We start from the raw sequence: 57,671 nt of genomic DNA on the forward strand, positions 1-57,671 counted from the left end.
ATCAGTTAACTTCTTCATCTTCTTCACCGACGGGCAAGACCATGTAAGTTCCAGAAAATACAGAACCCGTGTCTTCATCGCCAAATAAATTTACATCTAGTTGCACAATAGCACGACGGCCACGCGCCAGCCTATCCAGACTTCCTCTTAGTGAACTCAGCTCAGCAACCGCTCTTGGCCGCCCAGTAATCGGCGCTTTATAGCGAATGTGGGCATCAGCAAGAATAATTGTGCCCCCCAAATGACGCTCACGCAGCAGTAACCAAATTAACCCCCAACCTGTTAACGTCGCCAATGAGAAAAGGCTACCTGCAAATAAGGTATGGTGAGGATTTTGATTACCAGCTTCAGGCATTGTCGTGACAAATCGCTGGCCAGTGTATTGGCTGATACGCACGCCCATTTTCTCACTGAGTGGGATATGGTCATACCACGCTTGTTGCAATTGACCACACCAATCGGGCCGATGCAGGATGTCATCCATCGTCACGACCGGTTTAATCATTAAAAAGTGGCGCACGGGTGTTGTCTGTGGAGCAGTTATCTCGCCCTGACTGACAAAACCCAACTTAGCAAAGAAATCAACGGCATCTTCACGCGCGCTACACACAACCCGCTTTACCCCTTCCTGGCGCGCGACTGATTCTAAGGTCATCGCGACCAACGTCCCTAAGCCTTTACCGCGAACAGCGGGATCGACCGCCAAAAAACGAATAGCAGCTTCATTATCAGCATTGATATACAAACGACCAATAGCAACAGGCTTACCCTGTTCATCTACGACCATTTGATGGTGGGCCATCGCGTCGTAGGCATCTTTTTCTGAACCAACAGGTTGGTGCAACGGCTTGCGTAACATTTCCCAACGGAATTGATAATAATCTTTGAGTTCTTGTTCTGTTATGGGCACACGCAAGTGATACATAGGAGCATTCTCTCTTTAAAATCATCAATAAAATCTATGTCATAACCCTCAATCTTGAGGCAATATTCGGCATCTAAACTTGCAGCCAGAAAGTTACTGGGCCATCGTTAACCAGACTGACTTTCATATCTGCTGCAAATTTCCCCGTTTCTGTTTTTACACCACGCTCACGGCACTGGGCAACAAAATACTGATAAAGCCGGTCAGCTTCTGCGGGAGCGGCCCCACGAGAAAAGCTTGGCCTCATCCCCTTTTGGGTATCAGCAACCAGTGTAAATTGTGAAACCACCAGCACACTTCCCCCCGCCTCTTGGACGTTGAGATTCATTTTGTCGTTCTCATCGCCAAAAATCCGATATCCAAGTACCCGCTCACATAAGCGCTGTGCTTTTTGCTCGGTATCCTCTCGTTCAACACCGAGTAATATCAACAACCCTGGGCCAATCTCACCAACAATCTTCCCATCAACCACGACATTGGCGCTGAGCGCCCGTTGAATCAACGCAATCATAATGCCTTACATCTCCTGACTCTGGCTTTCCTCGGTCTTAGGGGCTCGCCGCAGTGCTCGATACTCACTCAAGGTGACCGTAATTTCTGCCCCCAGTAACACAATGCACCAGCTCCAATAAACCCAGAGGAATAAAATGGGAATAACGGCCAATACCCCGTAAATCAGCTGGTAAGAGGGAAATAGCGTGATATACATCGTGAAACCTTTCTTCCCTAACTCAAAAAGCAAAGCGGCAACGAGTGCACCAATAACAGCATCACGGGCGGGGACCCTTACCGTTGGCACCACACTGTACAATAACCAAAACGAAACCCAGGAGATGAGCAACGGAAACAGCCGCAATACCTCATCAATCATGCTGTCTACCTGAGCGTTTGCCAGCCACTGTAATGACAGCAGATAGGAGCTGATGACCATGCTGGCCCCCACCAGAATTGGCCCCAGCGTGAGTACCATCCAATAAACCGCAAATGAAAATACCAGTGAACGCTGGGTTTTACTGCGCCAAATAATATTGAGCACACTATCTACGGAGTAAATCAGCAGGAGTGCCGTGACAATCAATCCGCAGGTGCCTACTACTGTCATCCGATTTGAGTTCGCGACAAACTGTTCCAGATAGTTTTGGATAATGTCGCCTGTAGCTGGCATAAAATTGGCAAATATAAAGGCTTTCAGTTTGATACTGATATCAGCAAACATCGGAAAAGCCGCAAACAGGGCAAAAATAACCGTTATCAGTGGCACCAGAGATAACAATGATACATAGGCTAAATGTCCAGCCAGCATTGTTAACCCGTCTTTATCAATCCGGGTATAAAGCATACGCACAAAGGTTATGCAGGGTTTAAACGGTGGTGATCGTAGAAAACTCGCCATGTTCGTCTCTCAGTCAACACGGTTAGGCACAATTTTGAGGCCAGCGTGATAAGGGTTAGCAACTTAAGGCTAACCCATTAATGATTAGAGTAAGAACTCATCAGGAAAAATAAGCTGGGATAACCTTTCGGTCAGTGACATGGATTGAGGTGATGCCCTCGATTCTGGCCGCAACAATATTTGCTTCAACATCATCAAAGAACACAGCCTGTTCTGCTGGAATATTTTCCGCACTCAGGACATGTTGATAGATTCTTGCTTCTGGTTTACGCATCCCCAAATCTTGCGATAGATACATATGGTCAGCTGCAGCGGCAACTTCAGGGTAGTGTTGAGGCCAGTGATTACAATGCAGACGGTTTGTATTGGATAACACTACGACCCGATGCCCCTCCTGACGTAGCCTTTGCATTATCGCGATCACTTCCGGGCGTAAAGCCACGAATACTGCCTGCCAACCTTCAGCAAACTGTTCAAAACTGAGCGATAGCCCCATCTCATCACTGAGTTGGAGGGCAAAGTCCTCATCGCTAATTTCACCACGCTCATGCTGCTGGAAAACTTCTCCCATCGTAAAACGCTCACTCAGTGTAGCCAAAGGCACACTGCTTAATTTACTCCAAACACCCAACACGCGTTTGAAGTCGATATCAACAATCACATTCCCTAGATCAAAGATATACAGCATGGCGCTCTCCCAATTAGATGGTGAGTTTCACTGTAACGGGAAAAAAGAAAACTGAACAGAGAGAGAAAGAAAAAGGAGGGGGTTAGCAGAAAAAATAATATTTTTGCCGGGATGACGAAACAGAAAGTATCCCCAAAGACATTGGAGTTGCAGCAAGGTAGCAAGTGATGGTGCCCCGATACGCTGACTCAAGTAAGTGATTCGGGTGACTGAACGCCGCTAGCACAGCAGCAACTTCAAGAACGAAGGGGATAGAGAACTCAGGGCGCCTTGAGCGCCCTAAGTATCAGCGGAACAAAGAAGAATTAACCTTCTTTAGGACCACGACCGGCACGCTTACGATCGTTTTCCGTTAGATGACGCTTACGGATACGGATCGATTGTGGGGTAACTTCTACCAATTCATCGTCATCGATGAATTCCAGCGCCTGTTCCAGAGTTTTCTTCAGGAAAGGAACCAGAGTGGTTGCTTCGTCAGTACCCGATGCACGCATGTTGGTCAGCTGCTTACCCGTCAAACAGTTTACAGTCAGGTCGTTAGAACGTGAGTGAATACCGATAATCTGGCCTTCATACACTTCTGTACCATGACCGATGAACAACTTGCCGCGGTCTTGCAGTTTGTACAATGCGAACGCAACCGCTTTACCCTGACCGTTAGAGATCAGTACGCCGTTCTGACGTTGGCCGATATCGCCTGGACGCACATCATCATAGTGACTGAATGTGGAGTACAACAGACCAGTACCAGAAGTCATGGTCATGAACTCAGTACGGAAGCCAATCAGGCCACGGCTTGGGATCATATAATCCAGACGAATACGACCTTTGCCGTCTGGAACCATGTCCTTCACGTCACCTTTACGCTCACCCATGGCTTGCATAACTGCGCCCTGGTGCTGCTCTTCGATATCCAGAGTTACGCTTTCAAATGGTTCTTGATTACGACCGTCGATAATACGGTTGATAACTTTAGGACGAGATACAGCCAGCTCGAAACCTTCACGGCGCATGTTTTCGATCAGAACCGACAGGTGAAGTTCACCACGGCCTGATACGCGGAATGCGTCAGCATCTTCAGTTTCTTCAACACGCAGTGCTACGTTATGAATCAGCTCTTTGTTCAGACGGTCAAGAATCTGACGTGAAGTCACATACTTACCTTCTTTACCACAGAACGGAGAGGTGTTAACGCAGAAATACATGGTCACGGTTGGTTCATCAACAGACAGTGCTGGCAATGCTTCAACAGCATTAACGTCACAGACAGTGTCAGAGATGTTCAACTCGCCCAGACCGGTGATAGCAACGATATCGCCCGCTTCAGCGACAGCAGCTTCGATACGCTCCAGGCCCATGTGGGTCAGAACCTTACCGACTTTACCGTTACGCGTTTTGCCTTCGCTATCAATGATAGTCACTTGCTGGTTTGGCTTAACTTTACCGCGTTTGATACGACCGATGCCGATAACACCAACATAGTTGTTGTAATCCAGCTGAGAAATTTGCATCTGGAACGGTGCTTCAAGCTCAACTTGTGGCGCAGACACATGGTCAACGATAGCTTGATACAGCGGAGTCATGTCTTCCGCCATATTGTTGTGGTCTTCGCCCGCAATACCCATTAATGCAGATGCATAAATGATAGGGAAGTCCAGTTGTTCATCAGTTGCATCTAAGTTTACGAACAGGTCGAATACCTGATCGACAACCCAGTCAGGACGTGCGCCCGGACGGTCAACTTTGTTGATTACCACGATAGGTTTCAGACCGTTAGCAAAGGCTTTCTTGGTCACGAAACGGGTCTGCGGCATTGGGCCATCCATTGCGTCGACGACCAGCAGCACAGAGTCAACCATAGACATTACGCGCTCAACCTCACCACCGAAATCGGCGTGTCCTGGGGTATCCACGATGTTGATGCGGTAGTCTTTCCAATTAATGGCGGTGTTTTTTGCGAGGATGGTTATCCCACGCTCTTTCTCCAAATCGTTGGAGTCCATTACACGTTCAGTTGCTTCAGTACGTTCACCGAAAGTACCAGATTGTTGTAGCAACTTATCAACCAGGGTAGTTTTCCCATGGTCAACGTGCGCAATAATGGCGATGTTACGCAGATTCTCGATCACAGCTTTTTTGCCTCAGGCATTTAGAAATAGCGCGCTATTGTACACGTATTAAGCGAGGGACTAAACAAGATCACAAACTTCTCTTATAAACAACCTAACGGCGGTTAGTTTGTGATCCCTTTCACGGTGCAAAAATAGCCTCTCGGCCCCTCTTTGCACCAATACGGTGCCCAACGGCGCAAATGAAGCACCAAAATAGTGCAATATAACTATCCTGGTGCATACTGAATATCAGCAGACCCCTATGATATGGCATAAACGGGGGATTTGGAAAGTTGGCATAGATTTCGCAATGTATTTTAGCATGAATCGCCAGTACGAATAACCGTACGAAATAAAAAGTCACAAGTTTACTGTTTTGAGTGATGCATCCTTGCAGGTAAAAGGTTTTTTTGAAGTTACAGGCTATTGAAACAAAAAGTTTTTACCGGCAAAAATGCCAGAACACCATAAACCTTAGCAATACACGGTAATCGTTCCACGACGACGACTATGACAAATCCGGGAGATATAAGTATGTCCGCTGAACATGTTTTGACGATGCTGAATGAGCACGAAGTGAAATTTGTTGATTTGCGCTTCACCGATACTAAAGGGAAAGAACAGCACATCACTATCCCTGCTCATCAGGTCAACGCTGACTTCTTCGAAGAAGGCAAAATGTTTGATGGCTCCTCGATTGGTGGCTGGAAAGGCATTAATGAATCCGACATGGTACTGATGCCAGACGCCAGCACCGCTGTTATGGATCCGTTCTTCGAAGATTCCACACTGATTATCCGTTGTGACATCCTTGAGCCAGGCACCATGCAAGGTTATGACCGCGACCCACGTTCTATCTCCAAACGTGCAGAAGACTTCCTGAAATCTTCTGGTATCGCCGATACCGTGCTGTTCGGGCCAGAACCAGAATTCTTCCTGTTCGATGACGTTCGTTTTGGTAGCAGCATCCGCGGTTCCCACGTCGCTATCGATGATATCGAAGGTGCATGGAACTCCAGCACCAAATACGAAGGCGGCAACAAAGGCCACCGTCCAGCAGTAAAAGGCGGCTACTTCCCGGTTCCTCCGGTCGATTCTTCACAGGATTTGCGTTCTACCATGTGTTTAACCATGGAAGAAATGGGTCTGGTTGTTGAAGCTCATCACCATGAAGTTGCTACTGCTGGCCAGAACGAAGTAGCAACCCGCTTCAATACCATGACCAAGAAAGCGGACGAAATTCAGATTTACAAATATGTCGTGCACAACGTAGCCCATGCATTTGGTAAAACGGCGACCTTTATGCCAAAACCAATGTTTGGTGACAACGGCTCAGGCATGCACTGCCATATGTCCTTGTCCAAAAATGGCACCAACCTGTTCGCTGGTGACAAATATGCTGGCCTGTCTGAAATGGCGCTGTTCTACATCGGCGGCATCATCAAACATGCAAAAGCCATTAACGCCTTGGCTAACCCAACGACTAACTCCTACAAGCGTTTGGTCCCAGGCTACGAAGCACCGGTCATGTTGGCTTACTCAGCACGTAACCGTTCAGCTTCAATCCGTATCCCTGTGGTTGCTAGCCCGAAAGCCCGCCGTATTGAAGCGCGCTTCCCGGATCCAGCGGCTAACCCGTACCTGTGCTTCGCAGCACTGCTGATGGCTGGCCTTGATGGCGTCATCAACAAAATTCACCCTGGTGATGCGATGGACAAAAACCTGTATGACCTGCCACCGGAAGAAGAAGCTGAAATTCCAAAAGTTGCAGGTTCTCTGGACGAAGCTCTGGCTGCACTGAGTGAAGACCGCGAGTTCTTGACCCGTGGTGGCGTGTTCACTGACGACGCAATTGATGCTTACATCGAACTGCGTAAAGAAGAGATGGACCGCATACGTATGACTCCGCACCCAGTTGAGTTTGAACTGTATTACAGCGTTTAGTTTTAGTTAGTCGTTTTTTTTGTTGCCGTGGAAACTTTTAGCCCATCTCACGATGGGCTTTTTTCTCCACCTTTCATTTTCGTCACATTCCTCTGGCTCAGTTGCGACTGAATCAATAGGATGTACCCACCGATGGGTATAAATGCACTAAGAGTGTGCAGGAGTCTGCATGATGGCAACAGGCACGCTGCCCGATGCTGGGCAGATCCTTAATTCTCTCATTAATAGCATTCTGCTATTGGATGACTCTCTGGCTATTCATTATGCCAATCCCGCTGCCCAGCAACTTCTGGCACAAAGTTCTCGTAAACTTTTTGGTACACCGCTTCCCGAATTATTAGGCTACTTTTCCCTGAATATTGCCCTTATGAGGGAAAGCCTAGAGTCAGGACAAGGTTTTACGGATAACGAAGTAACATTAGTCGTTGATGGTCGAGCACATATTTTATCGCTAACTGCACAGTCATTGCCGGACGGCTTTATATTGCTGGAAATGGCACCGATGGATAATCAGCGCCGGTTAAGTCAGGAACAATTGCAGCATGCACAACAAGTTGCCGCTCGTGATTTAGTGCGTGGATTAGCGCATGAGATTAAGAACCCGTTGGGCGGTTTACGCGGTGCGGCACAATTATTGTCAAAAGCGCTACCCGATCCAGCCCTGCTGGAATATACCAAAGTGATCATCGAGCAAGCTGACCGCTTACGTAATTTGGTTGACCGTTTATTAGGCCCTCAGCGGCCCGGTCAGCATGTTACACAAAGCATCCATCAGGTTGCTGAACGGGTTTGCCAGCTAGTTTCATTGGAAAAACCGGATAACGTGACATTAATCCGCGACTATGATCCAAGCTTACCTGAATTGGCTCATGACCCAGATCAGATTGAACAAGTGCTGCTAAATATCACCCGCAATGCCTTACAAGCCTTGGGTGAGGCCGGTGGCACTATCACACTTCGTACCCGTACGGCATTTCAGATAACACTGCATGGTATGCGCTACCGTTTAGCTGCCCGAATTGATATTGAAGACGATGGCCCAGGCGTACCGACGCAATTACAAGATACCGTGTTCTATCCAATGGTCAGTGGTCGCGAGGGTGGCACCGGACTTGGCTTATCTATTGCCCGTAATCTTATCGACCAGCATTCGGGTAAAATTGAATTTAACAGTTGGCCGGGACATACCGAATTCTCGGTTTACCTACCTATTCGCCAGTGAGGTTTCTATGCAACGAGGGATAGTCTGGATCGTCGATGACGATAGCTCCATCCGCTGGGTGCTTGAGCGCGCACTGACTGGAGCGGGTCTAAACTGTGCGACATTCGATACAGGCAATCAGGTATTGGATGCTTTGGCAACGCAAACCCCAGATGTGTTGTTATCAGATATCCGTATGCCTGGCATGGACGGATTAGCACTGCTGAAACAAATTAAGCAGCGCCACCCCATGCTTCCGGTCATCATAATGACAGCACATTCTGATTTAGACGCTGCAGTGAGCGCCTATCAGCAAGGGGCATTTGATTATCTGCCTAAACCTTTTGATATCGACGAGGCCGTCGCACTCGTTGAGCGAGCAATCAGTCATTATCAGGAGCAGCAACAACCCGCCCGTACCCAACCCGCCAGTGGCCCGACTGCTGATATTATTGGTGAAGCCCCAGCGATGCAGGATGTTTTCCGCATCATTGGTCGCTTGTCGCGCTCCTCTATCAGCGTGTTGATCAATGGTGAATCAGGTACCGGTAAAGAGTTAGTGGCCCATGCATTACACCGCCATAGTCCGCGCGCCAAGGCACCGTTCATCGCATTGAACATGGCGGCGATTCCGAAAGATTTAATCGAGTCGGAGCTGTTTGGCCACGAAAAAGGGGCTTTCACCGGCGCGAATCAAGTGCGCCAAGGCCGCTTTGAGCAAGCCGATGGTGGCACACTGTTTTTAGATGAAATCGGCGATATGCCGCTGGATGTGCAGACCCGCCTATTACGCGTGCTGGCTGACGGCCAATTTTATCGGGTTGGGGGATATGCCCCTGTCAAAGTGGACGTGCGCATCATTGCGGCTACTCACCAGAATCTGGAATTGCGTGTTCAAGAAGGCAAATTCCGTGAGGATTTATTCCATCGCCTGAATGTGATTCGGGTTCATTTGCCACCACTGCGTGAGCGCCGCGAGGATATTCCGCGTCTGGCTCGTTATTTCTTGCAAGTGGCCGCGAAAGAGCTAGGGGTAGAAGCCAAAAATCTGCACCCTGAAACGGAAGTCGCGCTGACTCGCCTACCTTGGCAGGGTAACGTGCGACAACTCGAAAATACCTGTCGCTGGCTGACTGTCATGGCTGCCGGGCAGGAAGTGCTGATTCAGGATTTACCGACTGAGCTGTTTGAAACCAGTACACCAGATGCTTCTGGTCAACGGATGCCAGATAACTGGGCAACGCTGCTAGCGCAATGGGCTGATCGTGCACTGCGTTCTGGCCATCAGGATTTGTTGTCCGAAGCGCAACCCGAAATGGAACGAACGCTGTTAACCACGGCATTACGCCACACTCAAGGCCACAAGCAGGAAGCTGCTCGGCTGTTAGGTTGGGGTCGCAATACATTAACGCGTAAGCTGAAAGAATTGGGAATGGAGTAGTTAAGAATAGAGCCGTTCTGACGTTAAGTGCCCCTCAGTGGCTATACCCGATAGATTTCAAGATAACGGGTATAGCCACTGAGGTGAACATCATCAAATCACGCGGGAGAATTGCTGCCGGCGTGCCTGCTTACGTAAATAAATATCGAAACACATACAGATATTACGAATAAGCAAACGCCCACGCGGTGTTACCCGAATACCTTTGTCATCCCGCTCCACCAGCCCATCTTGCTCAAAAGGTGCCAGTAGCTCAAAATCTTCGGCAAAATAATCCGCAAAACGAATACCATAATGCTGCTCAATCGGCTGATAACTGATTTGGAAATTACAAATCAGTGTCTTAATCACATCGCGACGTAAACAATCATCTTCGGTCATGGTCAAGCCGCGCCACAATGCATTGCCACGTTGTTCCACAACAGCATAATAGGTCTTCAAATCTTTTTCGTTCTGCGCATAACTGTCACCCAGCATACTGATGGCTGAGACGCCCAAACCGAGTAAGTCACTCTCACCATGGGTGGTATAGCCTTGGAAATTACGATGTAATTTCCCCTCGCGTTGAGCAACCGCTAGTTCATCATCTGGTCGGGCAAAGTGATCCATACCAATAAACTGATAGCCGGATTCGGTTAAAAAACTGATCGTATGCTGCAAAATATCCAACCGCTGTGCGGCACTGGGAAGATCAGCATCTTTAATTTTACGTTGCGCAGCAAACAGACTCGGCAAGTGGGCATAATTGAAGACACTTAGGCGATCAGGGCTAAGTTCTGCGACCCGTTTAAGGGTAAAAGCAAAGCTCTCTGGTGTCTGTTTTGGCAAACCATAAATCAAATCAATATTGGTCGAGTTAAAACCCAAGGATTTGGCGCGAGCAATGAGTGCAAAGATAAAATCTTCATCTTGCTCACGATTAACCAGTCGTTGAACTTCTTTATTGAAATCCTGCACCCCCATGCTTAGGCGGTTAAAACCTTCAGCACGAAGATGGTCAAGCACATCCAGCTCAATTTCACGCGGGTCAACTTCAATTGACTGCTCCGCTCCGGGCAGAAAATCAAAATTCTCACGCAACAGGTTCATCAAATGAGTGATTTGTTTTTTATTCAGATAGGTTGGCGTGCCGCCGCCCCAGTGCATCTGGCTAACCTGACGTCCGGCAAACAATACCGCTCGCTGGCGGATCTCTTTCTCCAATACCGCCAGATATTCATCAGCTTTATGTTGCTGGCGCGTCACCAGTTTATTGCAGCCACAGAAGTAACAAAGCTTATGGCAAAACGGGATATGCACATACAGCGACAAAGGACGCTGCGGGTAACGTTTTACCGCCTGCTGAAAAGCAGATTCACTGTAATCTTCGCTAAACTCAAGCGCTGTAGGGTACGAAGTGTAGCGCGGCCCTGAATAATTATATTTTTGAATCAGGGACAGATCCCAAACTATAGCGTGCTCAGACATGTTCATTCCTTCCGATATTTTCGCTTACCGGGCCGGTTAGGGGGCAGATGTTTTCGTTGTCTGGCCGCAGTAGCGCTGCGCAATCGTGACCTACGTTGCGACAGTCGCCATAGTTTACCCAATAACCACAATAGATAACATGTTAGTAGTAGGGCTATTATCGGGATCACCCACCTCATGGTTTAAAATGCGTCTTTTGGATTACCGCTTTTCAGTAATCTTAAAATATCTTCCTGTTTTTCTTCTTGCTCTTCGTCGTCCTCATCATCACCTAATTCAATACCCAACTGCTCCATCAGGGCATCAATACGGTCTAACGTCAGATCCACATAAGCTTGGTCTTCTTTGCTTAATACTTCGTCGTTGTCCAGACGATCCAGCAATGCATCCAGACGTTCATCGTTTTCCAGCTTAGTCAGCTCTTCTTGCGGCGTCAGACGTGGCTTGGCTTCGACTTTCGCTACTGGCTTAGTGGTTGGCTTCGCTTTTACCTTGCTCTCAACGACCAAAGGTACAGGCACTTTGCTGCCAATGCGTGGATCTTTCTCTTGAGTCTGGGTTTGGCCTTTTTTATTGCTACCCTCAACATTGGTTCTCGCACCAGAGCGATTGCCGCTGTGTCTTTTCTGACGCTTACGCTCGCGTGCTTCAAGATCAAGCTCTACACGGGTCTTTTTATGGCGCTTTGGTGTCGCGGTGCCTTTCGGGGCCGCGCTAGTTGCGCGTGGTGCTTTATTTGGTTGCTTCATAACCTGTGCTCTTAAATGAGTATGGGATCGGATTGAGTATATACCCGGCATCTTTCAACTTGCAGAAGTGTTCGCAACACACAATCGCCCAAATCACTTATTCATGTAAGTTCATCGAGATTCCCTTGCTTGTAGCCTTCCCGCATTTTGAAATTTATTGGGTATAGATTTGGGCCGGAATCTAGCAGAAAGAAGAGAAAGAAAAAAGGCGGCAGATTAACCTGTCGCCTTTTTTCGCACCTTCTGCGGAAGGATATCCTTACAGCGCACTCCCTGCACTTACATAACGTCCCGGTTTCTCCCTCCTGCAACACGCCTTCCTTGCCATCCCTCCAACCCTGAAGGCGACTCACCCAGCACTCCGGCCTGTGTCCATAAACATCCTTTTATACCCATTATCTTTCAAGTTGTAGGGTTGTTAGCTGCCATCATTCACCCAATTCATTGCATTATCTCAACGCCTTGGGTCTATTCTGTTGCCGCTGACCTACAACTCAAAAGCTATTGGGGGTATAAGCTCCCTCTCTCATCCCTGGCTCACAGTATATCCATTACATTCCTTAAGCATAGGCCACTCTTCCTAAGTGATGATGCTCCTTGCCAGTGCATCCCGCACTGTTAAAACTATAATCAGTTATTTGTTTTTATTAAGAATAACAAATCACAAAACAACTGATCGTTAATAATAGTAGCGCATTTTTAATAAAGATTTTCTTAACAGTTCATAAATAATATGCCATTAACTTTCTCGACAATGACCACCAACTCACAAAAATTGGAATTTCATAAGAAAAAGTAGGAAAAGAGATTCGTTAGCCCCTCTTTAGGGTCAAGTTTGGCGGGAATAAAGATAAACCCCCTTTTTTCGGCCTGATGCAGTTATAATCGCTCCATGTAAGCAATCTCTCACGGAGACGACAAATTTTGACTATCAGAAACTATAACTATCACATGACTCATTTCGTCATCAGTGCTCCGGATATTCGCCATCTGCCGCGTGATGAAGGTATTGAAGTGGCATTTGCTGGCCGCTCAAATGCAGGTAAATCGAGTGCTCTCAATACATTAACCAACCAGAAAAGTCTGGCCAGAACCAGTAAAACACCGGGTCGTACTCAACTGATTAATTTATTTGAAGTCGTTGAGGGTGTACGCCTGGTCGACTTACCGGGATATGGTTATGCCGAAGTTCCGGAAGAGATGAAAATCAAGTGGCAACGGGCACTGGGTGAATATTTACAGAAACGTAACTGCCTGAAAGGATTAGTCGTTTTGATGGATATCCGCCATCCGCTGAAAGATTTGGATCAGCAGATGATTACTTGGGCGGTGGCCGTCGGTACTCCTGTTCTTTTATTACTGACCAAAGCAGACAAACTGGCTTCAGGTGCGCGTAAAGCCCAGTTGAATATGGTGCGGGAAGCAATCATTCCATTTATGGGGGATATTCAGGTTGAAGCTTTCTCATCACTGAAAAAGATTGGTGTTGATAAGTTACGGGAGAAACTGGATACCTGGTTCAGTGAAATTCCACCCGAAGTAATGATTGATGAGTATGACGACGAAGGTGAATAAAATTCGTCATTAAGCAGCCCGTAAGGGCTGTTTCTCGGTATATCTACCGCCTCCATCCTGTCAGCAAAAGCCCCATAAAAAACGCCCCAGTCAATAAATGACTGGGGCGGCTAATATACAGCCAAATCCGATTACGTGAAGTAAAAGGTCTGAAAGATAGAACATCTTACCTCTGTACCCTACGTCTGTAACTCTACATCATTTTTTCGCAGGGCAAAAGAATTTTTTGTTGTATAGTTACACAAATTGGCACGATTCAGCGCACAACATCCCCGCATTTCCGCCCATAAATGTAGCTTAATTACATAAAGTGCTTTATTTATCGTCACTTACCCGCACAACTAGTGAGCCTGATCCCAGTTCTCGCCAACACCGACATCAACTTTCAATGGCACGGCCAATTGCATGCTCTGCTCCATCAATTCACGGATTTTCTTCTCAGCGCTTTCCACCACACTTTCATGCACCTCAAACACCAATTCATCGTGTACCTGCATGATAACCCGAACCTTAGCTTCAGCTTCTTGCTGTAACCAAGCATCCACGGCAATCATGGCGCGCTTGATGATATCAGCAGCAGTCCCTTGCATCGGCGCATTGATAGCTTCACGTTCAGCCGCTTTACGGCGAGTCGCATTGCGTGAATGAATATCAGGTAAATAGAGGCGACGCCCATCAAGCGTGCTGACGTAACCTTGGTCCGCCGCTTGCTTGCGTGTGCGCTCCATATACTCCAGCACACCCGGGTAGCGCTCAAAATAGAGATCCATATAGCGTTGTGCTTCCCCGCGGGGAATGTTCAGCTGCCGCGCCAAACCAAATGCGCTCATACCATAAATCAAACCAAAGTTAATGGCCTTAGCACTGCGGCGCTGTTCATTGGTCACTTTATCCAGTGGAAGGCCAAAAACTTCTGCCGCCGTTGCACGGTGAATATCTTTTCCGGCCGCAAAAGCTGCCAACAGACCTTTATCCTGTGACAAATGGGCCATAATACGCAGTTCAATCTGTGAATAGTCAGCGGCCATAATGCGGTAATCTTTTGGCGCAATAAAAGCCTGACGTATACGACGCCCCTCTTCATTTCGCACCGGAATATTTTGCAAGTTAGGGTCACGGGAAGATAAACGCCCGGTTGCCGTGACAGCCTGATGATAAGAGGTATGAACACGCCCGGACACAGGGTTAATCATCAGTGGTAACTTATCGGTATAGGTACTTTTGAGTTTTGCTAAACCACGATACTCAAGAATCACTTTTGGCAGAGGGTAGTCCAATGCCAGTTCGGCCAGCACTTCTTCATTTGTTGAAGCCGCGCCACCGGGCGTTTTTTTCAAAACTGGCAGTTTTTGTTTTTCATACAAAATGACTTGTAACTGCTTAGGGGAAGCGAGATTAAACGGCTCTTCAGCCAATTCATGCGCTTGTTTCTCCAATTCATCAAGACGGATAGTGAGTTCTTTAGAGTGGGCCGCCAAAATATTTTGATCAATCAATACACCTGTGCGCTCAATACGAGATAACACGGGCAGCAGTGGCATTTCAATTTCCTGGAATACCCGCTTCAAACCGTCACTTTGCTGTAGTTTAGGCCACAACGCCAAATGCAGTTGTAGCGTGACATCGGCATCTTCTGCCGCGTAAGGCCCCGCTTGTTCTAATGCAATTTGGTTAAAGGTCAGTTGGTTCTTACCCTTACCAGCGATCTCTTCGAAGGTAATGGTTTTATGATTGAGATAGCGTTCCGCCAAACTGTCCATATCATGTCGGCCCGCGACACTGTCCAAAACATACGACTCGAGCATCGTATCAAAAGCAATACCACGCAGATCAATGCCATAGCGTGCCAACATACTTTGGTCAAACTTGAGATTTTGCCCCACTTTAAGGGCCTTATCGTCTTCCAATAAGGGCTTAAGCTGCGCCAGAACCCAATCACGATCAAGTTGTGCAGGTGCATCCAGATAATCATGTGCGACAGGCAAATAAGCGGCCTCGCCTGGAGCAACGGCAAACGAAAGGCCAATTAAATTGCTGCTGAGAGTATCAAGGCCGTCAGTCTCGGTATCAAAAGCGAAAACTTCTGCTTTTTTAAGCCGTTCAATCCAGTCAGCTAACGACTTTTCATCCAAGATGGTTTGATAATTTTCTTGTGACAATACAGCCGTCACTTCAGCCGCAGCGGCGGGTTCTGTGGCGATAAAAGATTTATTATTCGTCTGCCCTGTTGGCCGATCTTTTTTGCCATCCAACCACTTACCGGCTTCAACATCTGCCAGCCAGCGCTTAAATTCATAACGGCTGAAGAGCTGATGTAATTGCTCATCATCCGGTTGTGAGACCGTGAGTTCGTCACAAGTCACATCTAATTCAACATCTGTTTTAATGGTGGCTAATTTATAGGAGAGATAGGCAACATCTTTATTTTGCTCTAACTTAGCTGACATAGTTTTAGCGCCACGGAATGTCAGCGTGGATATTTTATCCAAATTACTAAACAGTGCATCTAACCCACCCAAACCTTGTAATAAAGCTTGAGCAGTCTTCTCACCCACACCCGGAACACCCGGAATATTGTCTGAGGAGTCCCCCATTAGCGCTAGAAAATCAATAATCAATTCAGGAGGCACGCCATATTTATCGCACACTTCTTGTGGCCCTAAAATAGCGTTATTCATTGTATTGATAAGAGTAATGTTTGGCGTAACTAATTGCGCCATATCTTTATCACCGGTACTAATTAATACCGCATGGCCGGCTTTTTCGGCTTCTTGCGCCAGAGTGCCAATAACATCATCAGCTTCAACACCGGAAACGACTAATAAAGGCAGCCCCATCGCCTTAACCATTTGATGAAGTGGCTCGATTTGAGCACGTAAATCATCAGGCATCGGTGGGCGATGAGATTTATATTCGGCGAACAGTTCATCACGAAATGTTTTGCCTTTAGCATCAAATACCACTGCCACATGGCTTGGGCGATACTGTAGCAAGAGGCTGCGCAACATGTTCAAAACGCCGTACATGGCGCCAGTTGGCTCACCACTGCTGTTCGTGAGTGGCGGAAAGGCATGATAAGCACGATAGAGGTAAGAGGAACCGTCAACGAGGATCAATGGGTTTTCTGCAATCTGGGCCATAGAGTTTCTTCATCTTTAATCAGCAAGGTCTAACGCTAAGAATGCCATAGCTGGCAGCAAGAGACGAATTTTAGCGTCCATTCTTGTGCGAAAGAGAGCATTTTACATGAAGATCCTCAAGATCTAACCTGTGGATAACTTTGTGCGTAAAAACGTGTGTATTTTATATTTGTCAAATGACTCTCAAATCCTTAATATTTAAAACCATAAAAATCAGTATGTTATAGTTATTGTTTTTTTGTTTTACTGTCATTATTTCTTTATCTAAATTGTGGATATTACTTATTCAGTTACCAGCATAAGGTAAATAAATTTTACTTATGGTAAATTTATCTTCCCAAATTTTTTATTACTTACGCCCACCTCATTTTCTCTTTTTGCATCACGAACATGACTATTTGCCTATCAGTAAAATAGATAAATAAATCATAAACAACACGGTAATAAATAAAAATAAATTATTCATCAGTATGACTATCACATTAGACAATACGATGCATTTATGACAACAAGATAATCATATTAGGACAGTGCGGATATTTGATAAAAAAAAGGGGCGAATAAAATTCAGCCCCTCTTTTTATATGATTAATGCGATTACTTTTGAGTCAGTAAAAACTTAACGACATCAGCATACTGCTTAACATAGTTATCCATTGAACTGGTATCTATGCCGTCATTTTTAATCATATATTTGCCATTAACAAACATGGCTGGTACACCACGTAATTGTAAATCTTCAGCGGCTTTTTGCTGCTGAACCACCAGTGATTTAACGACAAAACTATTTAATGCTGCATCATAGTCTTCGCCGCTCACACCCGCTTTGATAAATACATTACGAATATCATCCGGAGTTTGTACGGTCTGTGTTTTCTGTACACCCTCAAACATCAGTGGAGTCACTTTCTCCTCAACACCCAATGCCATTGCAACTGCCCATGCTTGGGTCAGTTCTTTACCCAATGGACCAAGGAATTCCACATGATAACGGGTCATTTTGACCCCTTCAGGCAGTGCTTTTTTGACTGTCTGAGGAACATGGTAAATCTCTTCAAACTGGTAGCAGTGCGGGCAATAGAATGAGAAAAACTCTAAAACCTGAGGCTCGCCAGTGACTGGCTTGTTTAACGTCTGGTACTGAGTACCATCGGTAAATTGTGCCGCCGATACACTGAATGCCATCACCATGCCAACGAGCGCTAACCATACATTTTTCATACTATAACAATCTCCATTATCTTCGCTTTAGTACATTGGCATCAGCTGCAAAGGGGGTGCCTGCAACAGCTTAACCTGCTCTGTAAATGATGCAGTCTGCTGTAACCAAAAATCAGACTCCGCCATCCACGGAAAACTTCTAGGAAATGCCGGGTCTTGCCAACGTCTGGCTACCCAAGCAAGGTAATAAACCATCCGCATCGCCCGCAAAGGTTCAATCAGTGCGAGTTCTCGCTGATCAAAATCAGCAAATTCACCATAGGCTTCTAGCAAAATATCTAACTGGATAAGCTGTTCACGACGATCCCCATGTAGCAACATCCAAAGATCCTGAACCGCAGGACCATTTCGGGCATCATCCAAGTCAACAAACATCGGCCCGTCACGCCACAAGATATTACCTGGATGACAGTCACCATGTAACCGTAATGGTTGCCAGTCTGTATGCCAATACTGCTTTATGGTACTTATCAGTAAATCCGTCGCAGCCAGGAACTTATCTCGCTGTTTTACTGGCACCAATTCACTGCTGGCCAACAACTGACGTGGCTCTGTCAGATACTCCTCAATACCTATCGTTGGGCGGGCGACAAAAAGTCTGTCACTTCCCACCTGATGAATCCGCCCTAGATAACGCCCCACCCATTCCAACTGATCAAGGTTATCTACTTCATACTGACGCCCACCAACACTTGGAAATACGGTAAAGAAAAAGCCGCCGTGAGTATGTAAGGTGTCCCCATTAAGTAGCAATGGGGCAATCACCGGGATCTCCGACTCCGCCAAATCAATCGAGAATTGATGCTCCTCAATAATTTGCTCACGGCTCCAGCGCTCGGGGCGATAGAACTTAACCACATATCGTTTACGCCCTTCATCCATAAACTGATAAACACGGTTTTCGTAGCTATTAAGCGCGGTTAACCCTGAATCCACGCGTAACCCCGCCCCGTCAAGGGCATCCATAATCAAGTCAGGTGACAACGTCTGAAAATTAAAAGCAGAGCTGTTCATAGCAACATTCAGTCTATATAAGTGACAGCGGCTTGCTGAGAATAAGAAATAGTATCATCAAAGCCCCTATCTACGCAGACAGGAGTATGACTAATCTTTAATGATGCCACGCGCGCGCAAGATGGCTGTTTTAAAGTCCTCTTCATAATCTTTTTTCAGACCAGGAATCACTTCTGTCGATGCTGAACCGCGCATTTTTAAGTGGTAAATAAGAATATCGTCGGTCAGATCTGAAAATTCACCTTTAAAACCCGCTTCAGCTGCCAATTTTTGTAAAAACTGCACCAAATTTAAATCAGGTTCTTGCTGCCAGGCTGGATGTAAAAGCTCAATGAGTTCATTAACACGATGGCATTTCATAACAAAATTATCCTATTCAAAAATATGCTGACAAAGTAGCAGGGATATTCACACAGGGAAAGAGAGCCTATTGTCAATAAAAGTAAATCCTGACCTACCCTCCTATTTAAAGATACAATTCATCTGCGAATTGAATACAACGGAGTGATAGAAATGCAGCCCAATATTACAGGCGTTATTCTTGCAGGAGGTCGTTCTTCCCGAATGGGAGGAAACGATAAAGGGCTTATTCTCCTGCACGATAAACCGTTGTATCAATATGTAATTGATAGATTAAAACCCCAAGTCAACGATATTCTGATTAATGCTAATCGCAATCAAGATCGCTATCAAGAGAGTGGAATTCAAGTTATTAATGATGCCATTACTGGCTTTGTAGGCCCTCTGGCAGGTATGCATGCAGGATTAACCCATTCAGCTACCGAATGGGTTATATTTGCTCCCTGTGACGTTCCAGCACTGCCTACCAATTTAGTCTCTCAACTTTGGCAAGGCAAACAGCAGGCATTGGCATCGTACGTACATGATGGTGAACGAGCACACCCGACATTGGCGTTAATGCATGTGAGTTTGCAGCCACTGCTGGCTCAGTATCTGGCTAATGGTGATCGCAAGCTAATGATATTTATGGACAGTATCGAGGCTCAACCCGTCATGTTCAACGGGAAAAGTCGACAATTTAGCAACCTCAATACCCAAGAAGATTGTGATTTATGGGAGCGAGGTAAAAAGGGGGAATGATGAGCCAAAAAGTACCGCCACTATTAGGTATCGCTGCGTACAGTGGCACAGGGAAAACAACATTACTTAAGAACCTGATTCCCTTGCTACAACAGCGACAAATCCGAGTCGGTTTAATCAAACATACTCATCACAATATGGAAATTGATACTCCGGGGAAGGATAGCTATGAATTACGTAAGGCTGGTGCACATCAAACTCTGGTCGCTAGCGATTGTCGTTGGGCATTAATGACGGAAACCCCAGAACAAAAACCGCTGGATCTCCACTACCTTGCCAGCAGGTTAGATGCCACAACTATTGATTTGATCTTGGTTGAAGGTTTTAAACATGAGCCAATCAATAAAATAGCACTCTATAGAGAAGCGGTTGGTAAACCTTTTTCTGGTTTGATTGATAGCTATGTCATTGCTTTAGCAAGTGATAAACCAATAGAGACCCTTGTAACACAATTGGATATTAATCAGCCGGATCAGATCGCTGAATTTATTTATCACTGGCTTAAAACTAACTCATCAGAAGTATAAAAAGAAAAAAGGCCACCCACAGGGTAGCCTTTTCTCTTTTACTTTTTTCTCAATCCACAAATACTTATGCATACACACTGATATTTGCTCATGTTCTTTATATTTTTGCACATAGCAAAAACCCCACGCTTTCGGCATGGGGTCTTGGCTTGATTTGATGCCTGGCAGTGTCCTACTCTCGCATGGGGAGACCCCACACTACCATCGGCGCTACGGCGTTTCACTTCTGAGTTCGGCATGGGATCAGGTGGGACCACCGCGCTATGGCCGCCAGGCAAATTCTGTTTTCATCAACTCGCTACACAATCACTCTCATGCAGCCAGCCAATTCAATCTGTAAACTTCGCTGAAAATCTCTCAAACACAAAACACCTTCGGTGTTGTAAGGTTAAGCCTCACGGATCATTAGTACTGGTTAGCTCAATGCATCGCTGCACTTACACACCCAGCCTATCAACGTCATAGTCTTTAACGTTCCTTCAGGGGGCTTAAAGCCCCAGGGAAGACTCATCTCGAGGCAAGTTTCCCGCTTAGATGCTTTCAGCGGTTATCTCTTCCGAATTTAGCTACCGGGCAGTGCCATTGGCATGACAACCCGAACACCAGTGATTCGTCCACTCCGGTCCTCTCGTACTAGGAGCAGCCCCTCTCAATCTTCCAACGCCCACGGCAGATAGGGACCGAACTGTCTCACGACGTTCTAAACCCAGCTCGCGTACCACTTTAAATGGCGAACAGCCATACCCTTGGGACCTACTTCAGCCCCAGGATGTGATGAGCCGACATCGAGGTGCCAAACACCGCCGTCGATATGAACTCTTGGGCGGTATCAGCCTGTTATCCCCGGAGTACCTTTTATCCGTTGAGCGATGGCCCTTCCATTCAGAACCACCGGATCACTAAGACCTACTTTCGTACCTGCTCGAGCCGTCACTCTCGCAGTCAAGCTAGCTTATGCCTTTGCACTAACCTCACGATGTCCGACCGTGATTAGCTAACCTTCGTGCTCCTCCGTTACTCTTTGGGAGGAGACCGCCCCAGTCAAACTACCCACCAGACACTGTCCTCACCCCGGATTACGGGGCCGAGTTAGAACATCAAACATTAAAGGGTGGTATTTCAAGGTTGGCTCCACGCAGACTGGCGTCCACGCTTCGATGCCTCCCACCTATCCTACACATCAAGGCTCAATGTTCAGTGTCAAGCTATAGTAAAGGTTCACGGGGTCTTTCCGTCTTGCCGCGGGTACACTGCATCTTCACAGCGAGTTCAATTTCACTGAGTCTCGGGTGGAGACAGCCTGGCCATCATTACGCCATTCGTGCAGGTCGGAACTTACCCGACAAGGAATTTCGCTACCTTAGGACCGTTATAGTTACGGCCGCCGTTTACTGGGGCTTCGATCAAGAGCTTCGCCTTGCGGCTGACCCCATCAATTAACCTTCCAGCACCGGGCAGGCGTCACACCGTATACGTCCACTTTCGTGTTTGCACAGTGCTGTGTTTTTATTAAACAGTTGCAGCCAGCTGGTATCTGCGACTGGCTTCGGCTACGAGAGCAAGTCTCTTTACCTAATGCCAGCGTGCCTTCTCCCGAAGTTACGGCACCATTTTGCCTAGTTCCTTCACCCGAGTTCTCTCAAGCGCCTGAGTATTCTCTACCTGACCACCTGTGTCGGTTTGGGGTACGATTTAATGTTACCTGATGCTTAGAGGCTTTTCCTGGAAGCTTGGCATCAACTACTTCTGCACCGTAGTGCATCGTCATCACACCTCAGCGTTGATAAGCAACCGGATTTACCAGGTCACTCCGCCTACATGCTTAAACCGGGACAACCGTCGCCCGGCTAGCCTAGCCTTCTCCGTCCCCCCTTCGCAGTAACACCAAGTACAGGAATATTAACCTGTTTCCCATCGACTACGCTTTTCAGCCTCGCCTTAGGGGTCGACTCACCCTGCCCCGATTAACGTTGGACAGGAACCCTTGGTCTTCCGGCGTGCGGGCTTTTCACCCGCATTATCGTTACTTATGTCAGCATTCGCACTTCTGATACCTCCAGCAAACCTCACAGTTCACCTTCAACGGCTTACAGAACGCTCCCCTACCCAACAACACCTAAGTGTCGCTGCCGCAGCTTCGGTGCATGGTTTAGCCCCGTTACATCTTCCGCGCAGGCCGACTCGACCAGTGAGCTATTACGCTTTCTTTAAATGATGGCTGCTTCTAAGCCAACATCCTGGCTGTCTATGCCTTCCCACATCGTTTCCCACTTAACCATGACTTTGGGACCTTAGCTGGCGGTCTGGGTTGTTTCCCTCTTCACGACGGACGTTAGCACCCGCCGTGTGTCTCCCGTGATAACATTCTTCGGTATTCGGAGTTTGCATCGGTTTGGTAAGCCGGGGTGGCCCCCTAGCCGAAACAGTGCTCTACCCCCGAAGATGAGTTCACGAGGCGCTACCTAAATAGCTTTCGGGGAGAACCAGCTATCTCCCGGTTTGATTGGCCTTTCACCCCCAGCCACAAGTCATCCGCTAATTTTTCAACATTAGTCGGTTCGGTCCTCCAGTTAGTGTTACCCAACCTTCAACCTGCCCATGGCTAGATCACCGGGTTTCGGGTCTATACCTTGCAACTAGACGCCCAGTTAAGACTCGGTTTCCCTACGGCTCCCCTATTCGGTTAACCTTGCTACAAAATATAAGTCGCTGACCCATTATACAAAAGGTACGCAGTCACACCACGAAGGTGCTCCCACTGCTTGTACGTACACGGTTTCAGGTTCTATTTCACTCCCCTCGCCGGGGTTCTTTTCGCCTTTCCCTCACGGTACTGGTTCACTATCGGTCAGTCAGGAGTATTTAGCCTTGGAGGATGGTCCCCCCATATTCAGACAGGATGTCACGTGTCCCGCCCTACTCATCGAGTTCACAGCAAGTGTGTTTTTGTGTACGGGACTATCACCCTGTACCGTGCGACTTTCCAGACGCTTCCACTAACACACAAACTGATTCAGACTCTGGGCTCCTCCCCGTTCGCTCGCCGCTACTGGGGGAATCTCGGTTGATTTCTTTTCCTCGGGGTACTTAGATGTTTCAGTTCCCCCGGTTCGCCTCGTTAGACTATGTATTCATCTAACGATAGTGCAACGAATTGCACTGGGTTTCCCCATTCGGGTATCGTCGGTTGTAACGCTTCATATCAGCTTACCGACGCTTTTCGCAGATTAGCACGCCCTTCATCGCCTCTGACTGCCTAGGCATCCACCGTGTACGCTTAGTCGCTTAACCTCACAACCCGAAGGTGTCTTTCGACCACTTGCGTTGTGATTATTTGAGAGACTCTAATACAGGTTACTTATTATCTCAGTACATCTACGGAGAGATAATGTTCAGCTGTATTGTTTCAATTTTCAGCTTGTTCCAGATTGTTAAAGAGCAATATCTTAAACACGACTCGTTAAAGTCATCTTTAAGTTATTTTGTGGTTCATCAAGAACCGGTGATAATGTCTTTCACACATTATCGGATTGGCGTCCCCAAGGGGATTCGAACCCCTGTTACAGCCGTGAAAGGGCAGTGTCCTAGGCCTCTAGACGATGGGGACACAAAAATTTCTACTGAATCAGCGATTCAGTATTTTTGTGTAAAGGTGAGAATGTGGTGACACATTCGAACGACTGATGCAGTAAAAACTCGATGCCGAGGTTTTATCGCACAATCATCACCCTCATCAACAGGTGCTCTTGCTCATTACTTTTATCAGACAATCTGTGTGGACACTACGCAATGCGTATCGTTAGGTAAGGAGGTGATCCAACCGCAGGTTCCCCTACGGTTACCTTGTTACGACTTCACCCCAGTCATGAATCACAAAGTGGTAAGCGCCCTCCCGAAGGTTAAGCTACCTACTTCTTTTGCAACCCACTCCCATGGTGTGACGGGCGGTGTGTACAAGGCCCGGGAACGTATTCACCGTAGCATTCTGATCTACGATTACTAGCGATTCCGACTTCATGGAGTCGAGTTGCAGACTCCAATCCGGACTACGACAGACTTTATGTGGTCCGCTTGCTCTCGCGAGTTCGCTTCACTTTGTATCTGCCATTGTAGCACGTGTGTAGCCCTACTCGTAAGGGCCATGATGACTTGACGTCATCCCCACCTTCCTCCGGTTTATCACCGGCAGTCTCCTTTGAGTTCCCACCATTACGTGCTGGCAACAAAGGATAAGGGTTGCGCTCGTTGCGGGACTTAACCCAACATTTCACAACACGAGCTGACGACAGCCATGCAGCACCTGTCTCACAGTTCCCGAAGGCACCTAAGCATCTCTGCTCAGTTCTGTGGATGTCAAGAGTAGGTAAGGTTCTTCGCGTTGCATCGAATTAAACCACATGCTCCACCGCTTGTGCGGGCCCCCGTCAATTCATTTGAGTTTTAACCTTGCGGCCGTACTCCCCAGGCGGTCGACTTAACGCGTTAGCTCCGGAAGCCACGCCTCAAGGGCACAACCTCCAAGTCGACATCGTTTACAGCGTGGACTACCAGGGTATCTAATCCTGTTTGCTCCCCACGCTTTCGCACCTGAGCGTCAGTCTTTGTCCAGGGGGCCGCCTTCGCCACCGGTATTCCTCCAGATCTCTACGCATTTCACCGCTACACCTGGAATTCTACCCCCCTCTACAAGACTCTAGCTTGCCAGTTTCAAATGCAGTTCCCAAGTTAAGCTCGGGGATTTCACATCTGACTTAACAAACCGCCTGCGTGCGCTTTACGCCCAGTAATTCCGATTAACGCTTGCACCCTCCGTATTACCGCGGCTGCTGGCACGGAGTTAGCCGGTGCTTCTTCTGCGAGTAACGTCAATCACTTCACGTATTAAGTGAAATGCCTTCCTCCTCGCTGAAAGTGCTTTACAACCCGAAGGCCTTCTTCACACACGCGGCATGGCTGCATCAGGCTTGCGCCCATTGTGCAATATTCCCCACTGCTGCCTCCCGTAGGAGTCTGGACCGTGTCTCAGTTCCAGTGTGGCTGGTCATCCTCTCAGACCAGCTAGGGATCGTCGCCTAGGTGAGCCATTACCCCACCTACTAGCTAATCCCATCTGGGCACATCCGATGGCGTGAGGCCCGAAGGTCCCCCACTTTGCTCTTTCGAGGTCATGCGGTATTAGCTACCGTTTCCAGTAGTTATCCCCCTCCATCAGGCAGTTTCCCAGACATTACTCACCCGTCCGCCGCTCGCCGGCAAAGTAGCAAGCTACTTTCCGCTGCCGCTCGACTTGCATGTGTTAGGCCTGCCGCCAGCGTTCAATCTGAGCCATGATCAAACTCTTCAATTTAAGATTTGTTTGATTTGCTACCCTTTCCTTAATGAAAAGCAAAGAGAGCGATGCTCAAAGATTACTTTCTGCAAATATGCATTCGAACCGAAGTTCAAATGTTTACTGCTTTGGTCACTCTTCAAGACTTTGATATTTCTTCTGCCTGCCGAAACAGGCTTCGATATCGTCTTGCGAGTGCCCACACAGATTGTCTGATAAATTGTTAAAGAGCGTTCGTTACCTGTTTGCCTTGCGGCGAATCTTACGGTAACGCGGGAGGCAGATAATACGCTTTCCCGCTGAAGAGTCAAGGTTTTCTTTTGTTTCTTTCGAAGTCAAAATCATTCTTTTCTCTTCCTGACCCGGCGAAGTGTGTTTCGTTGTTCCCGGTCAGTGGAGGCGCATTATAGGGAGTTCCTGACAGCCTGCAACCCCTAATTTAAAAAAACTTTTCAACCGTGTTTTTTTTCAGCAAAAATGGGGTAAAAGGCCAATATTTAAACAAATATTAAGCTAAACATTCAGTACCCGAGTTAAACAGTAGAGTAAAATAGAAGTATAAGAAGACAGATAGGACAAAACACCATGCAACTAAATACCCAACAACAGGCCGCCCAGCGCAATCTTTCATATCTGCTGGCCGAAAAAATTGGCCAGCGCATTCTCGCAGGAGAATATGAAGCCGGCAGCATATTGCCTGGCGAGATAGAGTTGGGGGAGCAATTTGGTGTTAGCCGTACTGCTGTACGTGAAGCGGTGAAAATGTTGGCAGCAAAAGGGATGTTATTACCACGACCACGAATTGGTACCCGCGTAATGCCGCAAGCAAATTGGAACTACCTTGATCAAGAATTATTGACCTGGTGGGTGAACAGGGAGAATTTCGATGAAGTCATGCAGCACTTCCTTATATTAAGGAGATCACTTGAACCTCAAGCCTGTTCACTGGCGGCTATCAATGCGAATGAACAGCAGCGGGAACTGTTGGCTTCATTAATAGAAGAGATGCGGGCGCTGCACATCCAGTTTAACCGCGAGCGCTGGATTCAAGTGGATGCTCAGTTTCATCAATTAATTTATGAAGCCAGCGGCAATCCATTTCTGACATCTTTCGCCAATTTATTCAGTTCGGTGTATCACAGCTATTTTCGTGCCATTACTGGTGATGAGGTGATTAAGCTGCAACACCATCAGGATATTGTCGATACCATTCTCGCGCGAGACAGCCAAGGTGCATTATTGGCTTGCCAAGTGTTATTAACAGAGAAAGATTAGCCGCGAGATGTTATTTATATCTATATAAATAGAGAGGGTATTCCTCCCAATATAACCAGGACGGACAATGATAAAATCTGCACGTAGCATGGCGGGACTTCCCTGGATAGCCGCCATGGCTTTCTTTATGCAGGCTTTGGATGCCACCATACTGAATACGGCACTCCCATCAATAGCTGAAAGCCTTAACCGATCCCCACTGACTATGCAGTCAGCCATCATCAGTTATACCCTGACCGTCGCCATGTTGATTCCCGTGAGTGGTTGGTTGGCTGATCGCTTCGGAACCCGACGCATTTTCATTCTGGCGGTTTCACTATTTACGTTAGGGTCATTATTGTGTGCACTTTCAGATTCATTGCACTTTTTGGTCGCATCTCGTGTGATTCAAGGTGTCGGGGGAGCCATGATGATGCCGGTAGCTCGGCTGGCGCTCATTCGAGCTTACCCACGCAGTGAGTTATTGCCAGTCTTAAACTTTGTCACCATCCCCGGATTAATCGGCCCTGTCATGGGGCCACTACTCGGTGGGCTGCTGGTGACCTATGCCACATGGCATTGGATTTTTATCCTTAATATTCCTATTGGCTTGCTCGGTATCTTTTACGCTCGTAAATATATGCCGGATTTCACCATGCCTAAACGCACCTTTGATTTTATCGGTTTCCTGCTATTCGGCAGCAGTTTAGTCATGATATCCGTAAGTCTGGAAATTATGGGCCGGCCCGATATTGCTGATTATCTACCTGCCGCGACAATGGCCGGTGGCTTATTAATGCTGTTCTTCTATATATTCCATGCTAAACACCATCCAAATCCACTGATTGGTTTACCACTGTTTAAGACCCGAACCTTCTCGGTCGGGATTGCAGGTAACGTAGCGTCACGTCTGGGTACGGGGTGTGTACCGTTCCTGATGCCATTGATGTTGCAGGTTGGATTTGGTTATTCAGCAATTATTGCTGGTTGCATGATGGCCCCCACAGCGATTGGTTCGATGATGGCGAAATCTGTGGTAACTCAAGTATTGCGTTCGTTGGGCTACCGTAAGGTGTTGGTAGGGGTGACGGTGATTATCGGTATTCTGATTGCCTTGTTTGCATTGCAATCACCGGGTATGTCGCCTTGGATGATGATATTGCCACTTTTTGTCTTGGGTATGGCGATGTCGACACAATTTACCGCGATGAATACCATAACGCTGGCTGACTTAACGGATAACAATGCCAGTTCAGGAAACAGTGTTTTGGCCGTGACCCAGCAACTTGCCATTAGCTTTGGGGTTGCTATCAGTGCTGTCGTCTTGCGATTCTACGATGGATTATCTGTGGGTGATAATGTCGATCACTTCCACTACACCTTTATTACCATGGGTGTAGTGACTTTACTGTCCTCTGCGGTGTTCTTATTACTCAAACCGAAAGATGGCAATAATCTCATTAAGGGTCGAATAGTGAAAAAAGCCACGCAACCCGCAGAGAGTGAAGTTTAACGGGTTGTCACTGATCCCCGCTCGATAAGCTCGGGAGTAAGAATCAGAACTTGTGGTTCCGCTTCCGGGTTATTGAGCCGATGAATAAGCGTATCAATAGCAAGTTCACCCAGATCATCTTTAGGTTGATGAATCGTCGTTAGCGGTGGCGTCATATATTGTGCGATTTCAATATCATCGTAACCAATAACGGCCATATCTTGCGGAATGGATAACCCTGCCTGATGCAAAGCCTGATAAACCCCAACAGCCATCGCATCGTTGCTGGTAAAGACCGCTTCAGGTGGCTCGGCCAATGCCAGTAACTGTTTCATGGCAACCAAACCGCCACTAAATTCAAAATCACTAGCCACTTCGTACCCCGGTAACACCGGTAAACCAGCACGATCCATTGCTTGGCGGAATCCTTCCAAACGTTCTTTAGCTGGTGTTTTATCTTGTGGGCCAGCAATACAGGCAATTCGGGTATATCCTCTGGCAATTAAATATGAGGTTGCCATTTCCCCGCCTAATAATGAGTTGTCCTGAATAACGTCATTGACCCCTTCGAAAGGGGCCCAGTCCATCATAATGATCGGCAACGAAGGATAACAACGCAGAATATCCTGTGATGGACGATGACTTTCGGTACACATTAATAGCAACCCATCGACACGCTTTTGCATTAAGGTTTCAATGCTGCGGCTCATGCGGTCAATATCGCCCTCGGTATTACACAGAATTAAGCTATAGCCACGTTCATAGCAACTACGCTCAACGCCACGCACCACTTCAGCATAAAACGGGTTGCTACTGGCAGTAACTAACATACCGATGGTTCTGGTTTGATTGAGTTTTAAACTCCGCGCCAGCGCAGAAGGGGCATAGTTGAGTTGCTTGATGGCAGCTTGCACTTTGTCGCGGATAGGATCGCTGACAAAACGGTTTTTATTAATCACATGCGAGACTGTTGAGGTTGATACGCCCGCGAGGCGGGCGACATCTTTCATGGTGGCCAAAGTTATACCCGGTCTTGTAAGAAACTGTCGATCTCGGCCCGCCATGGAATGGACGGTTGCGCGCCAGAACGAGTGACCGCAATAGCCGCCGCAGCGTGAGCAAAACGGACTGCTAAGCCCATCGATTGACCTTCTAATAAAGCAGTCAGTAATGCGCCATTAAATGTATCACCAGCAGCAATGGTATCGACTGCATTCACCTTGAACCCAGCGATCAATTTCCCTTCCCCTTGCACACTAAGCCATACCCCACGACTACCCAACGTAATGATGACGGTCGCGATCCCTTTATCATGCAGAATTTGTGCTGCTTTCGCTGCATCATCATCCTGCTCAATATGTACGCCGGTTAAGCGCTCTGCTTCTGTTTCATTCGGGGTTATCATATCCACCAGCGTTAACAGCTCATCTGGCAGTTCGCGGGCTGGGGCCGGGTTAAGGATAACTTGGGTTTGATGCTGTTTTGCCAGTTTAGCGGCAGCAATAACCGTCTCAAGTGGTGATTCTAGTTGCATCAAGAGTGCATCAGCATCGATAACTTGCTGTTGGTAGCGATCAAGATAGTCGGGCGTGACTGCTGAGTTTGCACCGGCATCAATGCCAATCACATTCTCGCCTTCACCATTCACAAAAATCAGTGCAACCCCAGTGGTAGCGCCTTTTATCGCTTCGATTGGTGCAGTATCAATATTATCGCTGGCTAACTGCTGGCGCACCCGGTCACCAATATCATCTTCACCCACACAGGCAATAAACGCGATATTCGCCCCACTACGGCCAGCAGCAACCGCTTGGTTAGCGCCTTTGCCACCGAAAGCAACTTTATACTGCTTCCCGATCACCGTTTCACCTGGACGCGGAAACTGCTCAATATTCAAAATATGGTCGGCATTGATGCTGCCTAGAACCACTAATTTACCTGTTTCCATCACATGTATTCCTTTATAGATGACGTCACCGCCCAGATAACTGTGGCGGCGACGTTATGCCCTGCTTTTCTTTATTTTTTAATGAAGAACGTTATTGCTTAGTCACTAACTTCAAATCAACCGGGATAACTGCCTGTACTTTTTCGCCTTTCAATACTTTATCCGCAGTTTGTACCCCAATGACACCAATCTGATCTGGGCGTTGGGCAATAGTTGCGCCCATTTTGCCGCTTTCTACAGCTTTGATTCCATCGTCAGTACCGTCAAAGCCAACCACTAACACGTCAGTTTTACCCGCAGTCTGCAAGGCACGCAGTGCACCTAACGCCATTTCATCGTTCTGAGCAAATACAGCTTGAACATCCGGGTGGGCCGTCAGCAGGTTCTGCATGACGTTCAGACCTTTGGTGCGGTCAAAATCAGCCGGTTGGCTAGCCAGCAACTGGAATTTATTTTTCTCCATTGACTGCTTAAAGCCTTCACCACGTTCACGAGCCGCAGACGCACCCGCAATCCCTTCCAACTGAATCACTTTGGCATCGGTGCCTGCTTTCTTAGCGATGAAATCACCCGCCATTTTGCCGCCGAAGCGGTTATCAGATGCTACGTGACTGACTACAGTCCCAGCATTAGCCAGACGGTCAAGGGTGATCACTGGAATATTGGCCTGATTCGCCATTTTAACCGCGTTACCCACAGCATCAGAGTCTGTTGGGTTAATCAACAGCAACTTAGTGCCACGAACAGTTAAATCCTGCACGTTAGCCAACTCTTTCGCCGGGTTGTTTTGGGAGTCCAATATCACCAGATTGTAGCCAAGTTTATCCGCTTCTTTTTGTGCCCCGTCTTTCATTGAAACAAAGAACGGGTTATTCAGCGTGGAAACTACCAGCGCGATCGTGTCTTTTGCCAGCGCGTTAGCACTTACGGTAGCGCTCAGTGCAACAACAGAGATCAATGTAGCCAGTTTTTTCATTTTCATGGTCGCAATTTCCTGTAGGGAGTTAGCTAACTCAATTTAGTAGGCGTTATTGTCGCTGACAGTCTGGGTGCGGCCAGCGCGTAAGAACCGAAACGTACACAAAGTACGTGAGGATTCTAAGCACTGCCCAACGCCAAAATGGTCAGTAAAATAACCTACTGCTTTTTATTGTCTACCAACACCGCCAGCAGGATAACCACTGCTTTAACGATCATTTGGTAGTAGGAGGAGACACCCAATAAATTTAAACCGTTATTTAAAAAGCCGAGGATTAATGCGCCGATTAGGGTGCCAACAATCCGCCCTTTCCCCCCAGCAAGGCTAGTACCACCCAGAACGACTGCTGCGATTGCATCCAGTTCATAGCCAGTACCGGCGGTAGGTTGTGCTGACGACAAACGGGCAACTTCGATAATCCCTGCCAATGCCGCTAACAACCCACATAATGAATAAACAATAATTTTGACTTTATCGACACTGATACCCGAGAGGCGAGTCGCTGATTCATTTCCCCCCAGAGCATAGATATAACGCCCCAGCCGCGTGTGATGCAGCATGTACCACGCAGTAATAAAGACAATCGCCATCAACCAAATCGGAGTGGGTATCCCCAATGGGCGGCCAATACCAAACCAGCCAAAGGTATCTGCTACATCAGTAAAACCGGTATTTATCGGGCTGCCATTGGTATAAACCATGGTTACGCCACGCAATAACAGCATCATGACCAATGTAGCAATAAATGCCTGCACTTTGCCTTTAGCAACAATCACCCCTGTGATGCCGCCAACAAACGCCCCCAATGCCAATGCGGCTCCAACAGCTACCAGAGCATTAACCTCCAGCCCAACAATCGAGGCCGCAACTGCACCAGTCAATGCCAGTAATGACCCCACCGACAGATCAATCCCTGACGTGAGGATAACCAGCGTCATGCCGACAGCCATGATGGCGTTAACCGACGTCTGCTGGAGAATGTTGAACATGTTATTAAGGGTAAAGAAGTTCGGGCTAAGTGACGAAACCACAGCAATCAGCACCAGCAGCGCAATCAGTGATTTTTGTTCTAACAACCATTCTTTACTGAACCAGCGTTTTGTCTGGATAGTCTGGGAACTCATATCTGATCACTCCTGCTCTGCACACTATGACTTACCGAGCCATTATTTATAAATGAATCACGTTTGCCGACGGCGGCGGCCATCAATACTTCCTGAGTCGCTTGTTCGATTGAGAATTCGCCACTGAGTTGACCCTCATGCATCACAATAATGCGGTCACTCATACCTAGCACTTCTGGCATTTCAGAGGAGACTAAGATGATGCTCAGCCCTTCTTGTTTAAATTGGTTAATTAGCTGGTAAATCTCTTTTTTCGCCCCGACGTCTACCCCGCGGGTGGGCTCATCCAAGATCAATACTTTTGGCCGAGTCATCAAACCGCGCGCGATAGCTACTTTTTGCTGATTACCACCGGACAACAGACCAATAGGCTGTTCCATGGAAGGCGTTTTAATATTAAATAAGCGAATGAAGTCCGCCACCGCTTGTTGCTCATCCGCATGTTTGAGTGAACCACCGCTGCGGCTGAAATAACGCAACGCCGTCAAAGACATATTCTCTTTAACCGACATGCCGAGTATTAAACCATCACGTTTGCGGTCTTCGGAAATATAGACAATACCGTTTGCCAAGCCATCTTGTGGGGAATGGGTGACAACTTCACGCCCATCAAGGATGACAAAACCAGATTTACGCGGCAGTGCACCATAGATGATTTTCATCAGTTCAGTACGGCCTGCGCCCATCAAGCCAGCAACCCCCAAGATCTCGCCACTGTAGAGGGTGAAATTGACGTTTTTCACACCGGGGCCGCATAGCTGTTTGACCTGCAAGCGCTTTTCGCCACGCGGTAAATTCAAGCGCGGGTATTGTTCTTCTAGCTTGCGCCCCACCATCATCTCAATCAGGGAGTTTTCCGTCAGGCTGCTTACCGGTTTCTCGGCAATAAACTGCCCATCACGAAATACCGTGACATCGTCGCAAATCTCAAAGATTTCTTTTAGTCGGTGGGAGATATAAACAATACCGCGGCCTTCCGCTTTCAACTCGTTAATTACGTTAAATAGTGAGGCGGTTTCGGTATCGGTCAGCGCATCCGTTGGCTCATCCATAATGATAACTTTGGATTCGAAACTCAGCACTTTGGCGATTTCCACCATTTGCTGATCACCGATGGAAAGCTCACCCACCAGCCGATGGCTGCTGTAACTGATATTGAGGCGCGCTAGCAGTAAATCGGCTTCGGCATACATCTTTTTCCAATCAATGCCGCCAAAACGATTAACAAACTCACGCCCTAAAAAGATGTTTTCTGCGATGGTTAACTGTGGGATCAGGTTAAGTTCCTGATGAATAATGCCAATCCCCGCTTCCTGCGAGTCTTTCGGGCCATTAAACACCACTTCTTTACCCAAGAAATGCTGACTGCCGGCATCCTTACTGTAGATGCCAGTCAGTACTTTCATCATGGTCGATTTTCCGGCCCCATTTTCGCCTACCAGTGCCATCACTCGGCCAGGATAGACACTAAGCGCGGCACCGGAGAGTGCTTTGACGCCGGGAAAGGCTTTATCAATCCCTTTCAGTTGCAGCAAAGGTTGCATAAATGCCTCAGAAAGTTACGCCGGAGCTGAGAATGATGTTAGCAAAGGGGGAACATTCCCCGCTACGAATCACGGCTCGGCTTTGTTTGGTCTGCTCTTTAAAAGCCTCATGGCTGATATAGTGCAAAACAATTTGGTTTCCCTGGTGTTGCTCAAGTTGTGTTAGTTGGGCGAGTAACGCTTCATGGAGTTGGGGATTATTTTTAACTATCTCCTGTGCAAGGTAGGCACTCTCAACCTGCATTTCTTGCGTTACCACCTCAAGAACCTGGAGGAAACCAGGGACGCCTCGTGTCAGTGCCAAATCGATACGTGTGGTGGTTGCCGGTATCGGCAGCCCCGCATCACCTATCACAATCTGATCGGTATGACCCAGACGAGAGATAACAGCGGAAATATCAGAATTCAGTAATGCGCCTTTTTTCATTTTTTACTCCAACAGCGAAACGTTTCGCTGATACTGAGTTTAGGAAAATGACAGCAGAAGGCAAACCCAATTTGGTGAAATTGTGATCGTCATCGAAACGTTTCGCTGAACCGATACAAAGCGGATGACAAATAATCAGAATATTGAATATTTTCTGATAGAGAGATAATCAACGTAAAAAAGGCCGTTAATCATAACGGCCTTCATCGCTAAATCTCGACTTGCGTCCCGAGTTCTATGACCCGGTTGGGGGGGATCTCAAACTGATCGGCTGCGCGTAGCGCATTGCGGCTAAGAGCAACAAATAACTTGCCTCGCAAGAACAGATACCATGGACGCTTGGTCAGAATAAGTGACTCGTGAGACATAAAGAATGAGGTTTCCATCATCTGGCACGGCAAACCTTCCAAACCACAGCGATGGAAAATCTCTTCCACGTTTGGTGTTTCCCGCCAACCATAACTGGCGACAACACGCCAGAATGTTGGTGAAAGCTGCTCGATAGTTACCCGGTTCACATTATGAACATAAGGCGCATCTTCAGTTCGCAATGTCAGCAACACCACCCGCTCATGCAACACTTTGTTGTGTTTAAGGTTATGCAGTAACGCAAACGGAATGACATTCATCGCTCGCGACATATAGACCGCCGTCCCTGTTACGCGCACTGGTGGCGATTTTTCCAATGAGGCAATCATCGCTTCCAGTGAATTCCCGTGTTCATGCATACGACGCAGCAGACTGAAACGCTCGCTTTTCCAAGTGGTCATGATGATAAACATCACGAGACCCAGTGATAACGGTAACCAGCCACCAGAGAATAATTTCAGGGCGTTAGCGGAGAACATAGGCACATCGATAATCAGCAAAACCACCAGCAGACAGCCAACAAAAGCACGATTCCAATGCCAGTTTTTCAACGCCACAGTACAGAACAGAATACTGGTTATCACCATGGTGCCGGTCACTGCAATCCCGTAAGCCGCGGCTAAATTACTGGAACGCTCAAAGCCGACAATCACCAACACGACGGCCAAATACAGTGTCCAGTTAATTACCGGTATATATATCTGACCTGATTCCATTTCTGACGTATGAATAATCCGCATCGGCGGTAAATAACCTAAACGAACCGCCTGCCGAGTCAGTGAGAATACACCGGAGATAACAGCCTGCGAGGCAATAACGGTCGCCAGCGTTGCCAGTATTAATAATGGGATCAGTGCCCAGTCTGGGGCTAATAGGAAGAAGGGGTTTTTGATGGCTTCTGGGTTTTTCAGTAATAACGCGCCCTGACCAAAATAATTCAGCACTAATGACGGTAAAACCACCGTAAACCATGCCAACCGAATAGGAAATTTACCAAAGTGCCCCATATCGGCATATAGCGCCTCCACCCCTGTAATAGCCAGAACCACAGCGCCAAGGGCAAAGAATGAAACAGATTTGTATTCGGTAAAGAAGCTTATTGCCCACTTAGGATTCAATGCAGCCAAAACATCTGGGTTTGCGATAATGCTACGCAGACCAAGGAGTGCCAAAGTCAGGAACCACACCAACATAACAGGTGCAAATAACTTACCAACACTACCCGTGCCGTGTTTTTGAATAACAAACAGCAGAGTCAATACCGCAATAGAGCAGGGGACAATGTAGGGATCAAGCGCGGGCGCGGCAATTTCCAACCCTTCAATGGCCGACATAACCGATATTGCGGGCGTGATAACCACTTCACCATAAAAAAAGCTGCCGCCAATTAAGCCGAGTATCACCAAAATTGAAGTGGCTCTGGAAGACGTATTACGCCCAGCCAAAGACATCAACGTTAAAATCCCACCTTCACCGGCGTTATCTGCGCGCATGACATAGGTCAGATATTTAACTGAGACAATCAGAATTAACATCCAGAAAATCAGCGATAAAAACCCAAACACCACATCTGGGCGAACATCAAAACCATAATGACCAGAAAAGCACTCTCTCAAGGTATAGAGCGGGCTAGTACCAATGTCACCGTAAACCACCCCTATTGCAGCCAGAGTTACCGCCGATAAAGACTGTTTATGTTCTGTGCTCATAATTGATTTCTTTTTGCTAGAACATCCATTAACTGATGCGTGTATTTAAGAACCACTTTAGCGGCTCCTGTATTCTTTGCGTGCCCACCAAAAGGCGCACAGTATGCACGATTTCAATGGATTGCCTACTCTTAAATCAATCAGCTAAAGAGGCTAATATGTATAAAAATATGACTAATCAACAAACTATCCTATTACGATGATCGCGTAATACCACAAAGAAAAAGAGGATTTATTTCCCGTTATCAGGTAAAAATCAATCAACTAACAGAGCATATAGAGCAATTATGGCGCAATCATCACAATTAGCTGAAAGAATCTCCCGTTTGAGCAGTGCGCTTGAAAGTGGTTTGTATGAAAGACAGGAAGCTATCCGTTTGTGTTTGCTGGCCGCCCTCAGTGGTGAGAGTGTATTCCTACTTGGCCCTCCGGGAATTGCTAAAAGCCTGATTGCCCGTCGTCTGAAATTTGCTTTCCGTAATGCTCGCGCATTTGAATATCTGATGACCCGCTTTTCTACACCTGAAGAGGTGTTTGGTCCGCTCTCTATTCAAGCATTGAAAGAAGAAGGGCGCTATCAGCGTATGACCGGAGGTTACCTGCCCGAAGCTGAAATCGTCTTTCTTGATGAGATCTGGAAAGCAGGCCCCGCTATCCTGAATACATTACTTACCGCCATTAATGAGCGGCGTTTTCGTAATGGTGATCGGGAGGACAGTATTCCAATGCGCTTGCTAGTGACCGCTTCGAACGAGCTACCCGATGCCGACAGCAGCCTCGAAGCACTTTACGACCGAATGCTGATTCGCCTTTGGTTAGATCGCGTGCAAGAAAAACAAAATTTCCGCTCATTATTGCTCAGTCGGCAAGATGAAAATCATAACCCTGTAGCGGAAAATCTCAGTATTAGCGATGAAGAGTTTTACCAGTGGCAACCCTTGATTGATAAAATCACACTACCGGATCACTGTTTTGAGCTTATCTTTCAGTTACGTCAACGGCTCAGTGCACAAGAACAAGCGCCGTATGTCTCTGATCGGCGTTGGAAAAAAGCACTACGCTTATTGCAAGCCAGTGCCTTTTTCAGCGGCCGGAGCGAAATTGCTCCTATCGATTTAATTTTGCTAAAAGATTGCCTATGGCATGACCTGAGTACACTAAAGCTGCTACAGCACCAATTGGAGCAACTCTTAACTGAGCAGGGATACCAGCAGCAAAGCCTGTCAATGAAGCTGCAACATATTCATAGTCAATGGTTGCAGCACCAACAACAGCAAAGTGACCATCAAGCACTGACCGTCACCAAACAAAGCGGCATGTTCAGCCGTAAACCGCAATATGCCCTGCCAGAGCACTTAACCGACAGCACGCTGACCCTATTACTGCAAAAACCGCTTAGTTTGCATGATATTCAAGTTAATCATCTGCAAATTGAGAAAGAGGCCTTGGCGCAATGGCTGAATAAAGGTGGGGTATTACGTGCAAAATTAAATGGTGTGGGTTATGCCCAATCCATTGATGCAGAAATTGATGAACAAATGCATATCATTGTGCTGGATGTGAGTCGCCAGTCATCAATACTCTCACAACCCGGAGCAGCCACTACCAGTGTGCCACCTGAATTGCTGGTGGAACTGACTGAATTGGAAAATAGCCAGGCTGAACAACGGCGATTATTCAGTCAACATCAGCCTTGCTTATTCACACCGTCCTCTTGGTTGGCAAAAATAGAAGCCAGCTTGTTGCAAGTGGCGGAACAATTGAAACAGCAACAACAAACACTGCGCGGTCACTGATCAATGCTCAGTCTGGCAACATTGGATTTGCTGCTATCGATAAGTGAAAGTGAGCTTATTGAAGAAATGGTCGTGGGATTACTGGCATCCCCTCAATTGGCGCTGTTCTTTGAAAAATTCCCGCGTATTAAACGGGCCTTAATGAAGGATATCCCCGGCTGGAAGCAAAATTTACAACAGCGCATCCATGAAGCTAAGGTTCCTGCGGGGCTGGCTGATGAGTTTTACCTATATCAACAAAGCCTACTCGAACATAGCCCACAATTTTATGCGCACCTCCCTGAGATAGTCGCACAACTACAGCAATGGCATTCCCCTTTTGCTGCACAAGCAACAACATTATTACAAACCGCAGATTTAGAAAGGAATCCACAAACCGGCGACAGCCTGCAAACCCTCTTTTTGCAACGCTGGCGAGTCAGCTTGACGTTACAAACCATCACTATTCATCACCAACTACTCGAACAAGAGCGAGAGCAACTTTTAGCAGAGTTACAGCAAAGATTGGCACTCAGTGGTGCATTGGAACCAATTTTGGCGACCAATGAGGGTGCCGCTGGGCGGCTTTGGGATATGAGTCAAGGGCATCTACAGCGCGGTGATTATCAATTATTACTGCAATATGGCGATTTTCTACAGCAACAGCCGGAATTGCAGCAACTCGCTGAACAACTCGGTCGTAGCCGTTCAGCCAAAGCACAGCCCACACCCGATGCGCGTTTTGAGCCTTACACAGTGATGGTGCGCCAACCAGATGCGGTACCAGAAGAAGTCAGTGGCATTCATCAAAGCAATGATATTTTGCGGTTACTCCCGACTGAGTTAGTCATGCTGGGGATGAGTGAACTGGAGTTCGAATTTTACCGCCGCCTACTGGAGCGGCGCTTGCTCACTTATCGCTTACAAGGTGATGACTGGCAAGAGAAAACGTTACAACGGCCCGTCAGCCTTAAAAGTCATGATGAGCATCCTCGTGGCCCCTTTATTGTTTGTGTTGATACCTCGGGTTCGATGGGCGGGTTTAATGAACAATGTGCCAAAGCTTTTTGTTTAGCACTACTTCGTATTGCATTGGCGGATAACCGCCGCTGTTACATCATGCTCTTTGCGACAGAAATAATTCACTACGAACTATCCGCAGCCAATGGTATTGAACAAGCAATACGCTTTCTCAGCCAGCATTTTCGTGGTGGCACGGATCTGGCAGCCTGTTTAGCCAGCACGCTGAGCAAAATGGAAGATCGGGAATGGTACGATGCTGACGCGGTGATCATCTCAGACTTTATTGCCCAGCGCTTACCCGAAGATTTGATCAGAAAGATTAAAATCCAGCAGCAAGCTCACCAACACAGATTTCATGCCGTGGCGATGTCAGCCTATGGCAAGCCCGGTATCATGCGTATTTTCGATCATATCTGGCGCTTTGATACCGGTTTAAAAAGCCGCTTGATGCGCCGCTGGAAGCGATAGCATATTTAGTTAAGTAGGCCCGCCCCAACGTTAATTGACAGCCCCAATATCGTCATATTGAAAACAAAAGATAATACTGACTGCAATAGCACTACGCGGCGGATATCTGATGTGCCAGTTGCCACATCGGCAGTTTGTGAAGCCACGCCGATAGTGAATGAGAAATAAAGAAAATCCCAATAGGAAGGCGTGGTTATCTCTTTAGGGAAGAGTAACGGCAACGTGGTTTCATCGTCATCACGACGCATATAAAACAGATGGGCGTAATGCATGGTAAACGCCGTGGGTAATAATAGCCACGACACTAATAAAGTCATGCCGGTCAGTATCAGATGGACGGCTTTCGCCGAACCCGTCAACTGATTTGCAGTACTCAACTCAAACAATATAACCAGAATGCTGGCCAAACACGCCATGCTGACAATCGTCAAAACCATGCTGGCACTCTCATCTTGCACTTTGGCTATTTTACCGATTTTTTTCGGATCAGTACGTAAGAGTTGCAGCCATAAAAAGAGCAAATAGAGCCAAGCAGAAACATTCCAACTAACCATTAACCGCAATAATGCAGTTTCATGCAATGGAAGCAAAAAATAAGTGGCAATCCCAGCAGCGGCTGAAAACAATAACCGTGGCCGAGCATGTAAATAGTGCCTAATTGGATGAAATATAACCATAATATCAACAACCTTATAGATAGTTATATTGAATATAGACCATAGGGGTAGATAAGACACTAACCCGTAGCCTAAAAAAAGAGCAAAATAGTGTTTTATTGAAACTATAAATTCATATTAACTTTCATACAATTAAGTTCTAAAATATATCCTAACTGACATTAAAAAAATCAATAAGCAATATAATCAACTTATTAGTAATAACAAATTTAACACAAGAATTTCACACAACTCACTTCATCAACACCCATAAAATATGTGGGAATCATCCTACATCAACTCTGCTCTCTGTCTTATATTAGCCTCTGTGCTAAGGCTATATACTCGCCTTTATCTTAGGACTCCTTTCTCTAAAATTAACGAAAAGTAATATTCATCCATTATTTATTATTTTTGCTGTTATTTAAATAAGATAATTATTGCATTTATCTTTAACATTAAATAAACAAAATAAAAACAATAACAATTAACTTTTTATACATTAATACATATTCAATATAGGGCGGTGTTCTTATTTGAATTTATGCTATATCAACACTGGATAACACTTTTATATGAAAATACGTTCATTAGCCCTAATTATTGCCCCTGTTAGTTTATTGCTAGCGCCTCCTATATATGCTGCTGATGTTGATGCTGGTACTGCTAATATAACAAGTGGCCAATACTTTGATAGCTTTACTCTCTCACATACCGTCGACACCATGTCTGGTGGTGAAATTGGTTACATGATGAATGATGCCAAAATTACTGATATGTCAGGTGGTTATATTGATAGAGTATATGGTGGATCATTTACGACTCTTTCAGGAGGTGAGCTAGGGTCCATTAGTTCAGGTGTAAATATAGCTGATATGTCAGGCGGAACAATAAGTAACATGTTGGGTGGCGTAATCACGACACTGTCAGCAGGTATTATTGGCCCAATGTCTGGTTATTCGCAAATCACAACCATGTCAGGAGGAACAATAGGGCCGATGTATGGTGACACCCAGATCACTCATGTGACGGGGGGGAATATTGATAGAATGTATGGTAATGCCTATATCGATAATATGTCCGGAGCAACTGTCGGCCCGATGTACGGCAACGCGACAATTGCTAATATGATTAATAGCTCCGTTGACTATATGTATGGCACATCCAAAATCACTAATATGTCCGAAAGTGGCATTGGTCGCATGTATAATAACTCTCAAGTTATTAACATGTTATCAGGGTCAATAAATAACATGTATGGCAATTCCAGTGTCGTTGACATGTCAGGTGGAACTATTGGCTCCGTCTATGCTGATGCGCAAGTCGTCACCATGTCTGATGGCCAAATTAACAAAGTCTATGATAATGCTAAAATAACTAATTTGACTGGTGGAAATATTGGCTCAGTCTATGGTGATGCATTAATTATTAATATGACCGGCGCGGGAATTGATTCATTATCAGGTAATGCAAAGATAATGGATATGTCAGGCGGGTATGTTCATGACGCACTCGAAAATGCCCAAATAAACTTTAGTGGTAATGAAAGCAATGACACTGGCGGTACTTTAACGGGCAATATTGCGAATACGACTAATCTGACGCTGGCTAATAATGGTTTTATGACCATAGCAACCGGGAATGATATTTTTAGTGGTCGCCTGAAAATGCAAGGGGGGACAGCTAGGCTGGATACAAGTACATTAGCGACCAACAGCCTTTTCGATATAACCAGTGGCGCAAATAATACACTCTGGGCTGTGGCTGATAATAGCGGGGTCAACGTGAATCTGGCTTCCGGATTAACTGGCACTATCAATACCGATGCGGGCGTCACACTTGGCGTGAATAAACTGAATGGCGACAGCACGACTGCCTTTGATAAGGCAGGTACCGGGACTATGCTGATGACTGCTGCAAATAACTACAGCAGTTCTACTACGGTCAGTGATGGGACGTTAAAAGCGGGGGGAGATAACTATCTTAGCGCTTATTCTGATTATATTTCCCATGCTGGTACGACGTTAGATTTAGGCGGTTACCACCAAACTCTGCAATCTTTAGATAATGCTGGGGTAGTTAACTTTGGTGGGACGGGTGGACATTCATTAACGATTACTGGTGATTACACCGGTAATCATGGTCTGCTTAATATGAATTCAGTTCTGGGCGATGACAGCTCAGTGACGGATAAACTTTATGTTGGTGGTAATACAGTAGGCACCACCTATGTGCAGGTAAATAATTTAGGGGGGAGCGGCGCGCAAACTGTCAATGGTATTGAGTTAATCAAGGTTACAGGGAACTCTGCCGGTGAATTTATTCAAAATAGCCGTATTGTCGCAGGGGCATTTGATTACTTTCTAGCACGCGGTGCAGATGCTCTAGCCAATAATTGGTATCTGAACAGCGCTATACCACTGGTGACACCTCTTCCGGAACCTGAGCCAGAAGAAGGACCCGATTCAAAACCTATTCTAGTCCCCATTCCCGTTGATCCATCGAGGCCGGCAACACCCTCACCCATGATCGAACGCCCTGAATCCAGTTCTTACAGTGCCAACTTGGCCTCAGCCAATAATATGTTTGTTACGCGTTTGCATGATCGTTTGGGTGAAACTCAATATATTGATGCACTGACTGGCGAGCAGAAAGTTACCAGCATGTGGCTGCGCAATGAAGGTGGGCACAACCGCTCTAGGGATACCCAAGATCAGTTAAGTACGCAAGCTAACCGTTACGTCATACAGATGGGTGGGGATATTGCGCAGTGGAGCAATGATGGCCAAGACCGTTTTCACTTAGGGGTCATGGCTGGCTACGGTAGCAGCAAGAGTAAAACGGAATCACGCCTGTCTGGCTATAGTGCCCGTGCCTCTGTCGACGGCTACAGCACCGGTTTATATGGTACTTGGTATGCCAATGGTGCCAATAAAACCGGTTTGTATATCGATAGCTGGGCGCAATATAGCTGGTTTAATAACACCGTTGATGGCCAGAATCTGAAAACCGAAGAATACAAATCCAAAGGTGTGACAGCGTCGGTTGAAAGTGGTTACACCTTTAAGGTGGGCGAAAATGCAGCGAAGAATGCCAGTTACTTTATCCAACCTAAAGCTCAGGTGACTTGGATGGGGGTTAAAGCTGATAAGCATAAAGAGGCTAATGGCACCAATGTGTCCGGAGAGGGTGACGGTAATATCCAGACTCGTCTGGGAGTAAAAGCCTTTATGAATGGCTACAGCGAGCAAGATAAAGGTAAAGACCGGCTATTCCAGCCATTTATTGAAGCAAACTGGATTCACAATACCAAAGATTTCGGTACGACAATGGACGGCATAACAGTCAAACAAGACGGTGCTGCCAACATTGGTGAGTTTAAACTGGGTGTAGAAGGCCAGATAAGCAAGAAAGTAAATGTCTGGGGTAATGTTGGCCAGCAAGTGGGTAACAAAGGCTACAGCGATACATCCGTCATGCTAGGTGTGAAATACAACTTCTAATATGGCACTTCTGTACAACATAAGTAAAAACAGCCAAAAGACACAATAAGGTGTCTTTTGGCGCATTATTTATACTGTTATTAAATTTTACAGTAAGCCATCAACTTTCTCGCTGATTTCTGGCCCCCACACACCACATTGTACTTGACCAATATGTTGTTTTTGCAGCAATAGCATTACTAAGCGAGATTGACCAATCCCCCCACCAATCGTTTGTGGCATTTCGCCGTTTAGCAATGATTGGTGCCATTCTAATTTCAGACGATCTTCATCAGAAGTCAGGGCCAGCTGGCGTTTCAGGGTTTCTGCATCAACACGAATCCCCATGGAGGAGATTTCAAAAGCATCTTCCAGAACCGGGTTCCAGACAATAATGTCACCATTCAACCCAGCAAAACCTTCAGCACTTGGAGACGTCCAGTCATCATAATCAGGCGCACGAACATCGTGAGATTTGCCATCTGCCAGTTTACCGCCAATACCAATTAGGAACACCGCCCCAAGCTCTTTGGCAATAGCACGTTCGCGGCCTTTAGCATCCAAGTCAGGGTAACGAGCACGCAGACTTTCACTGTGAATAAACTGAATATGGTCAGGCAAGAAAGGTTTCACACCAAACTCGGTACTGATTGCAGCTTCAGTTTCTTTAATTGCAGCATAGATCTTGTTCACTGTGGATTTCAGGTAAGCCAGGTTACGTTCACCATCTCCCATGACACGTTCCCAGTCCCACTGATCTACATACACAGAATGAATAGCACTTAGGCGATCTTCATCCGGACGCAATGCTTTCATATGGGTGTAAATCCCTTGGTCAGCACCAAAATCGAAGCGACCCAACGTTTTGCGTTTCCATTTGGCTAGTGAATGAACAACTTCGAAAGTCGCATCCGGTAAAGTTTTTACTTTGACCTGCACCGCTTTCTCAGAACCAGAAAGGTTATCTTGAGTACCATCACCAACACGGCTCAAGATAGGTGCCTGGACTTCAATCAGACCAAGTTGTTGCTCTAATTGGCGGGAAAAGAATGATTTTACGAAGCTAATTTGTTGCTGTTTTTGGATAAATTGTTTTTTCATTGCCGTTTTCTCAATTCGTTATTGTGTTATGCAAATAGTTGTATGCCGTTGGGCTTGTCATCGATTAAGCAACAGAATGAGGGTTAAATTCAATATCCAATAAACAATATTGCCATTTCACTTTTAATCATTCATTTTTACAGGTCTATAATTAAATAATCGATAAAAAAAGGGGGGTAATATGAGTGAAATTTATCAAATCGATAATCTCGATCGCGGCATCCTGAACGCATTAATGGAAAATGCACGTACACCTTATGCTGAATTAGCAAAAAATTTTGGTGTTAGCCCAGGCACTATTCATGTCCGAGTTGAGAAAATGCGTCAAGCAGGGATCATTACAGCAGCATGTGTCCACGTGAACCCGAAACAACTGGGTTATGACGTGTGCTGTTTTATCGGTATTATTTTAAAAAGTGCGAAAGACTACCCTTCAGCATTGAAAAAACTGGAGAGTTTAGAAGAAGTTGTAGAGGCTTATTACACAACGGGTCATTACAGCATCTTTATTAAGGTGATGTGTAAATCAATCGATGCACTCCAACAGGTACTTATCAACAAGATCCAAACTATTGATGAGATACAGTCAACCGAAACACTTATTTCCTTGCAGAACCCCATCATGCGTACCATTGTGCCCTAAACATTAAATAACTATACCCACATTATCCACAGGTAGATCCCAGCTGATTCACAGCGTACAATACCGGTTCATTACTTCGGTTGGGTTCTTTATGGCTGACATTACCTTGATCAGTGGCAGTACACTTGGCAGTGCTGAATATGTTGCTGAACATTTAGCTGAGAAATTAGAAGAAGCGGGTTTCTCTACAGAAACGCTGCATGGTCCAGAATTAGATGAGTTGACGCTGGAAGGTACATGGTTAGTCATCACCTCTACCCACGGAGCTGGTGACCTGCCTGATAATCTTCAACCACTCTTAGAGCAAATAGAAGAACAACAACCGAATCTCTCTCAAGTCAGCTTTGGTGCTGTCGGTTTAGGCAGTTCTGAATATGACACTTTCTGCGGTGCAGTCAGAAAACTGGATCAACAGTTGATCGCATTAGGCGCTAAACGTTTGGGTGATATTTTAGAAATTGATGTCATTCAACATGAAATTCCAGAGGATCCGGCTGAGGTTTGGGTTAAAAATTGGATTAATTTGCTCTAATTTGCTTAAAGATCACGCGAAAGAATGTGGATAAGTAGGCTTAAAAGCAGGGTAAAAGCGGTACATATCCACATAACAACCTAAGTGACTCAAAGTGCCTGTGCATAACATGCCATTTAGATCCCAGCTTATACGCAATAGGATCACCGATCATTCACAGCAAATGATCCTCCTTAATCTCATGATCTTTAATGTGAATAATCACTTATCCACAGAGGATCATGATCCTAATAAGAGATCTAATAAAGAGATCTTTAAATAAAAAGATCTTCTTTTAATTAAGGGCGATCCTAAGCCGCTTGGTCGATCGTCTAAACTTGAGTAGAATCCCCCACCCCAGGGCAAACAACAGAAATTCGCATAACGGCGAGGTGCAGTACCATGTTTTATCCAGATCAATTTGACGTCATCATCATCGGTGGTGGCCATGCCGGCACGGAAGCTGCAATGGCAGCGGCACGCATGGGACGTCAGACCTTATTGCTGACGCACAATATCGACACTCTGGGACAAATGTCGTGTAACCCAGCGATCGGTGGTATCGGTAAGGGACATTTGGTAAAAGAGATCGATGCTCTGGGTGGCCTGATGGCAATGGCAACTGACCAAGCCGGTATTCAGTTTAGGATACTAAACGCCAGCAAAGGGCCAGCGGTTAGAGCAACTCGAGCTCAAGCTGACCGCGTCCTGTATCGCCAAGCGGTACGAACTGCATTGGAAAACCAGCCTAACCTGATGATCTTCCAACAACCTGTTGAAGATCTGATTGTTGAGAATGATCATGTGGTTGGTGCAGTGACTAAAATGGGTTTGAAATTCCGTGCAAAAGCCGTGGTATTAACCGTCGGTACCTTCCTGGATGGAAAAATTCATATTGGTCTTGAGAACTACAGTGGAGGCCGTGCTGGTGATCCGCCATCAATCTCATTGTCACAACGCCTGCGTGAACTACCGCTACGAGTCAATCGCCTTAAAACCGGTACTCCACCCCGTATTGATGCGCGCACTATAGATTTTAGCCAATTGGCTCCTCAGTTAGGTGATACGCCAATTCCGGTGTTCTCTTTCCTTGGCCGGGCAGACCAACACCCCGAGCAAATGGCGTGTCACATCACGTACACCAATGAAAAAACACATGAAGTGATCCGTAATAACTTGGATCGCAGCCCGATGTATGCAGGGATCATCGAAGGGATCGGGCCACGTTACTGTCCATCTATCGAAGACAAAGTCATGCGCTTTGCCGATCGTAACTCGCATCAGATCTTCCTTGAACCTGAAGGCTTGACCAGCAATGAGATCTATCCAAACGGTATCTCGACCAGCTTGCCTTTCGATGTACAAATGCAAATCGTCCGTTCGATGAAAGGGCTTGAGAATGCACGTATTATTCGACCGGGTTATGCCATCGAGTATGATTTCTTTGATCCGCGTGACTTAAAACCGACGTTGGAAAGCAAATACATCCACGGATTATTCTTTGCCGGACAAATCAATGGCACTACCGGCTATGAAGAAGCTGCAGCCCAAGGACTGCTTGCCGGCCTCAATGCGGGGCGTTTCGCTAATGATGAGGATGGATGGTCACCTCGTCGTAATGAGGCTTACCTTGGCGTGCTGGTGGACGATTTAAGCACCTTAGGAACCAAAGAACCTTATCGTATGTTTACCTCACGAGCTGAGTATCGTTTGATGCTACGTGAAGATAACGCCGATCTACGTCTGACTGAAATGGGGCGTAAATTAGGATTGGTCGATGATGTTCGCTGGGAGCATTTCAGCAAAAAAATTGAGCAAATTGAAAAAGAGCGCCAGCGCTTGCGTGATATCTGGGTACACCCAAATTCTGATAATGTCTCTGAAATCAATGCATTATTGAAAGCACCATTGTCGAAAGAAGCCAATGGTGAAGAGTTATTGCGCCGCCCTGAAATTGATTATCGTTTGTTGACCACTTTGCCCTCCTTTGGTCCTGCTTTAGCCGATCCGCAAGCTGCTGATCAGGTGGAAATTCAGGTTAAATATGAGGGGTATATTGCTCGTCAACAAGAAGAGATCGAAAAGCAGCAGCGCAATGAAAATACTTTACTGCCTGCTGATCTTGATTATCGCCAAGTCTCTGGTTTATCTAATGAAGTGATCGCCAAACTCAATGATCACAAGCCTAACTCGATCGGGCAGGCTTCGCGTATTTCAGGTATTACACCTGCAGCAATTTCAATTTTGCTGGTTTGGCTGAAAAAACAGGGACTGTTACGCCGTAGTGCTTAACATCCTGATATTTGCCTGTGCTGCTAAAAGCTGAGTAGCCGGGCAATTATGCTGTGTATTCAAGCTATAACAAACGGTTAAGCTAGATTATCATATTCGTATATCAGCCTTTACATGCTGACAGAGTATTCTTCGGTCAGAGGATATTGTTGTGTTAAAAAAATTAAATTGTCTGCTTAGCGCCGCAGATATTACATTACCCGATCAGCAAAAACACCAGTTGGTCGGTTATGTAGAACTGCTGCATAAATGGAATAAAGCTTATAATCTGACTTCTGTCCGTGACCCAATGCAAATGCTGGTACGACACATTCTGGACAGCATTGTGGTAAACCCACATTTGCAAGGTAGCCGGTTTATTGATGTTGGCACCGGGCCTGGACTTCCAGGAATACCACTGGCTATTGTGCGGCCTGACGCTCACTTTACGTTGCTTGATAGCTTAGGAAAGCGGGTTCGTTTTTTACGTCAGGTTCAGCATGAACTAGGTTTAAGCAATATTGATCCCGTGCAAAGTCGGGTTGAGGACTTCGTTGCAGAACCTCCATTTGATGGTGTTATAAGCCGTGCATTTGCTTCTTTGCAAGATATGCTGTCTTGGTGTCACCATTTACCAGCCAAGCCTGAAGGCCGGTTTTATGCTCTTAAAGGGGTTAGACCTGACGATGAATTAGCGATTCTACCTGAGGGGATTATCCTTGAGTCGGTTGTCCGGTTACAGGTACCAGAGTTAGATGGTGAGCGCCATTTGGTTATTCTTAAGTCAAACTAACTTTGCTATTTATCAAAAAAATGTAATAAATCCTAAATTGAAGCGCTGGTATTTAGGGTTTTTAATATTGATGAGTATTTATTCGCTTACTATCGTTTGGATAGATTATATTTCACGAATTGTTTACAAAAACAGCGGTAGCCAGTGACATAACTATTTTGAACGTGTTCAACTCGTCACTTTAGTTATTACTTTATTCAAGGCTTCACTCTTTTTATGTATCCTAACTGTTGCTGGATTATTATCTGAAATGTCAATGGGACGTTTTTACTAAGTAGATAAGTTGTTTGATAATGGTTTTAATTTTAAAATTATGATTTGTAAAAGTTTTAATGGCTCTTTTCGTTAAAGACAAAGCCAAGTCTTATAGGATATAAATCAGTTTGTTTTTAGTTATGTGATAGATTTCACGCTTTATTGATAATGATTGGAATCGTCAGACAATTAAATGAAGGTTTTATTCCGAGGCTTTTCTTGTGAAAATAGCCCGAAATAAGAAAATTTAAATAATTGTTCACCTTTTCGCTACTTATCGATTGAATTCGTTTGAGTGGCCCGTATAATTTGCTCGTTTTTTGCTGCTTGACTCAATGGGGTAAAAGGCAGTTTTATACCTCACTCAGCATGCCCTTAGTGTGGTTCGGAGAGAACAAACGTCATGTCTGTATCCCTTTACAGTGGGAAAATTGCACGAAAGCTGCTGTTATTGCAGTTAATGACTTTTGTTGTTCTCAGTGCTGCTTTTGGTTTTAAAAGCCTGGAATGGGGTGCTTCTGCTTTGGCAGGAGGATTGGCAGCTTGGTTGCCTAGTGCCATGTTCATGTTGTTTGCTTGCCGCCATCAGGCAAAAACAGCAGCTCCAGGTCGTGTTGCGTGGTCGTTCGCCATTGGCGAGGGGTTAAAAGTTATCATGACGATAATTTTGCTGATTGTGGCATTAGGGCTGTTTAAAGCTGCATTTGCCCCACTTGGTTTAACCTATTTATTGGTGCTGATTGTGCAGATATTGGCACCAGCTGTGATGAGCGGCTACCGTACTTAACAGTTATCGTATTTAACTACAAAAGGGTAAGAGGCATCATGTCTGCATCAGGAGAAATCTCTACTCCAAGGGACTACATAGGACACCATCTGAATAACCTTCAGCTGGACCTGCGTACCTTTGAGTTGGTCAATCCCCACTCACCTGGCCCTGCGACGTTCTGGACGTTGAACATTGACTCTTTGTTCTTCTCTGTCGTGCTGGGGTTAGCTTTTCTGCTTGTGTTCCGCAAAGTTGCAGCAAACGCCACCAGTGGCGTGCCCGGCAAATTGCAGACTGCCGTTGAGTTAATTATCGGTTTTGTCGATAGCAGCGTACGGGATATGTACCACGGCAAAAGTAAAGTCATCGCACCATTAGCCCTGACCGTGTTTGTTTGGGTGCTATTGATGAACATGATGGACTTACTGCCAATCGATTTACTGCCTTACATCGGTGAGCATGTCTTTGGGTTACCTGCACTGCGTGTAGTTCCTACCGCTGACGTGAGTATTACCTTGTCCATGGCATTGGGTGTCTTCATCCTGATCCTGTTCTATAGCATTAAAATGAAAGGTGTAGGCGGCTTCGTAAAAGAATTAACGATGCAGCCGTTCAATCACCCGATATTCATTCCAGTCAACTTAGTTCTGGAAGGTGTCAGCCTGCTGTCCAAACCGGTTTCACTCGGTCTGCGACTGTTCGGCAACATGTATGCGGGTGAGTTGATCTTCATCCTTATTGCGGGTCTGTTGCCGTGGTGGTCACAGTGGATGCTCAGTTTACCTTGGGCTATCTTCCACATACTGATTATTACGTTACAAGCCTTTATCTTCATGGTTCTGACGATTGTCTATCTGTCGATGGCGTCCGAAGAGCACTGATTTTCTTATAACACTACTGCGTTTTAACTGAAATAAACTGGAGACTGTCATGGAAAACCTGAATATGGATCTGCTGTACATGGCTGCCGCTATAATGATGGGTTTAGCGGCAATCGGTGCTGCGATCGGTATCGGCATCCTGGGTGGTAAATTTTTGGAAGGCGCTGCACGTCAGCCTGACCTGATTCCTCTGCTGCGTACACAGTTCTTTATCGTCATGGGTCTGGTTGACGCCATCCCTATGATCGCTGTTGGTCTGGGTCTGTACGTGATGTTTGCTGTCGCGTAAGTAGAGTTTTCTCTACCGTGAACTACACCAAACTATTAACTTTTAAAGAGGCATTGTGCTGTGAATCTTAACGCAACAATCCTCGGCCAGGCCATCGCGTTTGTCCTGTTTGTCCTGTTTTGTATGAAGTATGTATGGCCGCCAATTATGGCAGCCATCGAGAAGCGTCAAAAAGAAATTGCTGACGGTCTCTCTTCTGCAGAGCGTGCCAAAAAAGATTTGGACTTAGCGCAAGCCAATGCGACCGACCAACTGAAGAAGGCGAAAGCAGAAGCGCAGGTGATCATTGAGCAGGCAAGTAAACGCAAAGCTCAGATCCTTGATGAAGCTAAAGCAGAAGCTGAACAGGAACGTAACAAAATCGTGGCGCAAGCGCAGGCAGAGATCGACGCCGAACGTAAGCGTGCTCGTGAAGAGTTGCGTAAGCAAGTCGCGATGTTGGCTATAGCTGGCGCCGAGAAGATCATCGAACGTTCCGTGGATGAAGCTGCTAACAGCGACATCGTTGATAAACTGGTCGCTGAACTGTAAGGAGGGAGGGGCTGATGTCTGAATTTGTAACTGTAGCTCGCCCCTACGCCAAAGCAGCTTTTGACTTTGCTGTTGAGCACCAGGCAGTTGATCGTTGGCAGGATATGCTGGCGTTTACTGCCCAAGTGACTCGCAATGAACAAATTGCTGAATTGCTTTCCGGTGCTGTCGCACCAGAAACAATGTCTAAGACGTTTATTGCAGTCTGTGGTGATCAGCTCGATGAACCCGCACAGAACTTCATTCGAGTTATGGCGGAGAATGGCCGTTTACTGGTTCTTCCTGAGGTGTTGCAGCAGTTTATTCAACTGCGTGCCTCACTGGAGTCTACCGTCGACGTTGAAGTGTCCTCAGCGAGTGCACTTAACGACGAACAGCTGGCTAAAATTGCCGCTGCGATGGAAAAACGTCTGTCACGCAAAGTTAAGCTGAATTGCAAAATTGATAAGTCTGTAATGGCCGGCGTAGTAATACGTGCGGGCGATATGGTGATAGATGGCAGCGTTCGCGGTCGTCTTGAACGCCTGGCAGACGTCTTGCAGTCTTAAGGGGACTGGAGCATATGCAACTGAATTCCACCGAAATCAGCGAACTGATCAAGCAGCGCATTGCTCAGTTCAATGTAGTGAGCGAAGCTCACAATGAAGGTACTATTGTTTCCGTTAGTGACGGGATCATTCGCGTACACGGTCTGGCTGATGTAATGCAAGGCGAGATGATCGCACTGCCTGGCAACCGTTACGCAATCGCACTGAACCTGGAGCGCGACTCTGTTGGTGCAGTAGTTATGGGTCCGTACGCCGATCTTGCCGAAGGCATGAAGGTTAAATGTACTGGCCGTATCCTGGAAGTTCCAGTTGGTCGTGGCCTGTTGGGTCGCGTTGTCAACACTCTGGGTGAACCTGTTGATGGTAAAGGTCCGGTAGAAAATGACGGCTTCTCAGCTGTTGAAGCTATCGCACCTGGCGTTATCGAACGTCAATCCGTTGATGAACCCGTTCAGACTGGTTATAAGTCTGTCGACGCCATGATTCCAATTGGTCGTGGTCAGCGTGAATTGATCATCGGTGACCGTCAGACAGGTAAAACTGCTCTGGCGATTGATGCGATCATCAACCAGCGCGATTCTGGCATCAAATGTGTGTATGTTGCTATCGGCCAGAAAGCCTCTACTGTTGCAAACGTAGTGCGTAAACTGGAAGAGCATGGCGCATTAGCTAACACCATCGTGGTTGTGGCTACGGCATCTGAATCTGCAGCATTGCAATACCTGGCACCTTACTCCGGTTGTGCCATGGGTGAATATTTCCGCGACCGCGGTGAAGATGCGCTGATTATTTATGATGACCTGTCTAAACAGGCTGTTGCATATCGTCAAATCTCCTTGCTGCTTCGTCGTCCACCAGGTCGTGAAGCTTATCCTGGCGACGTATTCTACCTCCACTCCCGTTTGTTGGAGCGTGCTGCGCGTGTTAACGCCGACTACGTTGAAACCTTTACCAAGGGTGAAGTGAAAGGTAAAACCGGTTCTTTGACCGCATTGCCAATCATTGAAACCCAAGCAGGGGACGTTTCCGCGTTCGTTCCGACCAACGTAATTTCTATTACCGATGGTCAGATCTTCTTGGAATCGAGCCTGTTTAACGCCGGTATTCGTCCTGCGGTTAACCCAGGTATCTCCGTATCTCGTGTGGGTGGTGCAGCGCAGACCAAGATCATGAAAAAACTGTCCGGTGGTATCCGTACCGCTCTGGCACAGTATCGTGAACTTGCAGCGTTCTCCCAGTTCGCATCCGATTTGGATGATGCAACACGTAAACAGTTGAGCCATGGTCAGAAAGTGACCGAGCTTTTGAAACAGAAACAATACGCACCGATGTCTGTTGCGCAACAATCTCTGGTTCTGTTCGCTGCTGAACGTGGTTATCTGGGTGATATCGAGTTGGCGAAGGTAGGTAGCTTTGAAGCTGCGCTGTTGGCGTTTGCTGACCGTGAGCATGCCGAGCTTCTGCAACAAATCAACCAAACTGGCGCGTATAACGATGAGATCGAGGCCAAGCTGAAAGGCATCCTTGATACATTTAAGGCAACCCAGTCCTGGTAACGCTATGCGGCCTTGCTTTTCATCAGGAAAGCGGGCCGTCTGGCAATGAGGAGAAGCAGAAATGGCCGGCGCAAAAGAGATACGTTCCAAGATCGCCAGCGTGCAAAACACGCAAAAGATCACCAAAGCCATGGAGATGGTCGCCGCCTCCAAAATGCGTAAATCGCAGGAACGCATGGCGGCCAGCCGTCCTTATGCAGAAACAATGCGTAGTGTGATTGGTCACCTTGCGCTAGGTAATCTGGAATATAAACATCCATACCTGGAAGAACGTGACGTTAAGCGCGTTGGGTATCTGGTGGTTTCTACAGACCGTGGCTTGTGTGGTGGTTTGAACATTAACTTGTTCAAAAAACTGTTAGCTGAGATGAAAGGTTGGTCTGAAAAAGGCGTTGAATGTGATTTAGCGCTGATTGGATCAAAAGCAGCTTCTTTCTTTGGTTCCGTGGGCGGCAAGATTGTTGCTCAGGTTACTGGCATGGGGGATAACCCTTCTCTGTCAGAACTTATCGGTCCAGTGAAAGTGATGCTACAAGCCTACGATGAAGGTCGTCTGGATAAACTGTATATCGTGAATAACAAGTTTATCAATACGATGTCTCAGGAACCACGGATCATGCAGTTGTTACCTCTTCCGCCTGCGGAAGATGGCACGCTGAAGAAGAAATCCTGGGATTACCTGTATGAACCCGATCCAAAAGCATTGCTGGATACCCTCCTGCGTCGCTATGTGGAATCGCAAGTTTATCAGGGCGTCGTTGAAAACCTGGCCAGCGAACAGGCCGCGCGAATGGTAGCGATGAAAGCCGCCACCGATAACGGCGGTAGTCTGATCAAAGAGCTGCAGTTGGTTTACAACAAAGCTCGTCAGGCCAGCATCACTCAGGAACTCACCGAGATCGTCGGGGGAGCCTCCGCGGTTTAACCAGGCTATTACCCTTAGTCGTTCATATTGCAGGAAGGCCGTTAACGCGCCAGCAAGTTGAAATATGACGGGTAAACGTATTACGTAGAGGATTCAAGATGGCTACTGGAAAGATTATCCAGGTAATCGGCGCCGTAGTGGACGTCGAATTCCCCCAAGACGCTGTACCAAAAGTGTACAACGCCCTTGAGGTTGAAGGCGCGGCTGATAAGCTCGTGCTGGAAGTTCAGCAACAGCTGGGCGGCGGTGTTGTTCGTTGTATCGCAATGGGCTCTTCCGATGGTTTGAGCCGTGGGTTGAAAGTTATCAACCTGGAACACCCAATTGAAGTGCCAGTTGGTAAATCAACTCTGGGCCGTATCATGAACGTATTGGGTGACCCAATCGACATGAAAGGTCCTATCGGTGAAGAAGAGCGCTGGGCAATCCACCGTGAAGCGCCTTCTTACGAAGAGCTTGCCAGCTCGCAAGATCTGTTAGAAACCGGTATCAAGGTAATGGATCTGATTTGTCCGTTCGCTAAGGGCGGTAAAGTTGGTCTGTTCGGTGGTGCGGGTGTAGGTAAAACGGTAAACATGATGGAGCTGATCCGTAACATTGCGATCGAGCACTCAGGTTATTCCGTATTTGCTGGTGTAGGTGAACGTACTCGTGAGGGTAACGACTTCTACCATGAGATGACAGACTCCAACGTTCTGGACAAAGTATCCTTGGTTTATGGCCAGATGAATGAGCCACCAGGTAACCGTCTGCGCGTTGCATTGACCGGTCTGACCATGGCGGAGAAATTCCGTGATGAAGGTCGTGACGTATTGCTGTTCATCGATAACATCTATCGTTATACCTTGGCCGGTACGGAAGTATCCGCACTGCTGGGCCGTATGCCATCAGCGGTAGGCTATCAGCCGACACTGGCTGAAGAGATGGGTGTGTTGCAGGAACGTATTACTTCCACTAAGACGGGTTCAATCACCTCTGTTCAGGCCGTTTACGTACCAGCGGATGACTTGACTGACCCATCACCAGCAACCACCTTTGCTCACTTGGATGCAACCGTCGTTCTGAGCCGTCAAATCGCCTCTCTGGGTATTTACCCAGCGGTTGACCCGCTTGACTCCACCAGCCGTCAGCTTGATCCGCTGGTTGTTGGTCAAGAGCACTACGATGTAGCGCGTGGCGTGCAGTCTATTCTGCAACGTTATCAGGAGCTGAAAGATATTATTGCAATTCTGGGTATGGACGAGTTGTCAGAAGATGACAAACTGGTTGTATCCCGTGCGCGTAAAATCCAGCGCTTCCTGTCCCAACCGTTCTTCGTGGCAGAAGTCTTCACCGGTTCACCGGGCAAGTTCGTATCGCTGAAAGATACCATTCGTGGTTTCAAAGGCATCATGAACGGCGACTATGACCACCTGCCGGAGCAGGCGTTCTACATGGTTGGCACCATTGAAGAAGCAGTGGAAAAAGCCAAGAAACTGTAACGCTGTTGACTGGAGGGTGACATGGCTGCAATGACTTACCATCTGGATGTTGTGAGCGCAGAGAAGAAAATGTTCTCAGGCGTAGTACAAAAAATTCAGGTGACGGGTAGTGAAGGTGAACTGGGGATTTTCCCTGGCCACGCCCCACTGCTCACTGCCATTAAGCCTGGCATGATACGTATCGTTAAGCAGTTCGGTGAGGAAGAGTTCATTTATCTTTCTGGCGGCATCCTTGAGGTGCAACCGAGCGTTGTGATCGTATTGGCTGACACTGCTATTCGTGGACAAGATCTGGACGAAGCTAGAGCGCTGGAATCTAAGCGCAAAGCAGAAGCTCATATCAATAATTCCCACGGCGATGTCGACTATGCTCAGGCATCCGCTGAATTGGCGAAGGCGATTGCGAAACTACGCGTAATCGAGCTGACCAGGAAGGCGATGTAATTTTATATCTTAGGGTTGTTTTTGAGTTAGATGGTTTATCAAAGCTTAACTAACAACTCTCTGATTTATAAAGTTATCATATAAAGAACGGTAGAATGCCAGTCGGTGAAAACAGACTGGCATTTTTTTATCTTCATTGTGTATCGCTATGGCGAATGCCTCAATCTATTGATATGTCCACCACCTCTGCTGCATTTCATTAAGCCTAAGCTAAACTAGTAAAGTTTCTTTCTGAAAATCCTTGTTTCTTGTCGTAAAATAAGTGGTTAATAACCTAAATGAGTGACGGCTTTTTGGCAAAAACAGGTCAAAAAACGTCGCTGATCGCCGACACTTTTCTCTACATTTTTTTGTTACATGGCACATCGCTACAACCCTTTAACCATGCGGGTTGAGTACGTTTTTCGCTGAGAAATATGTAGTAATTATTTCGCTAAACAGGTTTACTTCCGTCTATTAAATTGGAGTTATCAGGTTGCTTATGTCTAACAGCTCAATGAGTGTAGTCATCCTTGCCGCAGGTAAGGGGACTCGTATGTATTCCGACCTTCCTAAGGTGTTACACCCATTGGCAGGTAAGCCGATGGTTCAGCACGT

At 46.6% G+C, this 57,671-nt stretch carries 45 protein-coding genes, 1 tRNA gene and 3 rRNA genes (1 of these 49 only partly in view); 25 read left to right on the plus strand and 24 right to left on the minus strand.

Annotated features, from left to right (window positions below; all coding sequences use genetic code 11):
* Nucleotide 1 precedes the first annotated feature (1 nt).
* The 5 genes from fabY to typA form a co-directional block, all read right to left on the minus strand.
* Nucleotides 2-925: a fatty acid biosynthesis protein FabY gene (gene fabY, locus ACIOG0_RS21605; RefSeq protein WP_050101125.1), complete on the minus strand. Its 924-nt coding sequence runs from the start codon at nt 923-925 to the stop codon at nt 2-4.
* Nucleotides 926-998: 73 nt separating this feature from the next.
* Complete coding sequence (gene dtd / locus ACIOG0_RS21610) at nt 999-1,436, minus strand: D-aminoacyl-tRNA deacylase (protein ID WP_128451816.1); 438 nt, start codon at nt 1,434-1,436, stop codon at nt 999-1,001.
* Between the two features lie 6 nt (nt 1,437-1,442).
* Complete coding sequence (locus tag ACIOG0_RS21615) at nt 1,443-2,318, minus strand: virulence factor BrkB family protein (RefSeq protein ID WP_050101127.1); 876 nt, start codon at nt 2,316-2,318, stop codon at nt 1,443-1,445.
* Between the two features lie 100 nt (nt 2,319-2,418).
* Nucleotides 2,419-3,006: a glucose-1-phosphatase gene (gene yihX, locus ACIOG0_RS21620; protein ID WP_050101128.1), complete on the minus strand. Its 588-nt coding sequence runs from the start codon at nt 3,004-3,006 to the stop codon at nt 2,419-2,421.
* A gap of 305 nt (nt 3,007-3,311) precedes the next feature.
* On the minus strand, nt 3,312-5,135 hold the full coding sequence (gene typA / locus ACIOG0_RS21625) for a ribosome-dependent GTPase TypA (RefSeq protein WP_050101129.1): 1,824 nt from the start codon (nt 5,133-5,135) through the stop codon (nt 3,312-3,314).
* A gap of 516 nt (nt 5,136-5,651) precedes the next feature.
* Here typA and glnA point away from each other — a divergent pair.
* The 3 genes from glnA to glnG all read left to right on the plus strand — a co-directional run bounded on the left by glnA (nt 5,652) and on the right by glnG (nt 9,703).
* Nucleotides 5,652-7,061: a glutamate--ammonia ligase gene (gene glnA, locus ACIOG0_RS21630; protein WP_050101130.1), complete on the plus strand. Its 1,410-nt coding sequence runs from the start codon at nt 5,652-5,654 to the stop codon at nt 7,059-7,061.
* A 172-nt stretch (nt 7,062-7,233) separates the two neighbouring features.
* Complete coding sequence (glnL, locus tag ACIOG0_RS21635) at nt 7,234-8,283, plus strand: nitrogen regulation protein NR(II) (protein ID WP_050101143.1); 1,050 nt, start codon at nt 7,234-7,236, stop codon at nt 8,281-8,283.
* A 7-nt stretch (nt 8,284-8,290) separates the two neighbouring features.
* Nucleotides 8,291-9,703: a nitrogen regulation protein NR(I) gene (gene glnG / locus ACIOG0_RS21640; RefSeq protein ID WP_050101131.1), complete on the plus strand. Its 1,413-nt coding sequence runs from the start codon at nt 8,291-8,293 to the stop codon at nt 9,701-9,703.
* 93 nt (nt 9,704-9,796) lie between these two features.
* Here glnG and hemN read toward each other — a convergent pair whose 3' ends face one another.
* The gene (gene hemN, locus ACIOG0_RS21645; RefSeq protein WP_050101132.1) at nt 9,797-11,170 is read right to left on the minus strand and encodes an oxygen-independent coproporphyrinogen III oxidase; all 1,374 of its coding nucleotides are present in this window, start codon (nt 11,168-11,170) and stop codon (nt 9,797-9,799) included.
* Nucleotides 11,171-11,352: 182 nt separating this feature from the next.
* The gene (gene yihI / locus ACIOG0_RS21650; protein WP_050101133.1) at nt 11,353-11,919 is read right to left on the minus strand and encodes a Der GTPase-activating protein YihI; all 567 of its coding nucleotides are present in this window, start codon (nt 11,917-11,919) and stop codon (nt 11,353-11,355) included.
* A gap of 924 nt (nt 11,920-12,843) precedes the next feature.
* Between yihI and yihA the strand changes: the two genes are divergently transcribed.
* Nucleotides 12,844-13,494 (plus strand): ribosome biogenesis GTP-binding protein YihA/YsxC, encoded by a 651-nt coding sequence (yihA, locus tag ACIOG0_RS21655; protein ID WP_050101135.1) that lies wholly within the window; start codon nt 12,844-12,846, stop codon nt 13,492-13,494.
* A gap of 341 nt (nt 13,495-13,835) precedes the next feature.
* On the opposite strand, the gene polA is transcribed toward yihA, so the two are convergent.
* The 4 genes from polA to ACIOG0_RS21675 form a co-directional block, all read right to left on the minus strand.
* A complete protein-coding gene (gene polA / locus ACIOG0_RS21660) occupies nt 13,836-16,634 on the minus strand; it encodes a DNA polymerase I (RefSeq protein ID WP_050101136.1) in 2,799 nt (932 codons plus the stop codon).
* Nucleotides 16,635-17,231: 597 nt separating this feature from the next.
* Nucleotides 17,232-17,855 (minus strand): thiol:disulfide interchange protein DsbA, encoded by a 624-nt coding sequence (gene dsbA, locus ACIOG0_RS21665; protein WP_050141047.1) that lies wholly within the window; start codon nt 17,853-17,855, stop codon nt 17,232-17,234.
* Between the two features lie 27 nt (nt 17,856-17,882).
* Nucleotides 17,883-18,869, minus strand: a complete 987-nt coding sequence (locus tag ACIOG0_RS21670) for a serine/threonine protein kinase (RefSeq protein ID WP_050101138.1) — start codon at nt 18,867-18,869, stop codon at nt 17,883-17,885.
* Nucleotides 18,870-18,959: 90 nt separating this feature from the next.
* Nucleotides 18,960-19,229: a YihD family protein gene (locus ACIOG0_RS21675; RefSeq protein WP_050101139.1), complete on the minus strand. Its 270-nt coding sequence runs from the start codon at nt 19,227-19,229 to the stop codon at nt 18,960-18,962.
* Between the two features lie 153 nt (nt 19,230-19,382).
* Between ACIOG0_RS21675 and mobA the strand changes: the two genes are divergently transcribed.
* The gene (mobA, locus tag ACIOG0_RS21680; protein WP_050101140.1) at nt 19,383-19,970 is read left to right on the plus strand and encodes a molybdenum cofactor guanylyltransferase MobA; all 588 of its coding nucleotides are present in this window, start codon (nt 19,383-19,385) and stop codon (nt 19,968-19,970) included.
* Nucleotides 19,970-20,497 carry a molybdopterin-guanine dinucleotide biosynthesis protein MobB gene (mobB, locus tag ACIOG0_RS21685; protein ID WP_050101141.1) on the plus strand — a complete coding sequence of 176 codons (528 nt, stop codon included), beginning with the start codon at nt 19,970-19,972 and terminating at the stop codon, nt 20,495-20,497. Before mobA ends, mobB begins: the two co-directional genes overlap by 1 nt.
* A 159-nt stretch (nt 20,498-20,656) precedes the next feature.
* On the opposite strand, the gene rrf is transcribed toward mobB, so the two are convergent.
* From rrf to ACIOG0_RS21705, 4 genes are all read right to left on the minus strand, one after another.
* Nucleotides 20,657-20,772: ribosomal RNA gene (rrf, locus tag ACIOG0_RS21690) — 5S ribosomal RNA — on the minus strand.
* 109 nt (nt 20,773-20,881) lie between these two features.
* A 23S ribosomal RNA gene (locus tag ACIOG0_RS21695) occupies nt 20,882-23,788 on the minus strand.
* Between the two features lie 240 nt (nt 23,789-24,028).
* Nucleotides 24,029-24,104, minus strand: a tRNA-Glu gene (locus ACIOG0_RS21700).
* A gap of 197 nt (nt 24,105-24,301) precedes the next feature.
* A 16S ribosomal RNA gene (locus ACIOG0_RS21705) occupies nt 24,302-25,844 on the minus strand.
* The 16S, 23S and 5S rRNA genes sit together here with 1 tRNA gene alongside, the layout of an rRNA operon.
* Before the next feature lie 567 nt (nt 25,845-26,411).
* Between ACIOG0_RS21705 and ACIOG0_RS21710 the strand changes: the two genes are divergently transcribed.
* Together ACIOG0_RS21710 and mdtD are read left to right on the plus strand one after the other, a co-directional pair.
* Complete coding sequence (locus ACIOG0_RS21710; protein WP_050140100.1) at nt 26,412-27,101, plus strand: FadR/GntR family transcriptional regulator; 690 nt, start codon at nt 26,412-26,414, stop codon at nt 27,099-27,101.
* 67 nt (nt 27,102-27,168) lie between these two features.
* Nucleotides 27,169-28,593, plus strand: coding sequence for a multidrug transporter subunit MdtD (mdtD, locus tag ACIOG0_RS21715; RefSeq protein WP_050099262.1), 1,425 nt, complete (start codon nt 27,169-27,171; stop codon nt 28,591-28,593).
* Here mdtD and rbsR read toward each other — a convergent pair.
* The 7 genes from rbsR to kup all read right to left on the minus strand — a co-directional run bounded on the left by rbsR (nt 28,590) and on the right by kup (nt 36,672).
* Nucleotides 28,590-29,591 carry a ribose operon transcriptional repressor RbsR gene (rbsR, locus tag ACIOG0_RS21720; RefSeq protein ID WP_050099264.1) on the minus strand — a complete coding sequence of 334 codons (1,002 nt, stop codon included), beginning with the start codon at nt 29,589-29,591 and terminating at the stop codon, nt 28,590-28,592. The genes mdtD and rbsR overlap by 4 nt on opposite strands.
* Nucleotides 29,592-29,593: 2 nt before the next feature.
* The gene (gene rbsK, locus ACIOG0_RS21725; protein ID WP_050099266.1) at nt 29,594-30,520 is read right to left on the minus strand and encodes a ribokinase; all 927 of its coding nucleotides are present in this window, start codon (nt 30,518-30,520) and stop codon (nt 29,594-29,596) included.
* Between the two features lie 91 nt (nt 30,521-30,611).
* Entirely contained in the window at nt 30,612-31,502 is an 891-nt protein-coding gene (rbsB, locus tag ACIOG0_RS21730; protein WP_050099268.1) for a ribose ABC transporter substrate-binding protein RbsB, read from the minus strand.
* A gap of 155 nt (nt 31,503-31,657) precedes the next feature.
* Entirely contained in the window at nt 31,658-32,623 is a 966-nt protein-coding gene (gene rbsC / locus ACIOG0_RS21735) for a ribose ABC transporter permease (protein ID WP_128451705.1), read from the minus strand.
* Entirely contained in the window at nt 32,620-34,167 is a 1,548-nt protein-coding gene (gene rbsA / locus ACIOG0_RS21740; RefSeq protein WP_050295582.1) for a ribose ABC transporter ATP-binding protein RbsA, read from the minus strand. The genes rbsC and rbsA overlap by 4 nt, the downstream gene beginning before the upstream one ends.
* 7 nt (nt 34,168-34,174) lie before the next feature.
* Nucleotides 34,175-34,594: a D-ribose pyranase gene (gene rbsD / locus ACIOG0_RS21745; protein ID WP_050099273.1), complete on the minus strand. Its 420-nt coding sequence runs from the start codon at nt 34,592-34,594 to the stop codon at nt 34,175-34,177.
* Between the two features lie 209 nt (nt 34,595-34,803).
* Entirely contained in the window at nt 34,804-36,672 is a 1,869-nt protein-coding gene (gene kup / locus ACIOG0_RS21750; RefSeq protein ID WP_050099275.1) for a low affinity potassium transporter Kup, read from the minus strand.
* 287 nt (nt 36,673-36,959) lie between these two features.
* Here kup and ravA point away from each other — a divergent pair, with 287 nt between their 5' ends.
* Both ravA and viaA read left to right on the plus strand, forming a co-directional pair.
* Nucleotides 36,960-38,468, plus strand: coding sequence for an ATPase RavA (gene ravA, locus ACIOG0_RS21755; protein WP_128451706.1), 1,509 nt, complete (start codon nt 36,960-36,962; stop codon nt 38,466-38,468).
* Nucleotides 38,469-38,471: 3 nt separating this feature from the next.
* Complete coding sequence (gene viaA, locus ACIOG0_RS21760; protein ID WP_050099278.1) at nt 38,472-39,938, plus strand: ATPase RavA stimulator ViaA; 1,467 nt, start codon at nt 38,472-38,474, stop codon at nt 39,936-39,938.
* A 5-nt stretch (nt 39,939-39,943) separates the two neighbouring features.
* On the opposite strand, the gene ACIOG0_RS21765 is transcribed toward viaA, so the two are convergent.
* A complete protein-coding gene (locus ACIOG0_RS21765; protein WP_050099280.1) occupies nt 39,944-40,615 on the minus strand; it encodes a DUF1345 domain-containing protein in 672 nt (223 codons plus the stop codon).
* A gap of 554 nt (nt 40,616-41,169) precedes the next feature.
* Here ACIOG0_RS21765 and ACIOG0_RS21770 point away from each other — a divergent pair.
* Nucleotides 41,170-44,097 carry an autotransporter outer membrane beta-barrel domain-containing protein gene (locus ACIOG0_RS21770; protein ID WP_128451707.1) on the plus strand — a complete coding sequence of 976 codons (2,928 nt, stop codon included), beginning with the start codon at nt 41,170-41,172 and terminating at the stop codon, nt 44,095-44,097.
* An 87-nt stretch (nt 44,098-44,184) separates the two neighbouring features.
* On the opposite strand, the gene asnA is transcribed toward ACIOG0_RS21770, so the two are convergent.
* A complete protein-coding gene (gene asnA, locus ACIOG0_RS21775; protein ID WP_050099291.1) occupies nt 44,185-45,177 on the minus strand; it encodes an aspartate--ammonia ligase in 993 nt (330 codons plus the stop codon).
* A 181-nt stretch (nt 45,178-45,358) separates the two neighbouring features.
* On the opposite strand from asnA, the gene asnC reads away from it, so the two are divergent.
* The 14 genes from asnC to glmU form a co-directional block, all read left to right on the plus strand.
* Nucleotides 45,359-45,820: a transcriptional regulator AsnC gene (gene asnC / locus ACIOG0_RS21780; protein ID WP_005161192.1), complete on the plus strand. Its 462-nt coding sequence runs from the start codon at nt 45,359-45,361 to the stop codon at nt 45,818-45,820.
* Between the two features lie 91 nt (nt 45,821-45,911).
* Nucleotides 45,912-46,352 (plus strand): FMN-binding protein MioC, encoded by a 441-nt coding sequence (gene mioC / locus ACIOG0_RS21785; protein WP_050099292.1) that lies wholly within the window; start codon nt 45,912-45,914, stop codon nt 46,350-46,352.
* A gap of 381 nt (nt 46,353-46,733) precedes the next feature.
* Nucleotides 46,734-48,623 (plus strand): tRNA uridine-5-carboxymethylaminomethyl(34) synthesis enzyme MnmG, encoded by a 1,890-nt coding sequence (mnmG, locus tag ACIOG0_RS21790; RefSeq protein ID WP_050099294.1) that lies wholly within the window; start codon nt 46,734-46,736, stop codon nt 48,621-48,623.
* Between the two features lie 151 nt (nt 48,624-48,774).
* Nucleotides 48,775-49,395, plus strand: coding sequence for a 16S rRNA (guanine(527)-N(7))-methyltransferase RsmG (rsmG, locus tag ACIOG0_RS21795; protein WP_050295589.1), 621 nt, complete (start codon nt 48,775-48,777; stop codon nt 49,393-49,395).
* 658 nt (nt 49,396-50,053) lie between these two features.
* Nucleotides 50,054-50,437, plus strand: coding sequence for a F0F1 ATP synthase subunit I (atpI, locus tag ACIOG0_RS21800; RefSeq protein ID WP_050140095.1), 384 nt, complete (start codon nt 50,054-50,056; stop codon nt 50,435-50,437).
* Between the two features lie 38 nt (nt 50,438-50,475).
* Nucleotides 50,476-51,300: a F0F1 ATP synthase subunit A gene (gene atpB / locus ACIOG0_RS21805; RefSeq protein ID WP_050099300.1), complete on the plus strand. Its 825-nt coding sequence runs from the start codon at nt 50,476-50,478 to the stop codon at nt 51,298-51,300.
* 49 nt (nt 51,301-51,349) lie between these two features.
* On the plus strand, nt 51,350-51,589 hold the full coding sequence (gene atpE / locus ACIOG0_RS21810; RefSeq protein WP_004393045.1) for a F0F1 ATP synthase subunit C: 240 nt from the start codon (nt 51,350-51,352) through the stop codon (nt 51,587-51,589).
* 60 nt (nt 51,590-51,649) lie between these two features.
* A complete protein-coding gene (atpF, locus tag ACIOG0_RS21815) occupies nt 51,650-52,120 on the plus strand; it encodes a F0F1 ATP synthase subunit B (protein ID WP_025380079.1) in 471 nt (156 codons plus the stop codon).
* 14 nt (nt 52,121-52,134) lie between these two features.
* Nucleotides 52,135-52,668, plus strand: coding sequence for a F0F1 ATP synthase subunit delta (gene atpH / locus ACIOG0_RS21820; RefSeq protein WP_004707327.1), 534 nt, complete (start codon nt 52,135-52,137; stop codon nt 52,666-52,668).
* 14 nt (nt 52,669-52,682) lie between these two features.
* Nucleotides 52,683-54,224, plus strand: a complete 1,542-nt coding sequence (atpA, locus tag ACIOG0_RS21825) for a F0F1 ATP synthase subunit alpha (RefSeq protein ID WP_025380081.1) — start codon at nt 52,683-52,685, stop codon at nt 54,222-54,224.
* Nucleotides 54,225-54,285: 61 nt separating this feature from the next.
* Nucleotides 54,286-55,149 carry a F0F1 ATP synthase subunit gamma gene (gene atpG, locus ACIOG0_RS21830; RefSeq protein ID WP_050099301.1) on the plus strand — a complete coding sequence of 288 codons (864 nt, stop codon included), beginning with the start codon at nt 54,286-54,288 and terminating at the stop codon, nt 55,147-55,149.
* 98 nt (nt 55,150-55,247) lie between these two features.
* Entirely contained in the window at nt 55,248-56,630 is a 1,383-nt protein-coding gene (atpD, locus tag ACIOG0_RS21835; RefSeq protein WP_050099303.1) for a F0F1 ATP synthase subunit beta, read from the plus strand.
* A gap of 21 nt (nt 56,631-56,651) precedes the next feature.
* Complete coding sequence (locus ACIOG0_RS21840; protein WP_050099306.1) at nt 56,652-57,074, plus strand: F0F1 ATP synthase subunit epsilon; 423 nt, start codon at nt 56,652-56,654, stop codon at nt 57,072-57,074.
* Nucleotides 57,075-57,555: 481 nt separating this feature from the next.
* Nucleotides 57,556-57,671, plus strand: partial view of a bifunctional UDP-N-acetylglucosamine diphosphorylase/glucosamine-1-phosphate N-acetyltransferase GlmU gene (gene glmU, locus ACIOG0_RS21845; protein WP_050140094.1) — the start only. Its footprint extends 1,255 nt past the window's final position; only the first 116 of its 1,371 coding nucleotides appear in the window; its start codon is at nt 57,556-57,558; the stop codon falls past the right edge of the window.

The sequence above is a fragment of the Yersinia vastinensis genome, from assembly GCF_044905075.1.
GTDB lineage: Bacteria > Pseudomonadota > Gammaproteobacteria > Enterobacterales > Enterobacteriaceae > Yersinia > Yersinia vastinensis.

What these genes read in the sequence shown, in the direction of transcription:
- kup (WP_050099275.1), bottom strand. Translation starts at nt 36,672, where the DNA reads ATGAGCACAGAACATAAACAGTCTTTATCGGCGGTAACTCTGGCTGCA.
- ACIOG0_RS21675 (WP_050101139.1), bottom strand. Translation starts at nt 19,229, where the DNA reads ATGAAATGCCATCGTGTTAATGAACTCATTGAGCTTTTACATCCAGCC.
- atpD (WP_050099303.1), top strand. Translation starts at nt 55,248, where the DNA reads ATGGCTACTGGAAAGATTATCCAGGTAATCGGCGCCGTAGTGGACGTC.
- rbsA (WP_050295582.1), bottom strand. Translation starts at nt 34,167, where the DNA reads ATGCAACCTTTGCTGCAACTGAAAGGGATTGATAAAGCCTTTCCCGGC.
- ACIOG0_RS21615 (WP_050101127.1), bottom strand. Translation starts at nt 2,318, where the DNA reads ATGGCGAGTTTTCTACGATCACCACCGTTTAAACCCTGCATAACCTTT.
- glnA (WP_050101130.1), top strand. Translation starts at nt 5,652, where the DNA reads ATGTCCGCTGAACATGTTTTGACGATGCTGAATGAGCACGAAGTGAAA.
- mdtD (WP_050099262.1), top strand. Translation starts at nt 27,169, where the DNA reads ATGATAAAATCTGCACGTAGCATGGCGGGACTTCCCTGGATAGCCGCC.
- fabY (WP_050101125.1), bottom strand. Translation starts at nt 925, where the DNA reads ATGTATCACTTGCGTGTGCCCATAACAGAACAAGAACTCAAAGATTAT.
- ACIOG0_RS21840 (WP_050099306.1), top strand. Translation starts at nt 56,652, where the DNA reads ATGGCTGCAATGACTTACCATCTGGATGTTGTGAGCGCAGAGAAGAAA.
- atpG (WP_050099301.1), top strand. Translation starts at nt 54,286, where the DNA reads ATGGCCGGCGCAAAAGAGATACGTTCCAAGATCGCCAGCGTGCAAAAC.
- rbsB (WP_050099268.1), bottom strand. Translation starts at nt 31,502, where the DNA reads ATGAAAATGAAAAAACTGGCTACATTGATCTCTGTTGTTGCACTGAGC.
- atpI (WP_050140095.1), top strand. Translation starts at nt 50,054, where the DNA reads ATGTCTGTATCCCTTTACAGTGGGAAAATTGCACGAAAGCTGCTGTTA.
- atpB (WP_050099300.1), top strand. Translation starts at nt 50,476, where the DNA reads ATGTCTGCATCAGGAGAAATCTCTACTCCAAGGGACTACATAGGACAC.
- glnL (WP_050101143.1), top strand. Translation starts at nt 7,234, where the DNA reads ATGGCAACAGGCACGCTGCCCGATGCTGGGCAGATCCTTAATTCTCTC.
- asnA (WP_050099291.1), bottom strand. Translation starts at nt 45,177, where the DNA reads ATGAAAAAACAATTTATCCAAAAACAGCAACAAATTAGCTTCGTAAAA.
- dsbA (WP_050141047.1), bottom strand. Translation starts at nt 17,855, where the DNA reads ATGAAAAATGTATGGTTAGCGCTCGTTGGCATGGTGATGGCATTCAGT.
- atpH (WP_004707327.1), top strand. Translation starts at nt 52,135, where the DNA reads ATGTCTGAATTTGTAACTGTAGCTCGCCCCTACGCCAAAGCAGCTTTT.
- ACIOG0_RS21670 (WP_050101138.1), bottom strand. Translation starts at nt 18,869, where the DNA reads ATGAACAGCTCTGCTTTTAATTTTCAGACGTTGTCACCTGACTTGATT.
- rbsC (WP_128451705.1), bottom strand. Translation starts at nt 32,623, where the DNA reads ATGAGTTCCCAGACTATCCAGACAAAACGCTGGTTCAGTAAAGAATGG.
- asnC (WP_005161192.1), top strand. Translation starts at nt 45,359, where the DNA reads ATGAGTGAAATTTATCAAATCGATAATCTCGATCGCGGCATCCTGAAC.
- rbsD (WP_050099273.1), bottom strand. Translation starts at nt 34,594, where the DNA reads ATGAAAAAAGGCGCATTACTGAATTCTGATATTTCCGCTGTTATCTCT.
- ACIOG0_RS21710 (WP_050140100.1), top strand. Translation starts at nt 26,412, where the DNA reads ATGCAACTAAATACCCAACAACAGGCCGCCCAGCGCAATCTTTCATAT.
- ravA (WP_128451706.1), top strand. Translation starts at nt 36,960, where the DNA reads ATGGCGCAATCATCACAATTAGCTGAAAGAATCTCCCGTTTGAGCAGT.
- mnmG (WP_050099294.1), top strand. Translation starts at nt 46,734, where the DNA reads ATGTTTTATCCAGATCAATTTGACGTCATCATCATCGGTGGTGGCCAT.
- yihX (WP_050101128.1), bottom strand. Translation starts at nt 3,006, where the DNA reads ATGCTGTATATCTTTGATCTAGGGAATGTGATTGTTGATATCGACTTC.
- mioC (WP_050099292.1), top strand. Translation starts at nt 45,912, where the DNA reads ATGGCTGACATTACCTTGATCAGTGGCAGTACACTTGGCAGTGCTGAA.
- dtd (WP_128451816.1), bottom strand. Translation starts at nt 1,436, where the DNA reads ATGATTGCGTTGATTCAACGGGCGCTCAGCGCCAATGTCGTGGTTGAT.
- glnG (WP_050101131.1), top strand. Translation starts at nt 8,291, where the DNA reads ATGCAACGAGGGATAGTCTGGATCGTCGATGACGATAGCTCCATCCGC.
- ACIOG0_RS21765 (WP_050099280.1), bottom strand. Translation starts at nt 40,615, where the DNA reads ATGGTTATATTTCATCCAATTAGGCACTATTTACATGCTCGGCCACGG.
- mobB (WP_050101141.1), top strand. Translation starts at nt 19,970, where the DNA reads ATGAGCCAAAAAGTACCGCCACTATTAGGTATCGCTGCGTACAGTGGC.
- mobA (WP_050101140.1), top strand. Translation starts at nt 19,383, where the DNA reads ATGCAGCCCAATATTACAGGCGTTATTCTTGCAGGAGGTCGTTCTTCC.
- yihI (WP_050101133.1), bottom strand. Translation starts at nt 11,919, where the DNA reads ATGAAGCAACCAAATAAAGCACCACGCGCAACTAGCGCGGCCCCGAAA.
- viaA (WP_050099278.1), top strand. Translation starts at nt 38,472, where the DNA reads ATGCTCAGTCTGGCAACATTGGATTTGCTGCTATCGATAAGTGAAAGT.
- rbsK (WP_050099266.1), bottom strand. Translation starts at nt 30,520, where the DNA reads ATGGAAACAGGTAAATTAGTGGTTCTAGGCAGCATCAATGCCGACCAT.
- atpA (WP_025380081.1), top strand. Translation starts at nt 52,683, where the DNA reads ATGCAACTGAATTCCACCGAAATCAGCGAACTGATCAAGCAGCGCATT.
- polA (WP_050101136.1), bottom strand. Translation starts at nt 16,634, where the DNA reads ATGGCCCAGATTGCAGAAAACCCATTGATCCTCGTTGACGGTTCCTCT.
- hemN (WP_050101132.1), bottom strand. Translation starts at nt 11,170, where the DNA reads ATGTCTGAGCACGCTATAGTTTGGGATCTGTCCCTGATTCAAAAATAT.
- ACIOG0_RS21770 (WP_128451707.1), top strand. Translation starts at nt 41,170, where the DNA reads ATGAAAATACGTTCATTAGCCCTAATTATTGCCCCTGTTAGTTTATTG.
- atpE (WP_004393045.1), top strand. Translation starts at nt 51,350, where the DNA reads ATGGAAAACCTGAATATGGATCTGCTGTACATGGCTGCCGCTATAATG.